The organism is Rhizobium leguminosarum bv. viciae (assembly GCF_012276115.1).
Lineage (GTDB): Bacteria > Pseudomonadota > Alphaproteobacteria > Rhizobiales > Rhizobiaceae > Rhizobium > Rhizobium leguminosarum_T.
Genome location: NZ_WIEU01000003.1, coordinates 398,669 through 455,770, shown reverse-complemented (window position 1 = coordinate 455,770; position 57,102 = coordinate 398,669). Strand labels below are relative to the sequence as shown.

Sequence of the window (57,102 nt, the reverse complement as noted above, 5' to 3'; positions counted from 1 at the left end):
GGGCCGCTTGCGAACTGCGCGACGACGCTGATGTTCGAGGGCGTGCCGAACTTCCCGGACCAGGGCCGTTTCTGGGAAGTCATCGACAAGCACAAGGTCAACATCTTCTATACGGCGCCGACGGCGATCCGCTCGCTGATGGGTGTCGGCGATGACTTCGTCACCCGCTCTTCGCGCTCTTCGCTGCGCCTGCTCGGCACGGTCGGCGAGCCGATCAATCCCGAGGCCTGGGAGTGGTATTACAATGTCGTCGGCGACAAGCGCTGCCCTGTCATCGATACGTGGTGGCAGACGGAAACCGGCGGTCACATGATCACGCCGCTGCCCGGAGCCACCGATCTGAAACCCGGTTCGGCGACGATCCCGTTCTTCGGCGTCAAGCCTGAGCTGGTCGACAATGAGGGCAAGGTGCTGGAAGGTGCTGCCGACGGCAATCTCTGCATCACCGACAGCTGGCCGGGCCAGATGCGCACCGTCTATGGTGACCATGAACGTTTCATCCAGACCTATTTTTCCACATACAAGGGCAAGTATTTCACCGGCGACGGCTGCCGGCGCGATGCGGACGGGTACTACTGGATCACCGGCCGCGTCGATGACGTGCTGAACGTCTCCGGCCACCGGCTCGGCACGGCGGAGGTGGAATCCGCGCTTGTCTCGCATAATCTGGTTTCGGAAGCGGCGGTCGTCGGTTATCCGCATCCGATCAAGGGCCAGGGCATTTATTGCTATGTGACGCTGATGTCCGGTCACGAGGGATCGGATACGCTTCGCCAGGATCTGGTGAAACATGTGCGGGCCGAAATCGGCCCGATCGCCGCGCCCGACAAGATTCAGTTTGCGCCCGGCCTGCCGAAGACGCGCTCCGGCAAGATCATGCGCCGCATCCTGCGCAAGATCGCCGAAGACGATTTCGGTGCTCTCGGCGACACTTCGACGCTTGCCGATCCGGCAGTCGTCAACGATCTGATCGCCAACCGGCAGAACAAGGCGACCGCCTGATAGATCGAGCCGTTCCGGTCCCCCTTCGGGCTTCCGGGGCGGCTCTTTTGTTTCCGCGTATTCGATGCGTGGTTTGCGGCATCCAAGCATGTTCAGGGGCGAAGCCCTGAGAACATTCCCGGCGAGGTCATGCCCGCTAGATGTGGCTGAAATACTTGTCGCCTAAGGTGTCGTTAGTCGGATTCTTAACTCCATTCTGCTGCGGCCGGGGAAGGCACAGCAATATTGGCCTAAAAATCGATCGCCCGGCCATTGATTTCGTAATCGCCGAAACGCGCCGGCTCGGCTCCGCCGCGGCCGCCGATCTCCGGCGGCAGCTCCAGCGGCTTCTGGTTCTTTTGCCGCTCCTCGGCTTCGGCAAGGGCGCGCCTGGCAGCCGGGGGCAGCATCTTGCGCGGCGGCTCCGATCCCTCGGCCATCGGCGTTTCGCTGTTGTCGTTATCGGCGTCCTGCATGGCCGTCTCCTGCCGGAAATATTGAAAATGGCTGATGAATAACCAAATCATAATGCGCCGGTGCCGGGATTGAAAGCTTGTGGCGCCGAAATCGGAGATGGAGATCCGCCATGAACCTCGTTCGCACTGCGATGTTGCTTGCCTTCATGACGGCGCTTTTCATGTTTGTCGGCTTCCTGATCGGCGGTCGGGCCGGCATGATGATTGCATTCGTCATCGCTGCCGGCATGAATTTCTTCTCCTACTGGAATTCCGACCGCATGGTGCTTTCGGCCTATCGCGCGCAGGAGGTCGATGAGCGCAACGCGCCGGAGTTCTTCCGGATCGTGCGCGATCTCGCCCGCAATGCCGGCCTGCCGATGCCGAAGGTCTATCTCTACGACAGCCCGCAGCCGAATGCTTTCGCCACCGGCCGCAATCCCGATAATGCCGCCGTCGCCGCCTCGACCGGCCTGCTCAGCGCCTTGTCTGCCGAGGAGGTCGCAGGCGTGATGGCGCACGAACTGGCCCACATCCAGTACCGCGACACGCTGACGATGACGATCACGGCAACACTTGCCGGTGCAATCTCCATGCTCGGGAACTTTGCCTTCTTCTTCGGCGGCAATCGTGACAACAACAGCAATCCGCTCGGCTTCGTCGGCGTCATCGTGGCGATGATCGTGGCGCCGCTCGCCGCCATGCTGGTGCAGATGGCGATCAGCCGCACCCGCGAATATTCGGCCGACCGCCGCGGCGCCGAGATCTGCGGCGACCCGCTGTGGCTTGCTTCGGCGCTCGGCAAGATCGCGCGCGGTGCTGCCCATGTGCCGAACGAGGATGCCGAGCGCAACCCGGCGACAGCGCATATGTTCATCATCAATCCGCTCTCCGGCGAGCGCATGGACAATCTGTTTTCGACGCATCCGAACACGGAAAACCGCATCGCCGCGCTGCACGACATGGCGCAAGGCGGTATGAATGTCTCGACGCAGCCGGCTCGTGCTGCTAATCCGTCGCGCAAATCGCGCTCTGTTCCGGATACGGGTCTTGGTCGCGGTGGTTCGCAACCGCCAAAAGGTCCGTGGTCTTGAATTCAGACGGCACGAAGAAGCCATTCCGCAAGCATAAGCCCTCCACTGAGCGCTCTGCGCCTGATAAGCCTGGCCTGCAGGCCCGGGCCGCGGCGGCAAAAATTCTCGGCGCCGTCGTCGACCGCAAGCTGCCGCTCGATGGCGCTCTCGATCATGAACACGGCAATCCGGCCTATAGGGCGCTCGGCGAAAGCGACCGGGCGCTCGTCCGTGCCATCCTGAACACGACGCTGCGCCATTTGCCGCGCATCGATGCCGCGATTGCCGGGCTGCTGGATTCGCCGCTGCCGGAGGGCGCAAGGGCGCTGCATCACGTGCTCGCGATCGGGGCAGCGCAGATCCTTTATCTTGACGTGCCGGATCATTCGGCCGTCGATCTCGCCGTCGAGCAGGCCAATCAGGATCCGCGCAATCGCCGTTTCGCCAAGCTGGTCAATGCCATCCTCCGCCGGCTCGGCCGCGAGAAGGAGCAGGTGCTTGCCGACATCGGCAAGGTTGCGCCGATGCCGGCCTGGTTTATCGCCAGGCTGGAAATGGCCTATGGCCGGGACGCGGCGCTGGCGATTTCGGAATCCCAGCTCGAACCGGCGGCAATCGATCTGACCGTCAAGTCCGATCCCGAAGGCTGGGCGAAGCGGCTGAACGGCGTCGTCCTGCCCACGGGCGGCGTGCGTCTCGCCGCCTTCGACGGCGGCATCCCCTCGCTCGAAGGCTTCGACGAGGGCGCGTGGTGGGTGCAGGATGCGGCGGCAAGCATACCGGCGAAGCTTTTCGGCGATCTCTCGGGCAGACGTGCCGCCGATCTCTGTGCTGCGCCCGGCGGCAAGACGGCGCAGCTCATCCTTGCCGGCGGCGCGGTCACGGCACTCGACCAGTCGGAAAACCGGCTGAGACGGCTGCGCTCGAATCTCGAGCGGCTCGGCCTCAAGGCGGAGACGATTGCGGCAGATCTGACGACATTCGAGCCGGCGGAGCGCTTTGACGCGATCCTGCTCGATGCCCCTTGCTCTTCCACCGGCACGACGCGCCGGCACCCTGATGTGTTGTGGACCAAGGGGCCTGAGGATATCGCCAGGCTTGCGGCGCTGCAGGAGCGGTTGCTGCGTCATGCGCTGACATTGCTGAAGCCTGATGGAACGCTGGTTTTTTCGAATTGTTCGCTCGATCCTGTCGAGGGTGAGGACGTCGTCGCCCGTGTTCTTTCCGATACGGATGCGGTCGAGCGCGTTCAGATCGGCGCCGGTGACTGGCCGGGCCTTGAGACGGCGATCACGCCGCTCGGTGAATTCCGCACGCTTCCCACCATGCTGAAAATGCCTGACGGCATCGGCTCCGGCCTCGACGGCTTCTATGCGGCGGTGCTGCGGCGCCTGGCCTGATTGCAAGGCGTGAGCGCTCGCGGCGAGCCTGGCTATACGAGGTGCTTCATAGCCTCGCGTCAGGCATGCCGTTCTCCAAAACCGTTCGCATGATTTCAGGCGAAACGCGTCAATGTGCGTATATTCGAACTTTGTCACGAATTAATTCATTGCGGACGATGAAATCGGCCACTTTTCACCTATTCTTAACCACGAGGGTCAATAGACAATAGAATATGCAGTCCGGTCGGCGTTTTGCGAGCATGTATGTTCGGGAGGCTTGGCGGCGCGCCTTGCGCCGCGTCGCGTTGCTGCGCCTGAAGCTCTTTCGTCATTCGATCAAGGTGCCCGAGCGTTTGATCGTCGCGCCGACCGATCTGCGCAGCATCGATCCGCATGTGGCTGACGAGATCCTCAACGGACGGTTTCTCCTGGCCGGGCGCATGCTGGAAACCAACGAAAAGTCGCCCTTCACCTTCACCCTGCCTTCGCGCCCCTTCGCGATCCGTCTTCATAGCTTCGGCTGGCTGCGGCATATGCGGGCGAACAAGACGGAGCGCAGTTCGGCTGCCGCCCGCGCGATCGTCGACAGCTGGCTTTCCATCCATGCCGGTCGCATGGAAGGGGTTGCCTGGGAAACCGACGTCACCGCTCAGCGCGTTATCGCCTGGCTGTCGCATTCGCCGGTGGTGCTGCAGAACGCCGACCGCGGCTTTTATCGCCGCTTCATGAAGTCGCTGGCGTTCCAGGTGAGGTTCCTGCACCGGATGGCGCCGTTCACCCTCGGCGGCCTGGAGCTGTTTCGGCTGCGTATCGCGCTGGCCATGGCCTCCGTCGCCATGCCGGCGCGCGCCTCTACGCTCAGAAGGGCGGCGCAGGCGCTCGACCGCGAATTCGATAGCCAGATTCTGCCGGATGGCGGCCATATCTCGCGCAATCCGCGCGTCGGGCTGGAATTGCTGCTCGACCTGCTGCCGTTGCGGCAGACTTATGTCAATCTCGGCCACGATCTGCCGCAGAAGCTGATCTCCGGCATCGACCGCATGTATCCTGCCTTACGGTTTTTCCGCCATCAGGACGGGGACCTTGCGCTTTTCAACGGCGCGACCTCCACGCTCGCCAATGAGCTGATGTCGGTGCTCAGATATGACGAGACCGCAGGCCAGCCATTCAAGGCTTTGCCGCAGTCGCGTTATCAGCGGCTTTCGGGGGGCAAGACGGTGATCATTGCCGATACCGGCACGCCGCCTTCGGGAGGCGCGCTTCGCACCGTGCATGCCGGCAGCCTCTCCTTCGAGATGTCGTCCGGCCGTCATCGCTTCATCGTCAATTCCGGTTCGCCGAAATTTGCCGGGCACCGTTATGTCCAGATGGCGCGCACGACGGCGGCGCATTCGACCGTTATCCTCAACGACACCTCGTCCAGCCGTTTTTCGCCCTCGCCTTTTCTGAACCACGCAATCACCGAACCGGTGAGGACAATCACCGTCGAGCGTGCCGAAACCGAAGACGGACGCGACGGCATAAAGCTCAGCCATGACGGTTATCTCAGGGTGTTCGGGGTGCTGCACGAACGTGAGCTGACACTCAATGCCGCAGGTTCGATCGTGACCGGCCGCGACCGGCTCGTTGTCCGCGAAGGATATGAGAATGACGAGCCCCTGAAGGCCGTCGCCCGTTTTCATATCCATCCTTCGATCGTCCTGCATCAGAGTGACGGAGAGTCCGTGCTGCTGACGGCGCCGGACGGCGAAAGCTGGCTGTTTTCGGCGCCCGGCAATGAAGTGCTGATCGCCGAGGACATCTTCTTTGCCGACAGTTCCGGCATCTGCGGCTCGGACCAGATCGAGATCGACTTCGATCTTGCCGAAAAGACCGAAATCCGCTGGTTTTTGTCCCGCAAAGGCTAGAAGCGGATGATTTTGGGCCGAGTGGTCAAAATCGGGATCGCATCCAGATAATGGAAGTAAAGTACGATGCCGTCCAAAAATGGCTCGTGCTTTTTGGCGTCATGCTCTCACGCCTGTTTGCGTGGCGGCAAAGCTGTGCTAACGCGGCGCCAGCATGCGAACATCCCTTGCGGATGTCCTCCCGAAGCCCGAACGGAGAAGGTTTCATGGCCGTCATTTCCAAGAAGATCCCCGCCCCCGACAAGGTCGAAATCAAGACCGCGCTCATCTCCGTCTTCGACAAGACCGGGATCGTCGACCTCGCCCACGCCTTGTCTGCCAGAGGTGTGCGTCTGCTCTCGACCGGCGGCACCTATAAAGCGATCACTGCTGCCGGTCTTGCCGTGACCGATGTTTCCGAAATCACCGGTTTTCCGGAGATCATGGACGGGCGCGTGAAGACGCTGCATCCGATGGTGCATGGCGGCCTGCTGGCGATCCGTGACGACAGCGAACACCAGGAAGCGATGAAACAGCACGGCATCGAGGGCATCGACCTCGCCGTCATCAACCTCTACCCCTTCGAGGAAGTGCGCGCTGCCGGCGGCGACTATCCGACGACCGTCGAGAATATCGATATCGGCGGTCCGGCGATGATCCGCGCATCGGCCAAGAACCATGCCTATGTGACGATCCTAACCGATCCGGCCGATTATGCCGAGCTCACGGAGCAGCTATCCGCAGATGACGGCAAGACGGCCTATGCCTTCCGCCAGCGCATGGCCGCCAAGGCGTATGCCCGCACCGCGGCCTATGACGCGATGATCTCCAACTGGTTCGCCGAGGCGCTGTCGATCGACACGCCGCGCCACCGGGTCATCGGTGGTGCGCTGAAGGAAGAGATGCGTTACGGCGAAAACCCGCACCAGAAGGCCGCCTTCTATGTGACCGGCGAGAAGCGTCCAGGTGTTTCGACGGCCGCTCTTCTCCAGGGCAAGCAGCTCTCTTACAACAATATCAACGATACGGATGCGGCCTACGAGCTCGTCGCCGAGTTCCTGCCGGAGAAGGCGCCGGCCTGCGCGATCATCAAGCACGCCAATCCCTGCGGCGTCGCCACCGGATCGAGCCTGGTCGAGGCCTACCGGCGGGCGCTCGCCTGCGATTCCGTTTCCGCCTTCGGCGGTATCATCGCGCTCAACCGGACGCTGGATGCCGAAACGGCCGAAGAGATCGTCAAGCTCTTTACCGAAGTGATCATCGCGCCGGACGTCACGGAGGAGGCGAAGGCGATCGTCGCCCGCAAACCGAACCTGCGACTGTTGTCTGCCGGTGGCCTGCCCGATCCGCGTGCCGCGGGCTTGACGGCAAAGACCGTTTCCGGCGGCCTGCTCGTCCAGAGCCGCGACAACGGCATGGTCGAGGATCTGGAACTCAAGGTCGTCACCAGGCGCGCGCCGACGGCGCAGGAACTTGATGATATGAAGTTCGCCTTCAAGGTCGGCAAACATGTGAAGTCGAACGCCGTGGTCTATGCCAAGGACGGCCAGACGGCCGGCATCGGCGCCGGCCAGATGAGCCGCGTCGATTCCGCCCGCATCGCCGCGCTGAAGGCCGAAGAGGCTGCCAAGTCGCTTGGCCTTGCCGTGCCGATGACGCATGGCTCGGCGGTCGCCTCCGAAGCCTTCCTGCCTTTTGCCGACGGTCTTCTGTCGATGATCGCCGCAGGGGCGACGGCAGTTATCCAGCCGGGCGGCTCGATGCGCGACCAGGAAGTCATCGATGCCGCCAACGAACACGGCGTCGCAATGGTCTTCACCGGCATGCGCCACTTCCGGCACTGATCGGGTGCCGGCGGTGGCCGGCGCTCTTCCTCGAGGTTCGTCCCTATGCGCGATCGGCCGGATAGGGTGTGCGGATCAGGAGTATCAATCCGCCGGCGAGGAACAGGATCAGCGTTGCCATTCCAAGCCGCGGTGATCCGCTCATATAGGTCACCAGCGAGAAGAGCAGCGTTGCCATGAAGCTGGTGGCGCGCCCCGAAAGCGCGTAGATGCCGAAGTAGCGGCCGGCTTCCTCGATATTGACGCTACGGGAGAGATAGGAGCGCGACGAGGCCTGCACCGGCCCGAAGGCGAGCCCGATCAGCAGGCCATAGAGGATATAGGCCTTTTCCGCCGCCGTACCGAAGAGACCGCCGGAATCCGCCGCCGGCAGCGGCATCAGTCCGAACAGAGTGTAACCCGGTCCTGTCGAGATGATGCCGATGGTGGCGAGAAGCAGCATCGTGAGGCTGATGACGACGGTCACCTTCGAACCGACGCCTTTATCGATGCGGCCGGCGATCAGGCAGCCGAAGATCGCAACGACATTCAAGATGATGCCGTAGATGCCGATCTCGATCGTCGCCCAGCCGAACATGCCGGCTGCGAAGATACCGCCAAGGATCAGCAGGCCGTTGACGCCGTCCTGATAGATCATGCGGGCGATGAGGAATTTCAGGATGCCGCGGCGCTCTCTGAGCTCGCCAAGCGTGTTTCTGAGTTCCCGCAAGCCGGAGCGCACGGCGGTGCCGAAGGGAAGACCCTTGCCGACATCGGGCGTGAAGAAGAACATCGGCAGGATGAAGATCAGATACCAGACGGCGGAGATCGGCCCGGTGATGCGTGCATCCTGGCCGGTCTTCGGATCGAGACCGAAGAGCGGATCGAGGCCGAGAATGGTCTTGCCGGTCTCAGGGCTTGCCGCCAAAAGCATCACGACGGCAATGAGCACAATGATGCCACCGAGGTAGCCGAGCCCCCAGGCGGTGTTGGAGAGCCTGCCGACCTCGTGCTTGCCGACCAGGCGCGGCATCATCGAATCATTGAAGACGATCGAAAACTCGGCCGAGATCGAGGCGAGGATCATGAAAATGACGGGATAGAGAACAGGTGAACCGGGTGCGGCGAACCACAGGCAGAACAGGCTGGCGATCTTGATGATCGCGAAGAAACCGATCCAGGGCTTGCGCGCGCCGGACTGGTCGGCGATCGAGCCGAGAACGGGTGAAAGCAGGGCGATGATCACCGAGGAGATCGTCGCCATGTTGCTCCACGTCGTCTGCGCGGAAACCGGGTCATCGGTCAGGCGGGAAACGAAATAGGGTCCGAAGATAAAGGTGGTGACCACGGTGAAGAAGGGCTGTGCTGCCCAGTCGAAGAACATCCACCCCCAGATGCCTTTCTCCGTGGCCTTCGGCGGCTGCGTTCCTGTCCAGTCGATGCGATTCAACATCCGCTCCTTTTTTCGCGGACTGTCTCACCTCACCCGGTCGCGCGCAAGATCGGTCAGGATACCTGCAGCAACAGTAATACGCGCAAGGTTGGGATCGCCGCCGTCGCTGAGGCTTGAAAGCTCCTCGAGGATACGGTTGATGCGGATCCGATCCTGGGCATGCCAGGCTTGAACGGGAAGCTTTTCCCTGCCGTGATCGGAAAGGGCCGAGATAACGATGTCGCGTCTTGCGCTGGCGATCTGGTCGATGCTGCGGGCAAGCGCCAGATTCTCATAATGGTCTGAGGTGAAGATCCGCCCGCCAGCCGCCAGCAGCCTGCCGATACGGAAGGTCTGCGACACGGCGATGTAGTTCTCGGCGGCGCGCACAAGGGGTTCGCCGGTGCGCTCGGCAATCTGCATGATCTCCGGCACCAGTGCGAAGATCGGGAGACTGGCGATCTCGGCCGCAAGTTTTTCGGGCAGGCCCGCCTGGCTGTACTCCGCCTGGCGAACGGCGACCTCGTCGGCCAACTGTCCGGCGAAGGCGGTTTTCAGCTTCTTCAGGGCTGCCTGCAGCCGGCTAATCACTTCCGCCATATCGGCCTTGGTCATGCCCGTTTTCAGCAGCAGGCGCGTCAGCACGATAAAGCTGTGGCTGATCTCCTCGTAGATGCGGTTCTGCAAATCGCCTGATATCTTGCCGTCCAGGGCGTCCGTCTCGGCCCAGAGGTGGGTCAGGTCGAAACCGTCTCTCGCGACGATTGCGGCGCGCACCACTTCCGGCGCCGAAGCCGCCGTTGCGTCCATCATGGCGACGGTGAAGCTTGGCCCGCCGCGGTTGATCGCTTCGTTGGCAAGCACGGTCGCAACGATTTCGCGCTTCAGCCGGTGGCTGGCAATATCGCCGGCATTCGACTTCTGCATCTTCACAGGGAAGTAATTCAAAAGCGTTGCGATGAAATAGGGATCATCAGGCAGATCGCTTGCGGCCAGTGCATCGAAGAGCACGATTTTGGCATAAGACACCAGCACGCCGATTTCCGGCCGCGTCAATGGCTTGCCGGCCGTATAGCGTTCGGCCAGGGTCTGGTCGTCCGGCAGCGTCTCGACCTTGCGGTTCAGCTGGCCGGCGCCCTCGAGCACGCTCATGAAGCGGCCAAGCTCCAGGCCATTTGCTGTGCCCTTGCGTTCCGTCAGCGAGATCGCCAGCGACTGCAGGTAGTTGTTGCGCAGAACCAGGGTCGCCACTTCGCTGGTCATCGAAGAAAGAAGCTGGTCGCGTTTTGCGCGCGTCAGGCGCCCGTCATGCATGGCGGCTGCCAGCGCGATCTTGATGTTGACCTCGACGTCCGAGGTATTGACGCCGGCCGAGTTGTCGATGGCGTCGGAGTTGCAGCGCCCGCCCTTCAGACCATAGGCGATGCGGCCCTTCTGGGTGACGCCGAGGTTTGCACCCTCGCCGATCACCTTGGCGCGCACCTCCGCCGCGGTGATGCGGATCGGGTCGTTGGCGCGGTCGCCGACTTCGGTGTCTGTTTCGGACGAGGCTTTCACATAGGTGCCGATGCCGCCGAACCAGAGCAGGTCGACCGGGCTCTTCAGGATCGCCGTCATGATCTCGAAGGGCGTGGCCACAGCCTTGTCGATGCCGATTGCGGCAACCGCTTCCGGCGTCAGCGTGATCGATTTCGTTGCGCGCGAAATGATCATTGCACCCTTCGAAAGCACGTTTCTGTCGAAATCCTGCCAGCTTGAACGCGGCAGGTCGAAGAGCCGTTGGCGCTCGGCAAGCGTCTTTTCCATATCGGGGTCGGGATCGATGATGATGTCGCGGTGATCGAAGGCGGCAATGAGCCGGATCTTCGGAGAGAGCAGCATGCCGTTGCCGAAGACGTCGCCCGACATGTCGCCGACGCCGGCGACGGTGAAGGGCGTCGTCTGGATGTCGATGTCCATTTCGCGGAAATGGCGTTTCGCGGTTTCCCAGGCGCCGCGGGCGGTAATGCCCATCTTCTTGTGGTCGTAACCGGCCGAGCCGCCGGAGGCAAAGGCGTCGTCCAGCCAGAAGCCGGCTTCCTGCGCCAGTGCATTGGCGGTGTCGGAAAAGGTCGCCGTGCCCTTGTCGGCGGCGACGACGAAATAGGGATCGTCGCCATCGAGCCTGACCGTATCCTTCGGCGGCACGATATCGGCGCCCGATATATTGTCGGTGATCGAAAGCAGCGTGCGGATATAGGTCTTGTAAGCCTCGCGGCCGGCATTGAAGATGTCGTCGCGGCTGCCGCCGCTAGGGAGCTTCTTCGGATAGAAGCCACCCTTGGCGCCGACCGGCACGATGACCGCGTTCTTGACCTGCTGCGCCTTGACGAGGCCGAGCACCTCGGTGCGGTAATCCTCGGCGCGATCCGACCAGCGCAGGCCGCCGCGCGCCACTTTGCCGAAGCGCAGGTGCACGCCTTCCACCTCGACGCCATAGACGAACATCTCGCGGAAGGGTTTCGGCTGCGGCAGCCCGTCCACCAAATGCGGATCGAGCTTGAAGGCCAGCATCGGTTTCGGCGAGCCATCCGGGTTCTTCTGGAAATAATTGGTGCGCAGCGTCGCATCGACGATATTGACGTAGCGGCGCAGGATACGGTCGTCGTCGAGGCTCGGCACGTCGGCAAGCTCGGCCTCGATCGCCTGGTGCAGTTCGGCAAGCTTCTTGACGCGGGCCTTCTCCGTAAGCCTGGTGTCGAGCGTGTCATGGAAGAGACGAAAGATAGCAGCGGCGACACCGGGATATTTGTCGAGCGTCGTCGCGATATAATCCTGCGAATAGGCGATGCCGGCCTGGCGGAGATAACGCGCGTAGGCGCGCAGCACATTCGTCTCGCGCGCCGAGAGCCCGGCCGAAAGGATCAGCCGGTTGAAGCTGTCATTGTCGATCGTGCCGGCGAAGGCGGCGACGAAGCCTTCCTCGAGAGCGGCGCCGTAACGCTGCAGATCGATCTCGCCGCCATTGCGGGCCTCGAGCTCCATATCGTGCAGCACGACGAGCTTTTTTTCTCCATCGGCGACCGGCACCCCGATGTCGAAAGTGCGTTCACTGACGACATTGAAGCCGAGATTCTCGAGAAGCGGCACGCGGCGCGACAGCGCCAGCTGGCCGCCGGCGTGGAAGATCTTCAAGGAAAGGATGCGGTCCTGTTCTTCCTGACGATGGTAGAACTGGATGCGAAGCGGCTCGCCGGCGGCGCAGGCACCGATATCGGCAAGGTCGGCCACGGTTTCCTCCGGCGTGAAGGAATCCTGGAAGGCTTGGTCGACCGATATCTTCGGCGCCTTGGCGCCTGCCAGCGCCTCGAAACGGTCGTCCCAGCGGGCGGTGATCTCGCGGATCACCTGCTCGAGCTTTGACTGCGGAATGCGTGGCGTCTTGCCGCCCGAGCGGCCGATGATGAAATGCACGCGCGCCACGCCGCCTTCCGGGAAAGCCGGGTAATAGGCGGACACACGGCCGTCATAGACAGTCTTCAGATAGGTGCCGATCCGTTCGCGGACGATCGAGTCGTATTCCTCGCGCGGCACGTAGACGATCACCGAGACGAAGCGGTCGAAATGGTCGATGCGCGGCAGGACGCGCACGCGCGGTCGATCGCCCAAATCGTTGATCTGTTCGGCAAAACTTGCAAGCAGCGTCGTGTCGATCTGGAAAAGATCGTCGCGCGGATAGGATTCCAGCGTATTGTCGAGCATGCGGCCGGAATGGCTCATCGGGTCGAAGCCGAAATGTTCCTTCACCTTCTCGATCTTGGAACGCAGCAGCGGGATTTCCGAGGCGAGCGAGGTATAGGCCGTCGAGGTGAAAAGGCCGACGATGCGCAGCTCGCCGGTGACGTTGCCGTCGGCGTCGAAGCGCTTGACGCCGACATAATCCATATAGGCGCGGCGATGGACGATCGATTTCACATTCGCCTTGGTGACAATCAGGAAGTCGGGGCCGTCGAGGAAGGCAAGGATCTCCGGCGTCGTCGTCACGGCGTCCTTGCCGGTGCGCAGCACGAGAACATCGGGATTGGAAAGAATGCCGAGGCCAGCACCCTTGTCGCGTTCGACCTTGGCTTCGGTCCCTTTGCCGGAATAGACATATTCGCGCATGCCGAGGAACGTGAAATTCTCATCGCGCAGCCAGGTCAGGAAAGCGACGGCTTCGTCGCGATCGGCCTTCTTCCGGCTGGCGCCATTGGCCGCAAGCTCTGCGATCACTCCGTCGATCTTGGAAAGCATCGGCTTCCAGTCGGACACCGAGAGGCGGACCTGTTCGAGCACTTTTTCGATGCGTTTGACGAGATCGGCGGCCTGGGTGGAATTGAGGGGCGCAATATGAAGCTGGATATGGCTGACGCGGTTGGCCGGATCGCTCGGGTGATCGGCGGAATAAAGCGCCGGCGCCTTGCCCTTTTCCATGACCAGGATGGGATGCACGGCCATGAACAGGTCGCGGTAGGTGCTCGTCACTTCGCCCATGACCGATTCAAACAGAAAAGGCATGTTCTGGTCGGTGACCGAAAGCACCGAGACGGCGATGCCATCAGGCGTCACATCGGCAATCGTGTCGATGCTGACGCGGGGCGCCTTGCCGTTCCAGGCGGCAAGTTCCTTTGCCGAATGCACCGCGGAGAGCGCCAGCATTTCCGGCGTATAGAGTTCGAGATCGTCATTGCTTGCCCGGCCGAAGAGAATTTCCGGATCGAGATGCGCCTCGCCTGTCGCTTTGGCGATCTTGCGCGCGCTTTCGATCTGCTTTTCCCGTTTCGGATTGTTTCTGGCAGCCATGGATCGCCTCCCTCAATGTCTGATTTTTTGCAAGCTAGCAGAAGATTCTTCGAAAAAATCTCTAAAAGAGAGGTCCGAAGGGGTGTTTTGACGTTTTTTTGGCGCCGGAAACGAGAAATTGTAAGAGATTTTCCGCCTTCTTCGCCAAGCGAAAGCGAAAGTCCCGTCTTCCGGTTTTTCGTTCTGCCGAACATTTCCACGCCCGCATGAAGAATGGTTGACAGCGTGGCGTCAAAAAGATCATCAAACGCTGTCATCATTCGGATCTTGGATATCATGTCGGAAAATGCAGCGGGCGCAGTCATCGTCATTTCCAGCCATGTGGTGCGGGGCTCGGTCGGAAACCGGGCAGCCGTCTTTGCGCTGGAGACACTCGGTCATCCGGTCTGGGCCCTGCCGACCATCGTGCTGCCCTGGCATCCCGGCCACGGCCGCTCGACGCGGCTGACTTTTGCGGAAACGGATTTCGATGCAGCAATCGACGATCTGATCCGCGCGCCCTGGATCGGCGAAGTCAAGGCGGTGCTTTCGGGCTATTTCGGCAATGCCGCCCAGGCGCGCTCCGTCGCCCGGCTGATCGGCGCGCTGAGGCAAAACAATCCCGAGCTGCTCTATGTCTGCGATCCCGTCATGGGCGATCTTGGCGGTCTTTACGTGCCGGAAGCGACTGCTGAGGCCATTCGTGACCATCTCATTCCGCTCGCCTCGCTCGCGACGCCGAACCGCTACGAGCTCGCATGGCTTTCGGGGGCAGCCCTCGAAGACAACAGCGCGATCATGGAGGCGGCGCTGGCGCTCGGACCATCGCGCATGCTCGTCACTTCGGCGGTGCCGATGATGGCGGGCGGTACCGGCAATCTCTATCTTTCCGGCCGTCACGCCCTTCTTGCCGAGCATCGCGTCGTCGACAATCCGCCGAATGGTCTCGGCGACCTCATCGCCGCCGTCTTCCTGTCTCGCCTGCTTTCCGGGATCGAGGACGAAAAGGCGCTGCAGCTTGCCACCGCCAGCGTCTTCGAGGTGCTTGCGCGTGCCGTCAAGCGCGGCAGCAACGAGTTGATGCTGGCAAGCGATGCTTCCAGCCTTTCGACGCCGATGGCCATGGTGCAGATGCGCCGGCTCGTGCACCCGGCGCAGCGGCGGAAAAAATGACGCATCTGCCAATATGTTCATTTTGCGGTGCAGCAGTTGATCTTGTCTTCCGCGCGCGCTAATCCAGACGCATGCAGCGTTTTCCAAATCCCCTTCTGGACGGCTATCGCAACTTCATGAACGGGCGTTATGCCGACGCCCGCGACAGGTATCGGCAGCTTGCCGAAAACGGTCAGAATCCCCATACGCTTGTCATTGCCTGTTCGGATTCTCGCGCGGCCCCGGAGTTGATCTTCGATGTCGGCCCGGGCGAGCTCTTCGTCATCCGCAACGTCGCCAACATGGTGCCGCCCTACGAGCCGGACGGGCATTTTCATTCGACCTCGGCCGCACTCGAATTTGCCGTGCAGGTGCTGAAGGTCTCGGATATCGTCGTGATGGGCCATGGCCGCTGCGGCGGCATCCGCTCGGCGCTCGATCCGAATGCCGAGCCATTGTCGCCCGGCGATTTCATCGGCCGCTGGATGTCGCTGGTCAAACCCGCCGCCGAGCAGATCCAGAGCAACGACGTGATGACGGCCGCCGAGCGGCAAACGGCGCTGGAGCGTGTCTCCATCCGCAATTCGATCAACAATCTCAGAAGCTTTCCCGACATCAAGGCGCTCGAGGAGGCGGGAAAGATTCATCTCCACGGTGCCTGGTTCGACATTTCGACCGGTGAACTCTGGGTCATGGACGCCGAGACACGCGACTTCATTCGTCCCGAAATCTAGGGACATGCCAGCTTATCAGTTTTTAAGGATTGTTGTTAAGCTCGCCGTCAATTGGTCGCGCACGATCGACGTTTTGATCACCGTGGCGATTGGCGATGAAGTTCGAAACGTTCTTCGGTCAATCAATACTGGAACCTCGAAAAGGACCGGCAGTTCGCCGATGTGCTTGCCCGTGGCGGGTCGATCGCCGCCACGGAGATTCTGACTGAAATTGGCGCCACCCGCCGCTAGGCCCCGGTGCAGGAGGAGCGACGCAAGGCGGCTTCCGGCAGCGGCTTTGATTCCCGCATATGAAAACGCCGCATATCGCAGCGGCGTTTTGGCGTATTCTATCGGGCCTATCTGCCGTCGATCTGCTGACCGATATAGGCGATCGCCTGCTGGTAGACGCTGGCGGCGTTCCAGCCCTGGATGGCGACGAAATTCGGCTCTCCAGGTTGATAGCCGGCGCCGGCGCGCCAGCCGTGGCCTTTGAGGAAATTCGCCGTCGAGGCCAGTGCATCGGCGCGGGAGCCGACCATGTCGACGCGGCCGTTGCCGTCGCCGTCGGCGCCGAAGCGCACGACATTGCGCGGCAGAAACTGCGTCTGGCCGATTTCACCATGGGCAGCGCCCTTGGCCTGTGGGCTCAGATAACCCTCGGAGACGAGCTGAAGTGCTGCATAGAGCTGGTCGGTGAAATATTCCGAACGACGGCAGTCATAGGCAAGGGTCGAAACAGCCGACAGCGTATGCTGGTTGCCCATATAGCTGCCGAAACCGGTCTCCATGCCCCAGATTGCAATCAGCGGGCCGGCCGGAACGCCGAAACGGCGCTCTATCGAGGCAAAAAGCGCCTTATTGGCGGCCTTCATGCTGCGACCACGGGAGATGATCGTGGCACCGCCGCGCTTCTGCATGAAAGCGTCGAAGGAGAGCTTGAAGCTCTTCTGGCCGCGGTCGGCGGAGATCGTCGGCCTGTTGTAATTGACGTTGGCGAAGGCGCGGTCGAGGACCGAGCGGCTGACGCCGTTAGCTGCTGCTTCCTGCTTGAAGTCGGCGACCCATGCACCGAAACCGCTGCTATTATTGCCGCATTGAGCGCCCTGGGCCGCTGCCGGCAGCGCGTGGAGGACGCCCGCCGCCGTAAACGCCGCCAGAAAGAATGTTGTCATGCGCATGAGAAACCCCGCTTCCGATCTACTGAAGCGCGCCGCAGCCGATCAGGGCCATGCGACGCGCTCAAAGTCTTCGTTCTGTTCATGTCGCTGTCCCGAACCGCTGCACGGTTTTGGACGGCATGCTTGGCTTGATGCCGGGCAGAATGCCAGCCGAAGGCGATCTTGTCACGATCACCTTTTTCAGCAAACGCTTATGGACAGAAGCGTCCACAATTCGGCAAAAAGCCCTGCCTTCATCATCGGCAGGGCTTTAGCATATTATGGTTTACAAATGGTATCAGGCGGCCTGCTTGCGCGGCTTGACGAGACCACGATTGACGAGCAACTCGGCGATCTGGATGGCGTTCAACGCAGCGCCCTTGCGCAGATTGTCGGAGACCACCCAGATGTTGAGGCCGTTTTCGACCGTCGCATCCTCGCGGATGCGCGAAATGTAGGTCGCATCCTCGCCGGCGGATTCATATGGCGTGATGTAGCCGCCATCCTCGCGCTTGTCGATGACGAGGCAGCCCGGTGCATCGCGCAGGATGTCGCGGGCCTGGTCGGCGGTGATCTCGTTTTCGAATTCGATGTTGACCGATTCCGAATGACCGATGAAAACCGGCACGCGCACCGCGGTGCAGGTCACCTTGATCTTCGGGTCGAGCATCTTCTTCGTCTCGGCCAGCACCTTCCACTCTTCCTTGGTGTAGCCGTCCTCCATGAAGACGTCGATGTGCGGGATGACATTGAAGGCAATACGCTTGGTGAACTTCTTGTTCTCGATCGGATCGGCGACGAAGACGGCGCGCGTCTGGTTGAAGAGCTCGTCCATGCCGTCCTTGCCGGCGCCGGAGACCGACTGGTAGGTCGAGATGACGACGCGCTTGATCTTGGCAAAGTCGTGCAGCGGCTTCAACGCCACCACCAGCTGAGCGGTCGAGCAATTCGGATTGGCGATGATGTTGCGCTTGGTGAACTGGCTGATGGCATCCGGGTTCACTTCCGGCACGATCAGCGGCACGTCGGCGTCGTAGCGCCAGGCCGAGGAATTGTCGATGACGACGCAGCCCTGCTGGCCGATCTTCGGCGAGAACTTCTTGGAGACCTCGCCGCCGGCCGACATCAGGCAGATGTCTGTATCGGAGAAATCGTAATTCTCCAGATTGGAGACCTTCAGCGTCCGGTCACCGTAGGAAACCTCGGTGCCCTGCGAACGCGAGGAGGCGAGTGCCACGACCTCATCGGCGGGGAAGCCTCGCTCGGAGAGGATGTTGAGCATCTCCCTGCCGACATTTCCGGTCGCTCCCGCAACTGCTACTTTGAAACCCATTTCTCAAGCTCTCTTTCTCTTCTCTCCTCTTGTCCGGCGAGGGGAAAGGCGCGATTAATCGCGTCTTCCTGTCCCCAGCCGAGCCGGGGAGAGAGCGGCAGGCCAGAGACGTCAGACGGTTTTCGTCGTCGTTTTGGCCTTGGTTTTGGAAGAAACCGGAACGGCAATGTCCACCCCGGCAACTCGTGCCCGGTCACTGCAATCAGCAATGGCGTGTTCGTCGCGAACCATGGAGATTCCTTTTCCGCTGTTGCTCTTAGAAGGTTTTCCACAGGAGTCAAGGTTTTTGCGCACAGAGCCGGCAGGCGAAAGCGGCGGCCGCAATGCTGCGACGTTTTGTCATGCCGCTGTCATCCTCGGCAGGTATCCCGGCGCGGTTGTTAATGTCTGCAACGAAAACGGGGGTTTTCCATGCGTACGCTTCTTGCCGCCTTTGCGGCCACCACCATCCTTGCGGGCGCCGCTCAGGCGACAACGGTCTATCCGCTTGACCGCGCGACGATCCTTGCCGGTTCGCCGTTCGATTTCAAGGTCGAACTCAACAAGCAAGTCAAGCCCGAAGACGTGAAGATCACGGTCAACGGTCAGGATTACAAGGCCGTCCTCGGCGGTGAGGCGCAGTTTATCGAGTTGGAAAAAGGCAAGGATGACAAGGCTCTGGGCTCCGCTCTCCTGCTGCGCGGCCTGAAGATTTCCGCTCCTGGCGACTACAAGATCGAAGTCGCTGCCGGCGACGAAACGAAGTCCGTCACCTGGAGCGTTTACGAAACCGCGGCCCAGCCGAAGGCAAAGAACATCATCTTCCTGCTCGGCGACGGGCTCTCCGTAGCGCATCGCACCGCTGCCCGCGTCATGTCCAAGGGCATGACTGAGGGTAAGGCGAATGGCCGCCTGAATATGGACGACCTCGAGCGTATGGCTTTTATCGGCACGTCGGCGACGAATGCCGTTGCCACGGACTCGGCCAACACCATGTCGGCGTTCATGACCGGCCACAAGACGGCCGTCAACGCGATCGGCGTTTACGCGGACCGTACGCCGTCCTCGCTCGATGATCCGCGCGTCGAAACTTTCGGCGAAGCCGTTCGCCGCACAACGAAAAAGTCTATCGGCATCGTTGCGACGTCCGAAGTCGAAGACGCTACGCCGGCTGCCGTCGTGGCCCATACCCGCAACCGCGGCGACAAGGCCGACGTCGTCGGCATGCTGCTGGACGTCAAGCCGGAAGTCCTGCTTGGCGGCGGCTCGGCCTATTTCCTCGGCAAGGAAGTTCCCGGTTCCAAGCGCAAGGACAATCAAGATTACATCAAGCTTTTCCAGGATGCCGGCTACAAGCTAGCGACCGACAAGAACGAGCTCGCAGCCAATGCATCGGCTGAAGGCAATCTCCTCGGTCTCTTCCACACCGGCAATATGGACGTCACGCTTGACCGCGAGTTCCTGAAGAAGGGCACGGTCGACAAGTTCCCGAACCAGCCGGGTCTCGTCGACATGACCAAGGCCGCGCTGGACCGTCTGTCCAAGAATCCTGATGGTTTCTTCCTGATGGTCGAAGGCTCCTCGATCGACAAGATGTCCCATCCGCTCGATTGGGATCGCGCCGTCGTTGATACTATCGAATTCGACCAGGCGATCGGCGTCGCCCGCGACTTCCAGAAGGCGCATCCGGATACGCTGATCGTCGTCACCGGCGACCACACGCACGGCGTATCGATCATCGGCACCGTCGATGACGAGAAGCCAGGCACGGAAATGCGCGAAAAGGTCGGGACCTATGCCGAAGCCGGCTTCCCGAACTACAAGGACGAAAACGGCGACGGCTATCCCGATAAGATCGACGTCAGCCGCCGCCTGTTTCTCAGTGCCAATAACGGCCCTGACCACTACGAGACCTTCCGTCCGAAGCTCGACGGCCCCTTCGTTCCGGCTGTCCAGAACGAGAAGAAGGAATACGTCGCCAACGAGCAGTATAAGGATGTTCCAGGCGCAGTCTTCGTTCAGGGCAATCTTCCCAAGAGCAGCGAGAGCGGCGTCCATGCGGTCGACGACGTGGTTCTGCAGTCGGCTGGTCCGGGCGCTGAAGGCTTCCACGGCTACCTGGAACAGAGCGACGTCTATCGCGTGCTCGCCGATACCTTCGCTCTCGGCGCCAAGCAGACCAACTGATCCGGCTAGGCCGCTTGCCGGCCTTGTCCTCTTTCATCGATCATGGTCCCGGCCGTTCAGCGGCCGGGATCTGCTTCTTGGAGGTCACCATGGAAACAGTTTCTTCGTTGCATCTCAGCCGCCGTCGGCTGATCGGCGCCGCCATGGTGCTTCCCTTCACCGCTTCCCTCGTTCGCGCTGCCGAGTCTTTGCTTGCCTTCGATGAGCTTTACGGCAAGTTCGGCGTGCTCGGCCTTGAATTCTCCGACAAGGTGAAGCGCCTTGCCGGCAAAGGGATCAGTATGAAGGGTTTCATGGCGCCGCCATTGAAGGCCGAGGCCCAGTTCTTCGTGCTCACCGAGGTGCCGATGTCGCTCTGCCCCTTCTGCTCCTCGGATGCGGACTGGCCGGACAATATCGTCGTCGTCTATCTCGGCGAGAAGCAGACCTTCGTGCAGCCGCGCCAGACGATCGAAGTGCGCGGTACGCTGGAATACGGTTCGTGGACGGATCCGGACACAGGCTTCGTCAGCCTGCTGCGGATCCGCCAGGCCGAATATTCCGCCGTCTGAACCGATATGCTCGCTCTCGATATCGAAAACCTGACCGTTGCCTTCCCCGGCCTGTCCTCGCCGGCACTGGCGATCGGCCGCCTGTCGATCGATGCCGGCAGCAGGGTCGCCATTACAGGCGCGTCCGGCTCCGGCAAGAGCACCTTCGTCAATATCGTTGCCGGGCTGGAGCGGACACGGCAAGGCCGCATCCGCTGGAACGGCGAGGATATAGCGAGTTTTTCAGAAAGCCGGCGGGATCGGTTCCGTGCCGCCAATATCGGCCTGGTCATGCAGGAGTTCCATCTCTTTCCCGGCCTATCGGCGCTGGAGAACGTATTGCTGCCGGCGCGGCTTGCCGGCGCCGCCACGGCTGATGTCATCGAGCGGGCGCATGCGCTATTGAGCACGGTCGGTCTTTCCCGCCCCGGCCAGAAGATCGAAACCATGTCGCGCGGCGAGATGCAGCGTGTGGCGATCGGCCGGGCGCTGCTGCGCAAGCCCGGTGTCATCATCGCCGACGAGCCGACCGCAAGCCTCGATGCCGAAAGCGGCAAGGCGGTCGGCGATCTCATCCTCGATCTGGCCATTGCCGAAGGCAGCACGCTGATCGTCGTTTCACACGACCAGCGTTTGGCCAGCCGCCTCGACCGGCGCATCACCTTCGGTTCCGGCCGGATCAGCGAAGATTCCGCGGTAACGGCGGGAGAAGCTGCATGATCCGCTTCATCCTTTCCGATCTTCGTCGCCTCTGGGCGGGATCGCTGGTGGTCGTGCTGCTGGTGGCGCTTGCGACGGCGCTCGGCGTTTGCGTCGTCCTGCAGGAGCGGGCGCTTCGTCTCGGCAGCGCACGCGCTGCCGACAAGTTCGATCTTGTCATTGGCGCCGGCGGCAGCGAGACGCAGCTCGTGCTGTCCTCCGTCTTCCTGCAGCCCTCGCCTTTGCCGCTGATGCCGGGCGAAGTGCTGGGCAGGCTTGCTGCGGATCCACGGGTCGATTGGGCAGCCCCGATCGGCTTCGGCGATTCCTTCTCCGGCTATCCGATCATCGGCACGACGACCATGCTGGCGCAGAACCTGTCCGGCGGCTTGGCCGAAGGCAAGATTTTCGCGCGCGAGGGCGAAGCCGTGATCGGCGCCGCTGTCAAGCTGTCGCTCGGCGGCGAGATCAAGCCGATGCACGGGTCGCTGGAAGAGGGCGGCGAGACCCATACCGAGCTCGTCTATCATATCGCCGGCCGCTTGCGGCCGACCGGCACTGCCTGGGACCGGGCGATCCTCGTTCCGATCCAAGCCGTCTGGCACATCCATGGCATGGAGGCGGAGGAACATGCGGGGGACGGCGAGCACGAGCATGAAGCGGCGTCGGGCACGGATAGCGCTGAACATGATCATGAGCATGAGAAAGCCGGCGCCGATCACGATGGGCATGAGCATCACGGGGAAGCCGATCCGGATGCCGCGCTTGATGAGAGCTGGACTGCGGGCGCTCCCGGCCTTCCCGCCATTCTGGTCAAGCCGAAGACGATCGCCGATGCCTACAAGCTGCGGCAGGACTATCGCAGCGGCAATACCGTTGCCGTCTTTCCCGGCGAGGTGCTGACCAATCTCTACGCCACGCTCGGCGACGCCAAACAGATCCTCGTTGCAGTCGCCTCCGGCGCGCAAGCTCTCGTCGCAGCCTCGCTGGTGCTGGTCACGGTCATCCATATCGGCCAGCGCCGCCGTCAGATCGGCGCACTCAGGGCCTTCGGCGCCCCGCGCAGCGCGATTTTCGGCATCGTCTGGCTGGAATTCTTTTTCCTGGTGGCGGTCGGCATCGCACTCGGATTCGCGCTCGGTTATGCCGCGGCCCTCACTTTGTCCGGCATGTTCTCGCAAACGAGCGGGATCACCATGCCGGTCGGTTTCGCCCGTGAAGATGCAGCGCTTGCAGCGGTGCTGCTTGCCTTTGCCACAATTCTTGCCGCGCTGCCGGCAGTGCTCGCCTACCGGCAATCGCCGGCGCAGGCGCTAAGAGCATAACGGACCACATCACAAATCGCCCGTGAAACCTTCTTCCAAACTTCCGGCAGCTCTATCGTCACGGGCGGCGGAGAGCTTGATGTGCATGACAAAGCGTGGCGCCATTAGACTAAAGTCATAATCCGAAAGCCTCTCTCTTTTTGATCTGTCGTTTCTGGCACACTCCCGTCAGGCGTGTCGCGGCCAAGGGTATGCTTTGAGGAGAAGCAGGCCGCGCGCGTTGATCATCACTCTGTGGAGGACAGACAATGGCAAATGTCGCAAGCATGGACGGCGCGAAGGCCGGTCCGATGACCGGCGAGGAGAAGAAGGTCATCTTCGCCTCTTCGCTGGGCACCGTTTTCGAATGGTACGATTTCTATCTCTATGGTTCGCTCGCCACCTATATCGGTGCGACCTATTTCACCCAATATCCCGAGGCAACGCGTAACATCTTCACGCTGCTCGCCTTTGCCGCCGGCTTCCTGGTTCGCCCCTTCGGCGCGCTGGTGTTCGGCCGTCTCGGCGATCTCGTCGGTCGTAAATACACCTTCCTGGTGACGATCATGATCATGGGTCTGTCGACCTTCCTCGTCGGCATTCTGCCGGGTGCCGCCACCATCGGCATCGCAGCCCCGATCATCCTGATCGCGCTTCGCCTGCTCCAGGGTCTGGCGCTGGGCGGTGAATATGGCGGTGCGGCAACCTATGTCGCCGAACATGCGCCGAACGGGCGCCGCGGCTACTTCACCTCGTGGATCCAGACGACGGCGACGCTCGGCCTGTTCCTGTCGCTGATCGTCATCGTCCTTGTTCAATATCTGATGGGTGCGGCTCAGTTCGCTGCCTGGGGCTGGCGCATTCCGTTCCTGGTCTCGGTCGTTCTGCTCGGCATTTCCGTCTGGATCCGCCTGAAGATGAACGAATCGCCGGCGTTCCAGCGCATGAAGGCGGAAGGCAAGGGCTCCAAGGCGCCACTGACCGAAGCCTTCGGGACATGGAAAAATGCCAAGATCGCGATCATCGCGCTGCTCGGCGCTACCATGGGCCAGGCGGTCGTCTGGTATGGCGGCCAGTTCTATGCACTGTTCTTCCTGCAAAACGTGCTGAAGGTGGACCTGTTCTCGGCCAATGTCATGGTCGCCATCGCACTTCTCCTCGGCACGCCGTTCTTCGTCATCTTCGGCGGCCTCTCCGACAAGATCGGCCGCAAGCCGATCATCATGGCAGGCCTTCTCATTGCGGCGGTGACCTATAATCCGCTGTTCAAGGCCATGACCTGGACGGCAAACCCGGCGCTAGCCGAAGCGCAGGCTTCGATTCGGGCAACGGTGACAGCTGATCCGGCGGACTGCAGGTTCCAGTTCAACCCGACCGGCACGGCGAAGTTCACCAGCTCTTGCGACGTGGCGACGGCGTTCCTGACCAAGAACTCGGTGCCCTACGACGTCGTGCCCGGTACCGCCGGACAGCCGGCAACGGTGAAGGTCGGCAACGCGACGATCCCGAGCTTCGACGTCGTCGCTGCCGGCGACAAGGCCAAGGGCATGACCGCCGCCTTCGAAAAGGGCATCAACATCGCGCTCCAAGGTGCCGGCTACCCGCTGAACCGCGGCGCCGTCAAGGTGCCGGATGCCAAGCTCGATGCTTTCATTGCGGCCAATCCGGAACTGTCGCTTAATGTCGATGCCGTGCGCGCCGGCGAGAAGGAAACCGTACCGGCGGCCAAGCTGGTCGAAGGCAAGCTGCTGACGGCGGAGGAGGCCAACGGCGTCACCGACATGGCGGTCTACAACATCGCCAATGGCGGCACTTTCGCCATGACCGCCGATCCGGCCCGCGTCAACTGGATCGGCACGATCGCCGTGCTGTTCGTCCTCGTCCTCTATGTGACGATGGTCTACGGCCCGATCGCCGCTCTGCTAGTCGAGCTCTTCCCGACCCGCATCCGCTATACCGGCATGTCGCTGCCCTATCACATCGGCAACGGCTGGTTCGGCGGCCTGCTGCCGGCGACGGCCTTCGCGATGAGCGCTGCCGCGGGCGATATCTACTACGGTCTCTGGTATCCGATCGTCTTTGCTGCAATCACGCTGGTGATCGGCCTGATCTTCCTGCCGGAAACGAAGAACAGGGATATCCACGCAATGGATTGATGACGCATTCGCGTCCTTCAAGCCTGAAAAAAGGCCCGGCGCTTACAAGGCGCCGGGCTTTTCCATTTGACGCGGCCGCACGTCTTTTCGGACGTGCAAAGGACGCTGTAACATTTTGAATTGCTGCATAATTTTATCCTTAAATCGATTCCGTTTTAAGGAATTATGCCGAGCGAAACAGCTGCTTCGAGAGCGGCCAGCCATCCGGCGCCAGCTTGAAGAGCAAGCCGCAGCGGGCAAAGACGATCGCCGTCAGCAGCGAGAACCAGCCGCCGAAGGCAAGGCCGGCGATGACATCGCTCGGGTAATGGGCGCCGACCATGACACGCGTCATGCCGAGCCAGATGGCGCAGGCGATGAAGGCGACGCGATAGCGCGGAAACAGCAGCGCGAAGGCGGCGAAAAAGGCGCCGACCGTGGTGGCATGGCCGGACGGGAAACTTTCGAAAACGGAATGGCCCGAAAAGGGCGCGAAGGAAAACATGCCGTAGTCGTGGAAATGATCGGGACGCGCCCTGCCGATCGCACGCTTCAGCAGATTGGCGAGAAGTCCTGAGAAGACGATGGTGGCGAAGAGATAGGCGCCGATCCAGCTGACATAAAGCGCCTGCGCCTTGGAGCGCGCCGTCTTCAAAAGCTTGTAACCCGCCCTGCCCTGAAAGAACAGCAGGATGCTGGTGTAGATCAGCCAGGCGGAATCGCCGAAACCGGTCAGCAGCTCGCCGAGTTGTTTCACCGGCGCGGGAGCTTGGCTGGCACCGATCGGCGCGTCGAAGAGCAGCATCGAAAGGATCACGGCATTGATCGTGACGAAGAGGCAGGCCTGCCAGCGCAGAGGCGGCATGCCGACGTCGCTCCGGCGCCAGCGCCTGTCCAGGGAAGCCCAAAATGCCCGCATTTCGTCGTCCGTTCGAATTTGGCTAGAGCATGATGCCGAAAAGTGTGAGCGGTTTTCGGACGACATCATGCTCTAACTATATAATTTAGAACAGGATTCAGATTTTAGGCCGACCCGGCCTGAAATCATCCTGTTCTAGAGCGCCACGCGTCCAACAGGACACGCTAAGGACGCTCGATTATTTGAATTGACGCATGATCCTTCGTCGAAAATTGCTCCGACTTCGGGTTACGCGCTGATTGAAATCCGGCGCAAAAATACACGAGATTGTGGCCGAGAATAGTCCGTTTCAGATAATTCGACCAAGCGGGACGTGCTTCACCGCCCGCAATGAAAAGCCCTCCGCATACGCGATGCGAAGGGCCGGAACTGTTTCACGTGAAATATCAGGCGGAAAGCGTCTTGAACTCGGCGAGGATGGCATCGCCCATTTCGACGGTGCCGACCTGCCTTGCGCCATCGGCCATGATGTCGCCGGTGCGGATGCCCTTGTCGAGCACGTTGGCGATCGCCTTTTCCAGATCGTCGGCTTCCTTCACCAGATTGAAGGAGTAACGCAGGCACATGGCGAAGGAGGCGATCATGGCGATAGGATTGGCGATGCCCTTGCCGGCGATGTCGGGTGCCGAGCCGTGCACAGGCTCGTAGAGCGCCTTGCGCTTGCCGGTCTTGCCGTCGGGCGCGCCGAGCGAGGCCGACGGCAGCATGCCGAGCGAGCCGGTCAGCATGGCGGCGACGTCGGAGAGCATGTCGCCGAAGAGATTGTCGGTAACGATGACGTCGAACTGCTTGGGCTGGCGCACCAGCTGCATGCCGCCGGCATCGGCCAGCATGTGCTCGAGCTGGACGTCGGAATATTTTGCCTTATGCGTCTCGGTCACCACCTGGTTCCAGAGCACGCCCGACTTCATGACGTTGCGCTTTTCCATGGAGCAGACGCGATTCTGCCGCGTGCGGGCCATTTCGAAGGCGACGCCGGCGATGCGCTCGATCTCATAGGTATCGTAAACCTGCGTGTCGATGCCGCGCTTCTGGCCGTTGCCGAGGTCGATGATTTCCTTCGGCTCGCCGAAATAGACGCCGCCCGTCAGCTCGCGGATGATCAGAATATCAAGGCCTTCGACCAGTTCCGGCTTCAGCGACGAGGCCGCAGCAAGGGCCGGATAGCAAATGGCGGGGCGCAGGTTTGCGAAGAGCTGCAGATCCTTGCGCAGGCGCAGCAGGCCGGCTTCCGGGCGCACTTCGTAAGGCACGCTATCCCATTTCGGGCCGCCGACGGCGCCGAACAGAACGGCATCGGCGGCAAGCGCCTTCTGCATGTCGGCTTCCGAGATGGCAGCGCCATGTGCATCATAGGCGCAGCCGCCGACAAGTCCTTCGTCGGTGACGAAACCGGCATTCATCGCCTCGTTCATATAGGCGATGATCTTGCGGACCTCGCCCATGGCCTCGGGACCGATGCCGTCACCCGGCAGCAGGAAAAGATTGCGCGCTGTCATGAAACCCTCCTGGGAAAAACAAGTTGCGATTTCTTAGACCCCGGAAATGGGCATTTCAAGCGACAGAAGCGGTGAATCGGTACGCTTCGCTCCGAGCCGCGACGGTTGCTCCTGCGTCCGCAAACGGATTAGAACGGTGACCCTATCTTTATCCTGGATGGTTTCCATGCCTTTCGCGCCTCTCCACCTCGACACGCCCTTGCTCCAGACCGCACCTGGCTACAGCGTCAGCGGCAAACCGCTCTGGCTGAAGCTCGATGCGCTGCAGCCTTCCGGCAGCTTCAAGCTGCGCGGCGTTGGCCGGCTTTGCCAGTACGAGGTGGAAAATGGGGCGCGCGAAATCTTCTGCGCTTCCGGCGGCAATGCCGGCATTGCTGCCGCTTATGCCGGCCGGGCGCTCGGTGTGCCGGTTACGATCGTCGTGCCGGAGACGACGGCGGCCGACGTGCGGCAGACGATTGCCGCAACGGGCGCGAATGTCCTCGTTCATGGTTCGGTTTTCGATGAGGCCAATGCCCATGCGGTCGAACTCGCCCGGAGCCGCAAGGCAACCTATGTGCACCCCTTCGACCATCCGCTTCTGTGGGATGGCCATGCCACGCTGATCGACGAGGTGGTGGCGAAGGGGGCAAAATTCGATTGCGTCGTCACCAGCGTCGGCGGCGGCGGGCTGCTTGCCGGCATCGTCGAGGGGTTGAAGCGCAACGGGCTTTCCGATGTGTCTGTTATCGCCGTCGAAACGGAAGGGGCGGCCTCGCTCCATGCCAGCCTCAAGGCGAATGAGCGTATCACCCTTCCCGCCATTACCTCGATTGCCACTTCGCTCGGCGCGCGGCAGGTGGCGCAGCATGTCTTCGACCTGCCGCAGCAGCATCCGATCGAAAGTGTTCTCGTCAGCGACGCCGATGCCGTTGCCGCCTGTCTGAAATTTGCCGATGCGCAGCGCATTCTGGTCGAGCCGGCTTGCGGTGCGGCCCTTGCTGTTGCCGATGTGCATGCCGGGCTGCTTCAGCGCTTCGATAATCCGCTTATCGAAGTCTGCGGCGGCATCGGCGTATCGCTCGAAAAACTCAGGGCCTGGAAAGAAAAGTTTCTTTGACCCACACCAAAGAAAAAGCCGGGCATAAACCCGGCTTGATCGGTAACTGATTGGAAGGGCTCAAGCTGCCCAGGGGTGCGAAGCGGCGTTCTTCTTTTCGAAGCTGTCGATCGCCTTGCCCTTTTCCAGGGTCAGGCCGATATCGTCGAGGCCGTTCAGCAGGCAGTGACGCTTGAACTCGTCGAGATCGAACTTGATCAAGCCACCATCGGGGCCGGTGATCTCGAGGTTTTCGAGGTCGACGGTCAGGATGGCGTTGGAGCCGCGCGAGGCGTCGTCCATCAGCTTGTCGAGATCTTCCTGGCTGACCTTGATCGGCAGGATGCCGTTCTTGAAACAGTTGTTGTAGAAAATATCGGCGAAGCTGGTCGAAATAACGCAGCGGATGCCGAAATCCAGAAGCGCCCAGGGCGCGTGCTCGCGCGAAGAGCCGCAGCCGAAATTGTCGCCGGCAACCAGGATCTTGGCATCGCGATAGGCCGGCTTGTTCAGCACGAAATCCGGGTTTTCTGAGCCGTCTTCGTTATAACGAGCTTCCGCGAAGAGACCGGTGCCGAGGCCGGTGCGCTTGATCGTCTTCAGATAATCCTTCGGAATGATCATGTCGGTGTCGACGTTGACGACCGGCAAGGGCGCTGCAACGCCCGTGAGCTTCACGAATTTATCCATGACCCATGCTCCATTTCAGCAAATCTACTTCCTGAATTTGCATCTAGTCCAGTTTTTCGCCGAAATGAAGGAGAATCTTTCACAGACAGCGGCCACGCGACGTCTCGCGCGGGCCGCCGATTGCGACTGTCCCCTTATTTGGACGGTGCGTTCAACCCCCAGAGGACGCCGAACGGATCACGAAGCTGGCCATAACGGTCGCCCCAGAACATCAGTTCAACCGGCATGACGACTTCGGCGCCGGCAGCAACCGCGCGATCCCACCAGAAATCGATATCGTCGATGATCAGTTGAATGGCAAAACCTTCATGGCCTTTAAAGGGATCGCCGTATTCGGGATAGACGTCCGACAGCATGAGGGAGCTGCCGTTGATGTAGAGATGCACATGCATCGTTCTGCCGCTCTCGTCGACGGGCACGAGATATGCCTCTTCGGCGCCGAGAGCCTTCTTGTAAAATTCCGCAGCTTTCACCGCGCCGTCGACCGTCAGATAGGGCAGCAGGCCGTTCTTGACCGGTGGCATCTTGGTCGGGTTGCTCTCTGTCGTCGCATCCATGCTTGTCCTCCATTCGTTTTTGAGCGCCGGCTGAATGCCTGGCTGCTTCAAGGACGTAACATGGAAGCGTGATCCGACAGTGTCGGCCGAAATTTTCAGCCAACCAAATTTTTCAACGAACCAAATTTTTCAGCGAAAAGGTGATCAGAGATCGATGATCGTGCCGCGGCCGTCGTTCCACACGCGCATCTCCGGCTTACCGTTATTTGCCTTGGCGCGGACCGGAGCGGGCTTCATCTTCATCGAAAGCGCGCGTCCGACCATGAGCACGGTCAGGATGCCGCCAACAGCGAGCGTCACCGAGAAGGTGAAAAGCAGCATGGCCACGAAAACGGTGGCGCCGGCAAGCATGAGGAAGATGGAGCGAATGTTCTGCATGGTTAGAGACCTTTCTTCGGAAAGGAATGTGGTCCTTCTCCTTCCTCTCTGCAAGGCAAGCATGGCTTTTTGTTGTTCTGCTGGGCGTTCTGGCATGGGCTGCTTGCTTCGGCTTTCAAAGCTTGGCACTAATTCGCCATGAGCCGAAACCCCGCGACCCGCTCCATCCGCCTGCACCGTTCGGTGCTGAGCGTGCCTGCCATCAATCCCCGCGCCCTCGAAAAAACCCATGCGGTCGATTGCGATGCGGTGATCTTCGATCTCGAGGATTCCGTGGCGCCGGAAAAGAAGGCGGAAGCGCGGGAAAATCTGAGGAATTTCTTTTCGGCTCGGCCGCTCCAAGGCAAGGAGTGGATCATACGCATCAACAGTCTGTCCACCGATTTCGGCCTGGCGGACATGGAGCTGGTGACGGCGCTCGGTCCCGATGCCGTGCTGCTGCCGAAGGTCGACGAACCGCAGGATGTCATGGCGCTCAGTGACCTTCTCTCCGAGGCCGATGCACCTGATGATCTGCGCATCTGGGCGATGATCGAGACACCGCGCGGCATCCTGAATGCGGCTGTTATCGCCGAAGCCGGGCGCACGCCGGGCTCACGGCTCGATTGTCTCGTCGTCGGGCTCAACGACCTGCGCAAGGAAACCGGCGTGCTGCCGCAGCCGGGGCGGAGCTATCTCGTGCCATGGCTGATGCAGGTCGTCCTTGCGGTCAGTGCCTATGGGCTCGATGCGATCGACAGCGTCTTCAACGATTTCAGGGACGAACAGGGTTTCGATGCCGAATGTCTGCAGGGCCGGGCCATGGGCTTTGCCGGCAAGATGCTGATCCATCCGGCGCAGATCGAGCCCGCCAACCGGCATTTCAGCCCGGATCCGGCAGCGATTGCGGAAGCGGAGGCGATCATATCAGCCTTTGCCGACCCCGCCTCCGATGGGCTGAACGTCATCAATGCAGGCGGGCGGATGGTCGAGCGGCTGCATCTTGTCCAGGCGGAAAGTCTGGTCCATAAAGCGCGCCTGATAGCAGCCCGCCAGGCTGCAGCACGAAAGACGATGTGATGAAACTCTACCGCTTCCTGACCGGTCCCGACGATGCTTCCTTCTGCCATAAGGTCACCGCCGCCCTCAACAAGGGCTGGTCGCTGGAGGGCTCGCCGACCTATGCCTTCAATGCCGCAACCGGTGCGATGCAGTGCGGCCAGGCCGTCGTCAAGCATGTCGAAGGCAAGGACTACGATCCCGAGATGAAACTCTCCGAGCAGTGAGGTTTTAGCGCATAATCCTTTCCGAAAATCGTAATCGATTTTCGGAAAGGATTATGCGTGATTGAAAGTGATAGAGCGTCCTTAGCGCGTCCTTGGACGCGCGGCGCTCTATCGTTCGGCGGTTTCCTCGGCGCTTGCCTCGATCCGTTCCATGTCATCATCGCTCAGCCCGAAATGGTGGCCGATCTCGTGGATCAGGACGTGGGTGATGATATCGCCGAGCGTCTCGTCGTTCTCAGCCCAGTAGTCGAGAATGGGGCGGCGGTAGAGGCGGATGCGGTTCGGCATCTCGCCGGTTTCCACCGTGAAACGTTCGGAAATGCCCCTGCCCTCGAAAAGGCCGAGCAGATCGAAAGGGGTTTCCAGCGCCATGTCCTCGAAAACGTCGTCATCGGGGAAATCTTCGATCTCGATCGTGAGGTTGGTCGTCAGCTGGCGGAATTCATCCGGGAGATGGCTGTAGGCCTCCATCGCCAGCGACTCGAAGGCGCTGATCGTCGGCGCATGGCGGTCCCGCCAATCATCGCTCTGGTCTATGCGGGCCATGAATATTCCTTCCTTTGCGGCCGATATAGAACCTTTATCGCCGATTTTCGAGTGCGGAATCAAAGGCAGGAATATTTTCATAGAAAATGGCCGTTGACTCTTCATTAGCTCTCTGGAATCTATAAGAACATAACAGGAACAAGACGGATCGGAGAACGCCATGGCGCAGCACGCCCTGGCGCGCGAGCGGCTTTTTGCGCTCCGCGAAACCATCGCCAGACTGGAGGGACGGCCCGCGCCGGCGCTTGCCGCAGCGGAACGGGAAGCCCTGGCGGAAGGACGTAAGACCCGCCAGGAGCGCACGCTGCCGCCCCTGCCGTTTGGGGTGGAGCTTCTCGACGGGGCGCTGGAAGGCGGCCTGCCGCTCGATGCGATCACCGAATTCCGTTCCGCTCTGTCTCGCGATGCCGGTGCTGCAAGCGGGCTGGCGATGGCTGTTGCCGCGCGGCTGCAAAAACAGGAAGCGGATGTCGGCCGCCTTCTGCCGTTGCTCTGGATAGGCGATGCCGTCGGCACACTGGAGGCAGGCCGTCCCTATGCCCCCGGGCTTCGGGATTTCGGGCTGAGCCCGGAGCGGTTTCTCCATGCGGCGCCGCGTAAGCTGGACGAGGCGCTCTGGCTGGCGGAGATGGCGGTGGAAAGCGCTGCCTTCTCGGCCGTCATCTTCGAAGTGCGGGGCAATCCCGTCCATTTCGGCCTGACCGAAAGCCGCCGGCTCAGTCTCAGGGCGCATGCTGCCCGCCGTCCGCTCTTTCTTGTCCGTCAAGCCGGAGCGGAGGAGGCAAGCAGTGCGGCCTTGCGTCTGCATGTCGAACCGGCCCCGTCCAGTCTGCGGTCGTTGCCGGATGGATCGAAACTTTCCGGCAGCATCGGCAATCCGATTTTCCGTCTCACACTGGAGAAGAGCCGAAATCCGGCCCCGCTCTCCTTTCTTCTGGAGTGGAATCCCCATGAACGCGAATTTCTCCCTGTCGCCGAACCAAACCTCGTTCGTCCTCCAGGCGAACAGTCAGCGCATTCTGGCGCTCAGCTTCCCGCATCTGCCAACGGACCGCATCGCCCGCAGGCGATGGGGGCTCTCCTGGCGTTCGAAAGGGCGTCCTGAGACGCCGCCTATCGTCTGTTCCGGCAAGCTCAACAATGCCATGCGGCTGACGGCACTGGACGAGTTGGCCGAGAGGCTGGGGCTGAAGAAGGAGCTGGGCGTTGCCGAAGCGCGCGCCATGTATCCAATGCTCGAGGTCGCGGAAGAAGATCCGGCGGCCGACCGCCGGTTGCTTGAGGCAATTGCCGACTGGTGCGACCGTTATACGCCGCTGGTGGCGTTCGACGGCAGGGACGGCCTGTTTCTCGACATTAGCGGCTGCGCCCATCTTTTCGGCGGTGAAAAGGCGCTTCTTAGGGACGTGCTGTCGCGGCTTTTTCATATGGGGTTCGATGCCCGCGGCGCGATCTCATCGTCACCCGGTCTTTCCTGGGCCGCGTCCCGCTTCGGGCAAGGCGGCGTGATCGAGGACGAAGAGACGGAACATGTGCTGATGTCCTTGCCCGTTGCAGCCTTGCGGCTGGGAGGACAAACCGTCGATGCCCTGAAGAAGCTCGGCCTGAAATATATCGGCGACGTCATCGATGCACCGCGAGCGCCATTGACCCGCCGGTTCGGCCCGGAGCTGCTTCTGCGTCTCGACCAGGCGCTGGGACGTGAAGAGGAGCCGGTCTCGCCTCGGCGTCCTGTTGCCAGCCTCTCGGCCGAAAGCCGCCTGATCGAACCCATCGGGACGGAAGAGCAGATCCTTGCCGTCACCAGGCAGGTCGCCTTCTCGCTGCAGCCGTCGCTGGAGGCGCGGGGGGCTGGCGGGCGGGTGTTCGAACTGGTCCTGTTCCGCGTCGACGGCAGGGTTTTTCGTATCTCCGTCGGCGCTTCGCAGCCGCTTCGCGAACCAAAGTTTATCGCCGGGCTTTTTTCCGAACGATTGCAGGCGGTCTATGACGATCTCGATGCCGGCTATGGTTTCGAGATCCTGCGGTTGAATGTGTTGCGGCACGATCCCTTCAACGAAGCGCAGGGTGATTTCGAGGGCGACCGTCAGGGAGAGATCTCGCTTTCGGCTTTCGTCGACCGGGTCTCGGCCCGACTGGGTGCGGATTGCCTGCAAAGCTTTCAGCTCCGCGAGAGCCATGTGCCGGAACGCGCCGTCATCACGGTTCCTGTGATGGAGAGCCTTCCCAGGCGGAAGGCGGTCCAGAACATTCCTCTTCCTTTCCGCGAAGAGCGCCCGCTGCGGCTCTTTGCAAAGCCGGAGCCGGTCGAGACCATACTTGCCGAAGTGCCCGATGGTCCGCCGCAGATCTTCCGCTGGCGGCGCATGCAGCATCAGGTGGCAAGAAGCGAAGGGCCGGAACGGATTGCCATGGAGTGGTGGATCGATGGGGATGACGCCGAGGCACGTGACTATTTCCGCATCGAGGATGAGACCGGACATCGCTTCTGGATCTATCGGCGGGGCTTTTATGGTCAGGAGCTTGATCCTCGCTGGTTCATGCATGGCGTGTTCGCATGACAACCACGCGCGCATTCTTCGAGATCGGCACAAGGACGAATTTCTCGTTTCTTGAAGGCGCCTCTGGTCCGGAAGAGATGGTCGTACAGGCCGCTTATCTGAAGCTCGGCGGCCTCGGCGTAGCGGACCGGAATTCGGTTGCCGGCGTGGTGCGGGCGCATGCGCAGGCGGAGCAACTTGAGGAGAGATACAAGAACAGGGATGAGATTCTGGCCCAAGCGAAGAAGGAAGGAAAAATGGAGGTCATCCTCGATCCTATCCGGGTTCAACCGGGCGCCCGTCTCGTCTTTTCCGACGGAACCCCTGATATCCTTGCCTATCCGCAAAACCGGCGAGGCTGGGCAAACCTCTGCCGCCTTCTCAGCGCCGGCAATCTGAAGGAGGAAGCGGTCAAGGGAAGCTGCATTCTGACGGAAGCGGAACTGATGGAATGGGGAGACGAGATGATGCTTGCCTTCGTTCCCGATCGCACCCTTGTCGATCATCAGACGGGTCAGTCGTCGCTGGAAGATTATCTGGAACGGTTTCGCAGACGCTTCCGCAAGGCTTTTTTTATGGCGCTGGCGCCAGCCTATGACGGCCGCGACAGGCAGGTCTTTGCGGTGCTTGCCATGCTTGCTGCTCGAAACCGCGTGCCGCTGATTGCGACCAATCAACCACTTTATCACCACCCCGAACGCCGGCCGCTTTCGGATGTCGTGATCGCGATCCGGGAGCATGTACAGATAGCGCAAGCCGGTTTCCTGCTGGCGCCGAATGCCGAACGCTACCTCAAGGATTCACGTGAAATAGTCCGGATCTTCAGGGACTACCCTGATGCGGTCGAGAACACGCAGGTATTTTTCGACAGGCTGACGTTTTCGCTGAAGGAACTGGAGCACAATTATCCGCTGGAAAACGATCCCGGTGAAACACCGCAGGAGACACTCGAAAGGCTGACAAGAGCGGGAGCCGCAAGACGCTATCCCGAGGGTATTCCGCCCAAGGTGGCGCAACAGATCGATTATGAACTGAAACTCATTGGGGATAAGAAATATGCCTCTTACTTCCTGACGGTTCACAGGATCATCCAGCACGCTCGTTATGAACTCAAGGTCTTGTGCCAAGGCCGCGGATCGGCGGCAAATTCGGTCATCTGCTATTGCCTCGAAATAACGGAAGTCGATCCCGAAAAAAGCACGCTACTCTTCGACCGCTTCATTTCGATGGATCGCGACGAACCGCCGGATATCGATGTCGATTTCGAGCATGACCGACGTGAAGAGGTCATCCAGTTTATTTACAAAAACTACAAAAGAGAACATGCGGGACTGACGGCGGGGGTGACCACCTACCGCACCCGTTCGGCCGGCCGCGAGGTCGCCAAGGCCTTCGGGCTTTCGGAGGATGTCCAGTCGGCGATCAGCAGCCTCGTCTGGGGCTGGTCGGAGGACAATCTTTCCGAACGTGATGCAAAGGCGGCCGGTCTCGACGTCAAGGATCCGGTGACGCGGAACGTGCTGAAATATGCCTCCGAGCTTCTCGGCTTCCCGCGCCACCTCACCCAGCATGTCGGCGGCTTCGTCATCACGCGGGACCGGCTCGACGAGGTGGTGCCGATCATGAAGACGGCGATGCCGGATCGCTACATGATCGAATGGGACAAGGACGACCTCGACAACGTCAAGATCCTCAAGGTGGATGTGCTGGCGCTCGGCATGCTGACCTGCCTGCGGAAGGCCTTTTCGCTGCTTGAATTGCATTACGACGTGAAGAAGACGCTCGCAGACCTCGGCAACAAGGAGCATGGGGATGAGGGCAAGCCGGTTTACGACATGATGGGCCGCGCCGATACGCTTGGCGTCTTCCAGATCGAAAGCCGGGCGCAGATGAGCATGCTGCCGCGTCTTCGGCCGACGCGATTCTACGACCTCGTCATCGAGGTGGCGATCGTGCGGCCAGGTCCGATCCAGGGCGACATGGTGCATCCCTACCTGAAGCGACGGGAGCAGCGGGCCAAGAACATTCCGATCGAATATCCGAGCAAGGAACTGGAAACTGTTCTGGAAAGAACCCTCGGCGTGCCCTTGTTCCAGGAACAGGCCATGCAGATCGCCATTACCGCAGCAGGGTTCAGGCCGGCGGAAGCCGACAAGCTTCGCAGAGCGATGGCGACATTCAAGAGAACGGGTACGATCGGTAACTTCGAAAAGCGTTTCATCGAAGGAATGGTCTCAAAAGGTTATGCCCAGGAATTCGCGCAGCAGTGTTTCAACCAGATCAAGGGTTTCGGCGAATATGGTTTTCCGGAAAGCCATGCCGCCTCCTTCGCGCTGCTCGTCTATGCCTCCTCATGGCTCAAGGCCTATTATCCCGACGTCTTCTGCGCGGCGATGCTGAACTCCCAGCCGATGGGCTTTTATGCGCCGGCGCAGCTGGTGCGGGATGCGCGCGAGCACGGGGTAAAGATCCTGCCGGTCGATATCAATGAATCGGACTGGGATTGCGGTCTGGAGGAAGCTGCCTTCGATCGGAATGCCATCGATTTCCGGCATGACAAGATGCGCGAGATCATCAAGGCCCGGCATGCGGTGCGGTTGGGTTTCCGGCAGATCAAGGGCCTTTCGACAGACGATATGGAACGGCTCGTCAGCCATCGAGGCGAAGGCTACAGCTCGGTGCGCGATCTCTGGCTGCGGTCCGGTCTGCAGAAATCGGTCATCGAGCGACTGGCGGATGCCGATGCGTTCCAATCCCTCAAACTGTCACGACGCGACGCGCTCTGGGCGGTACGGGCGCTGGATGTGAGGAGTGCTACTGAGGAGCTGCCACTTTTCGAGCAGGTCCGTCATGTCGACCTCCAGGCCGAGCCTGTAGCGAAGCTGCCGGAAATGCTGCCGGGAGAGCAGGTCATCGAGGACTATCGTTATCTCTCACTGTCGCTGAAGGCGCACCCCGTCTCCTTCCTGCGTGAGGAATTGTACAAGGCCGGTGTGACACGCAATGTCGATCTGTTGAAGGTCGCGAATGGAAAGAGGGTGACGATCGCGGGCCTCGTGCTGGTGCGCCAGCGGCCGGGTTCGGCCAAAGGCGTGATCTTCATGACGCTGGAAGACGAGACCGGCGTGGCCAATGCGATCGTCTGGTCGAAAATGTTCGACAAATACCGCTCGGTCGTGATGGGCGCCCGGCTGGTGAAAATCCGCGGCAGGCTGCAAAGCCAGAGCGGGGTGATCCATACCGTCGTCGAGCATATCGAGGACATGACGCCGGCGCTCGGTATCCTGCAACGCGAGGCCCGGCGTTTCGGCGTCTGTGAGCGGGCAGACGAGGTGCTGAGGCCGGGTGCCGATCAGCGGCAGAAAAAGCTTGCGAATGCGCATGAGAGGGCGGAGTTGGAAAAGCGGATGATTGCCACAGGCCGCCATGCGGGTGCGGCGGAAACCGCTGAGGTGATGCCGCGCGGACGCAACTTTCATTAAAAATGCATTGCACCGATCAAGACCATGCGGCGCGCCTTCATTTGCCTTATGGCGTCATCATCCTGAAACCGCTGCATAATCCCGGACGATATGCATGGGGCCTTATCCGCACACCGCTGTTTGATGCTGCGGGACTCGAATTTTTTCTTGACAGCCACCATCTTCTTTAGCAAAAAACACGATAGTCAGTGTCATGTTTGGAATGAAGACGTGCTTGTCTGCAGCTGCAATTATATAACCGATAAAGAAATCCGGGAGGTTATCACCAACCTTCTCGATGAAGACTGTTGGCAGCTTATCGTGCCTGCGAAGGTCTACCACGCCATGGAAAAACGCGGCCGCTGCTGCGGCTGTTTCCCCAACGTGGTCGACCTGATTATCCAGACAACCGAGGAATATCACGCCCGTCGCCACTCGACGGAGACCGAAATATTTGATTTCATGTCCCGCTTGAAACAATTCCATGAGGAAAACAGGAGAGCGGACATTGAAAGGCGACAAAAAGGTCATCGAGCGGCTTAACGAGGCGTTGTTCCTCGAACTCGGTGCGGTCAACCAATACTGGGTTCATTATCGTCTTCTTGAAGACTGGGGCTATACCAAGCTCGCCAAGAAGGAGCGCGCCGAATCCATCGAAGAGATGCACCATGCCGACCGGCTTGTTGCGCGCATCATCTTCCTCGAAGGCCATCCCAATCTGCAGACCCTTGCACCTCTGCGCATCGGCCAGAACGTCAAAGAAGTTCTGGAAGCCGATCTTGCCGGCGAGTACGACGCCCGCGCGGCCTACAAAAAGTCGCGCGATATCTGTCATGACGCAGGCGATTACGTTTCCATGAAACTTTTCGAGGATCTGCTGGCGGACGAGGAAGGTCACATCGACTTCCTCGAAACGCAGATCGACCTGCTCGAGAAAATCGGCGAGAGCAAATACGGCCAGCTTAACGCCGATTCCGCCAACGAAGCCGAATAATATTCGAACGAGATGCCGGCCGCCTATGGCGGCCGGTGTTTGCGATCTGACGCCGTTGAACGCGAATCGGTGCAGTCGGCATTCTTCGGAGGCATCATTGCCGAGCGCAAACGGAGGCGGTCATCCTGCCGTGATCAGTCTTCCGATTGAAGTGTTTCCAAGTGCTGGAACTCGGCCACCACCTGGTCGTAGACGGCGCGCTTGAAGGGGACGATCAGCCCCGGCAGTTGCCGCATCGGCTTCCATTCCCAGGCATCGAATTCCGGCTCGTGGCCGCCAGGCGGCGGATTGATGGCGATCTCGCTGTCGTCGCCGTCGAAGCGGAAGGCGAACCAGCGCTGCGTCTGGCCGCGGAATTTCCCCCTGAGCCCGATGCCGATCAGTGCCGGCGGCAGATCGTAGTTGATCCAGTCTCTCGCTTCGGCAAGCAGGGTCACCGTCTTGATGCCGGTCTCCTCGTAAAGCTCGCGGTAGGCGGCGTCCAATGGATCCTCGCCCTTGTCGATGCCTCCCTGCGGCATCTGCCAGAGCTGTGGCGAGCCGTCATATTCGGAATTGCCGTCGGAGATGCGCCTTCCGGCCCAGACGAGGCCATCGCGGTTTAAGATCATCACGCCGACGCAGGGGCGGTAGGGCAAATCCTCGGCTTTGGCCTGGCTCATCTTCTTCTCCGTTCTGGGATTCTTCTCAAGGAATCCGGGGGTCGTTGGAAAGGGCGGCAACGCCGACGATTTCGATGCCGCGCATTGCGGCCTCCTCGCTCCATTTGGCGATGGCGTCAACGCTCTCATCGAAAGCCGAAGCGACACCGATCGCCTGGCCGTTCTTGCGGGCGATGCGCTCGAGCTCGTCGAGCTTCTTCAGGACGGCGTTGATATCGAGCTGGCCGTCGAGCTGCAGGTCGGCGAAGGCATAGGGCAGTTCGGTTCCCTTGGCGATCGCCGCGGTCTTCGACTGCGCCGATGTGCCATCGTCGAGAAACAGCAGCCCGCGCTTGCCGATGTCGCGCATGACAGGTTCCATGGCGGTGGGATCAGAGAGAAAACGGCCGCCGAGATAATTCATGACGCCGGTATAGTTGGTGATCTCGCCCATCGCCTTGTGCAGGTTTTCGATGTTGCGAGCGGCCGGCTTCGAGGTCAGCAGGGTTTCGGGGCCTGGATCGTTCGCCGGGTAATCAAAAGGCTCGAGCGGCACTTGCAAAAGGATCTCGTGACCGCCGCGGCGGGCTTCCTGCATCCAGCGCTGCAGGCTGTTGCCGCTTGCGGCAAAAGCGAAAGTGATCTCTTCCGGCAACTCCGCGATGGCGCGCTGCGTTCCGGTCTGGCTGAGCCCGAGGCCGCTGACGACGATGGCGATGCGGACGCCACGCGCGCCGGACGAGGGGCGCGCATATTGATCCATCGGCCGCCGGCCATCGGGGCCGATAATCGGCAGCCTGCCAAAGGGCGTCTCTTCGAGCAGTGCTTCATTGGGCTGGGCCGCCATGCGCGGATCCTGGCCGATCTGCATGGCGTCGACCAGCACCGGTCCGCCGCCATCGCGCGGGCGGGGGCTGTATTTGGTGACGACCGAGCCGTCGCCGGTGACCATTTGCTCGACATTGGCGCCCGAGCGCGGGTCGGCGCGGGGCATACCGTCTGCCGCTTGGCCCGTAGTGGCCGCCGGCGGCTGAGGAGTATTGGCAGGGGGTGTTGCCGCTTGCTCGGCGGCCGGCAGTTTGGTGCGTTCGAGCTCATCGCCGCGAAATGCCGTATAGAGGGAAAAGCCGCCTATCGCAAAAAGGCAGAGACTGGCGGCGATACGGCCGAGGCGCAGGATACCTGGGCGTCGGCGGCCGGTTTTGCGGTTGCGGCCCAAAGGCGCATGCAGGTCCGTTCCCAATTTTTCGCCCGCTCCAAAACCGGGAAACAGCAGAAAGGGTCAAGGCCGGGCGAGTGCCCGGCCTTGAGTTGATCGATCACTTGGCGACGACGGCCTTGTCCGGGTTCGGCGGGAAGGCCGGATCGGTCTTCTTGCCGCGCAGAAGGTCGAGCGCGTAGTTCAGCTGAACGTCGTCCTTCGGGTCCGGCGGAACATAGGCAACGGAGCCCGAACCTTCGTCCGTCTCGCTCTGGCCCTTGATGTGGCCGCGCAGGCTGGATTCGCCTTCGGTCACCATCTTGCCCTGCAGTTCCTCCGGCAGCGGCTCCTCGACCTTGATGTCGGGGGTGATGCCGGTGCCCTGGATCGAGCGGCCCGACGGCGTGTAGTAGAGCGCCGTGGTCAGGCGCAGCGCGCCGTTTTCACCGAGCGGGATGATCGTCTGGACGGAGCCCTTGCCGAAGGAGCGCGTGCCGAGAACGGTGGCACGGCGCAGATCCTGAAGAGCGCCGGCGACGATTTCCGATGCGGAAGCAGAACCGCCATTGATCAGCACGATCACCGGCTTGCCATCCGTCAGGTCGCCTGGGCCGGCATTGAAGCGGCGGGTTTCATCCGGATTGCGGCCGCGGGTCGAAACGACTTCGCCACGCTGCAACAGGGCATCGGAGACGTTGATCGCCTGGTCGAGCAGACCGCCCGGATTGAGGCGCAGATCGAGAACATAACCCTTCAGCTTGTCGGCCGGAACGGTGTCCTTGATCTTCTTGATCGCCTTTTCCATGTCGGGATAGGTCTTCTCGGTGAAGGAGATGATGCGGAGATAACCGACATCGTCCTCGACACGCGACTTGACTGCCTGGACGGCGACGACGTCACGGACGATCGTCAACTCGATCGGCTTGTCGGCACCCTTGCGGATCAGCGTCAGTTTGATCGGCGTGTTGACGGCGCCGCGCATCTTCTCGACTGCATCTTCCAGCTTCAGGCCGCGCACGGACTGGCCGTCGATCTCGGAGATGTAGTCGCCGGCGAGAACGCCGGCCTTGGCGGCGGGCGTATCATCGATCGGGGTGATGACCTTGACGAGTTCGTCTTCCATCGTGACTTCGATGCCGAGGCCGCCGAACTCACCCTTGGTCTGGGTGCGCATATCCTCGGCGTCCTTCGAATTCATGTAGCTCGAATGCGGATCGAGCGAAGAGAGCATGCCGTTGATGGCGTTCTCGATCAGCTTGTCTTCCGCAGGCGGCGTCACATATTGCGCACGCACACGCTCAAAGACATCTCCGAAAACCGAAAGTTCCTTGTAGGTCGAGGATCCGGCCGCTTCTGCCGGCACACTCGCCGAGTAAATGACGCTCATTGCGGTCGCACCCATCAATGCGCCGACCAGAACAAGAGAAGCCCTACGAATCATTGCGTGCCTTTCCAGTGTCTTTGGCGGTCCACCACGGCCGGGAATCGACCGGTTTACCGTCCTTTCGAAATTCAATGTAAAGCGTTGGCCGGTTCGTTTCCAGCGCCAATGCAGTTGCGCTTGCCACTCTTTTCGCGCCCATCACGGCAAGCGGCTCACCGGAGAAAACGAATTTTCCCTGACGGGTATTGATCGTATCCATTCCCGAGAGAACCAGGTGGTATCCATCGCCCGCGTCGAGGATGATCATCTGGCCGTAACTGCGGAATACGCCGGCGAAAACCACCAGACTATCCGCAGGCGCCGTCACCACTGTCTCTGGATTGGTGGCGACCGTCATTCCCATGGCCTCGTGCCCGGTGCCGTCGGCATCGCCGAACTGGCGCAGGATATCGCCCGTAACGGGCACCTCCAATTTCGCCTTCAATTCTCCGAAGGGATATGCGGGCGCAATGCGGTTTTTATCGGGCACGCCGCTGTCGGCAAGCGCCTTGGCCTGGGCGCGCTGCTCGTCCGTCAGCAGCTTGCGGTTCTCCTCCGCCTGGCGGGCGGCAGCGGCGGCGTCGCGCACCGAAGCGATCTCGGATTCCATCGATGCGACCAGGCCTTCAAGGCTCGTCGCCTTGCCTGCCAGTTCCTCCGAGCGTTTCCGTTCGGCCCCGAGTTCGGCGGCGTTGCTGCGGCTGAGCTTGTCGTTTTCGGCAAGCAGTAGGTCCATGCGCCGCTCTTCCTCGATGCCATCAGTCATGGTCGCTGTCAGCGAGGTTTTCTCGGCAGCACTTGCGGTCTGCAATGCGGCGAGGCTTGCGAGGTCTGCGGCAAGCTTGTCGGTCTCCTTGCGGATGCCGGGCACGACGGCGCCGAGCAGAATGGCGCTGCGCACGGAGCCAAGCGCGTCATCGGGGGTGACGAGCAAGGCGGGCGGCGGGTTGCGGCCCATGCGCTGCAGCGCTGCCAGCACCTCGGCCAGCAGGCCGCGGCGCTCGTGCAGAGAACGGCGGATGCCATCCTCCTTGACGCCGAGATCGGCAAGCTTCTTCTCGCTGTCGAGGATCTGCTTTTCGAGCGCCTTGCGGCGGGCAGCGGAATCGATCAGTGCCTGGCGGATGCTTTCCGTGCTCTTTTCGAGATCGGCGATGCTTTGCTGAAGCGCGCTCACCTTGTCGGTGGAGAGGCTGATCGTCTTCGACAGGGTTTCGAGTTCGGCACGGGTCTGATCACGCTTGGCGGCAAGTTCGGCCGCGGGATCGGGCGGCGGCGCGAGTTCGGCTGCCGGCTGCGGCGCAGATTGTGCCGCCTCGGGCGCGGCATCCTGCGCCCGGACGATGAACGGGTTTGCCGACATGACAATCACCGCCACACCGACGCCGGCCGCGATAGCTGGCAGGATCATGCGGTGTCGCCTGGTGGATGCTCTCGTCATGCGTGTTGGGGCACTTTCTCAAATCGCGCGGAGACTAAGCTGATTTGGTGCGCTTTGCCATAAGGTTTGCAGGAGAACGGGGTGGCCAAGCAAACACGGCTGCGTGATATCGCGACGCCTTTGCCGGGGTGTCGCGCCGACGCATCAGGCCGATGCGGCATCAGACGCGGTGATAGGGGTGGCCGGACAGGATGGTGACGGCACGATAGAGCTGTTCGGCGATCAGTGTGCGCACGAGCTGATGCGGCCAGGTCATCTTGCCCAGGCACAGCGTGGCGTCGGCACGGTCGTAAAGCGAGGGATCGAGGCCATCGGCGCCGCCGATCGCGATAGTCAGCTCGCGTTTGCCTTGGTCGCGATAGGAGCCGAGCAGGTTTGCGAAGGCTTCGCTGTCGAGTGCCTTGCCACGTTCATCGAGAAGAATGAGGATGCTGCCATCGGCAAGCGATTTCAGAAGCATCGCCGCCTCTTCACGCTTGCGGGTCTCCGCATTGGAGGCACGGCTTTCGGCAACTTCGGCAACGCGGGTCAATTCGAGGCCGACGGCAGGGCCGGCCTTGGCGAAGCGGTCGAAATAACGAGCGGCAAGATCCTTTTCCGGGCCGGACTTCAGCCGTCCCACCGCAAAAAGACCTATTCGCATTCCTCCGCTCCCGCTCATGCGGCACATTGGGCGCACACCGCGCCACCGGCCGGCTTATGATGTTTGCCGGCCAGCCAATGCCACGTCTCAGGCGCCGGACAGAATGCCGGCTCGCCAGTCAGTGCCGTGTTTTTTCATCCATATCCGGAGCCGCCCACATCTTTTCGATGTTATAGAACTCGCGGATTTCGGGACGGAACACATGCACGATAATGTCACCGGTGTCGATCAGGACCCAATCGCCGCCTTCCTGACCTTCGACGCGGGCCGTACCGAGGCCGTCGTCCTTAAGGTCGGTGAGCAGGTGATCCGAGATCGCCATGACATGCCTGTTCGAGCGGCCGGAGACGACGATCATGTAGTCTCCCAGCGCCGATTTTCCGGCAATGTCGATGGTGACGATATCTTCAGCTTTGGAGTCCTCGAGGCTGGCGAGGACGGTTTCTAGGGCACGGGCGGCGGCATCGGCGCCACGTTCCGCACTCTTCGGGATAACGGCGAACGTTTTTCCCTTGGCGTGTACTGTTGTCAGTGCTTTCCCTTTCCTGGAATGACAAACTATGCACAACACAGATCCGATCGCGACCGGATCATGGTTAAGATAGGCATCAAACCATTAATGTTTCAAGACATGCTAAGGTACAGAACGGCCGAAAATCCGATCTGCCGTTCGAATTGAAGTATTTGACTGCTCGGGGCGGCCTCGTGCGGGCGGTGTACAGTTTCCATGCCGCAGCGTAAAGTGCAGCAAATTCCACGATCTCCAGATTCAATGACCGACTCAGCCGCAAAAACACTCGTGCCCGTCCTGCGAATCAGCTTCCCGGATGAGGATCGCCTCGGCCATGGCAAGATGGAACTGCTGGAGCATATCCGCCAGACCGGATCGATCTCGGCCGCCGGGCGGGCGATGGACATGTCCTACCGGCGGGCATGGTTGCTGGTCAGCGAGATGAACCGGATGTTTAACGAACAGGTGGTGGAATCGCAGCGCGGCGGGCAGAAGGGCGGCGGCGCGGCGCTGACGCCGTTCGGCGAGGAATTGCTCGGGCGTTTCCGCCGGATGGAAAGGACGATGCGCACGAGCCTTGCCGAAGATCTCGCCTGGCTCGAGGCCAAGCGCAACCTGCAGCAGGGCGAGCGCAACTGATCAGGCCTCCAGGGCAACTGTCTTGATGACGGCGAAAACCGCCCTTCCCGGTCGAAGATCCAGACGCTCGCAGGACAGTGTGGTGATCCGGGAAAGAATGATATCGCCGCCGCAATCGAGCCGGACTTCCACCGTTCCGTCCTCAGTCGACGACATCCCTTCTATCCTTGCTTCCAGGATATTCAGCGCGCTGAGCCCCTCGGGCCTTGCGGTCGCCAGCATGACATCGCGGGAGGGAATGCGGATGCGGACCGATTTGCCGGGCGCAAGGGCCGCACCCGGAATATGGAGCCGACTGGATTTCAGCGCGACCGTCGATAAATGGTGCCGCGCATCGAAGCTTTCCACCGTGCCTTCCAGCAGTGCGCCGGCCTCGCGCCGGTCGGAGGCAGCGGAGGGGCGGCTCAATATGTCGATGGCGGGGCCGGTCGCTTCCACCTTGCCGTCGCGCATGACGACGACCTGGTTTGCCAGCCGCGCCACCTCGGCGATCGAGTGGCTGACATAGACGATCGGGATGTCGGTTTCGTCGCGCAATCGCTCGAGATAAGGCAGGATTTCGGCTTTGCGCGCATCATCGAGGGCGGCGAGCGGCTCGTCCATCAACAGCAAGCGGGGCGAGGAGAGAAGGGCGCGGCCGATGGCGACGCGCTGCTTCTCGCCGCCGGACAGCTTCGCGGGGCTGCGCGCGAGCAGCGTCTCGATACCGAGCAGGTCGACGATGCGGTCGAAGCTCTCGCCGCGCGCCGTTCTCGCCGCGAACCATCGGCCGTAGAACAGATTGGCGCGAACGCTGAGATGCGGGAAAAGCCGCGCCTCCTGGAAGACATAACCGAAGCGGCGGCGATGTTTCGGGACGAGAATACCGGTTGCGGTTTCGGTCAGGGGCTCGCCATCGAGGACGACGCGGCCTTCATCCGGGCGGGCAAGGCCGGCGATGATGCGGATCATCGAGGTCTTGCCGGAGCCGGAACGGCCGAACAGCGCGGTGACGCCACGGTCGGAGGTGAAGGCGGCATCGAGCGAAAAGGCGCCGAGCCTCTGTTTTGCCTCGACGATCAGCGTCATTCCGGGTCGATCCTCCGGCCAGCGAGACGGGCAAGGAATTCGGAGGCGAGCAGGGCGGCCATCGAAATGATGACGGCGACAAGCGTCAGGCGGAGCGCGCCGGCATCGCCGCCCGGCACCTGGGTAAAGGTGTAGATCGCCGCCGACAGCGTCTGGGTTTCGCCGGGAATGTTGGAGACAAAGGTGATGGTCGCGCCGAATTCGCCCATCGCCTTGGCAAAAGAGAGGATCATGCCGGCAATGATGCCGGGTAGGGTCAGCGGCAGGGTGATCGTCATGAAAACCCAGCCAGGGCCGGCGCCGAGCGTTCCGGCCGCCTCTTCCAGCTTGCGGTCGACCGCCTCGATCGACAGGCGGATGCTGCGCACCATCAGCGGAAAGGCCATGATGGCGCAGGCCAGTGCAGCACCCGTCCAGCGGAAAGACAAGACGATGCCGAAATACTGGTCGAGCAGGCTGCCGATCGGGCCGCGGCGGCCAAACAGGATGAGGAGAAGAAAACCGGTGACGACCGGGGGCAGGATCAGCGGCAGGTGAACGACGCCGTTCAGCACCGATTTGCCCCAGAAGTGGCCGCGGGCAAGCAGCAGGGCGACGAGGATGCCGAAGGGCAGGCTTGCCAGCATGGCGACAATCGAGACGCGCAGGCTGAGCAGGATCGCCGTCCACTCCTCATTGCTCAAGCCCAGAGCGTCCAGCAAGCGCTTCTATTCCTCTCAAAAATGAAGGCTCGCAGATGCAAGCCATTTGTTGCCAAATCACGCTCTTTACTCGGCGTCATCCTCGGCCTTGTGCCGAGGATCTGCTGCCTATCCAAAAATCGACCGGATGCAGATGCTCGGGGCAAGCCCGAGCATGACGATAGAGTAGTTAGCGGTCCTCGTCAGCAGACTGAAACATCGTGATGTGAGCCTCAAATCAGGCACTGACGTGCAAATCCGCAATCATTTCCGGCCTCGATCATTTCAGTGTGGTGAAACCCTGCGCCGTGAAGAAGGCGGCGGCCTTGTCGGATTTCAGGAAGTCGAGATAGGCGGATGCATCCGGGTTCTTGCTCTCGGCGAGGATTGCGATCGGATAGATGATCGGCGGATGGGAATCGGCGGGGAAGGTGCCGACGACGGCGACACCCTTATCGGCTGCGGCATCCGTCTGGTAGACGATGCCATAAGGCGCTTCGCCGCGCGAAACGAGGGCCAGGGCGGCGCGCACGCTTTCGGCGCCGGCGATCTTGGTTTCGACTGATTTCCAGACGCCGAGCTTTTCGAGCGCGGCCATGCCGTATTTGCCGGCCGGAACCGATTTCGGCTCACCCATGGCAAGCTTGCCGTCACCGAGGAGCCCGGCGAGATCGAAGCCCTGCTTGATCTCGACCGGCTTTGCCTTGGCCTTTTCGGCAACGAGCACGATCTTGTTACCGAGCAGATTGGAGCGCGTATCAGCCTTGATGAGGTTCTTGTCGGCGACGTAGTCCATCCATGCGAAGTCGGCCGAGATGAAGATATCGGTGGGTGCGGCGTTTTCGATCTGTTTGGCCAGCGCGCCGCTCGCCGCATAGGAGACGACGACTTCCTTGCCGCTTTCCTTCGTCCAGGCGGCATTGGCGGCGTCGAGCGCATTCTTGAGGCTCGCCGCCGCAAAGACGGTAAGTTTTTCGGCTGCGGCGGCAGGCGCCGGGAGCGCTGCTGCGCCAAGCCACAGGACTGCGATCGCGGCGGTTGCCAGTTTCATCCATCGGCGGCGCTTTTGCATAATTCAATTCCCCGGAGTTCGAGATATTGCGACGAATATAACGAGAGGGCTGCCTTGACTAGGGATATATCCAAGAAAATATAACCGCATCGGGCGTTCGCGTTCTCAGCGGCGCAATGTTCACGCATTCGTGAGGTGCATGGCTTCCGCCGCAAGTGAGATCGGCTGGGCGAAAATACCGGGAGTCAGTTTGCGAACTGCAAGGACTCCCGGCGACCGGGGCTGGTTCCCTAATTTTTGCTAATAAAAACGGCAATGGTGAAGTCAAATCCACCTCTAGATTTGCATCCGATGCATTGCTGCAATGCACCAATCGATATTCATCTTCCTGCGAAATATGGTACAAATACCTTCATCGACACGGCTTCTCCTCCTCCCATAGCCGTTCGATAGGGTCGACAACACTCCTCCTCCCAGTTGTCGATCGAGTTTATAAGCCCGACGGATCTCCTCCCCCGTCGGGCTTTCTCGTTTTTGGGATCTTCTGAAAATTAGGCTATTCGGCGTCGCTGTGCGACGAGCCGTTGCGGATTGCCGTCGAACTCAGGCCGGAGCGCGGTCCATGGATGAAGGTCCAGGCCGGCGCGCGCTTCTTCCAGAGAACACGGGCATCATCCTCGTCGACACGGGCGAAATCGAACGTCCTTGCCATTTTCGAGGAGAGGAAGGAGAGCGTCGCGCCCGGCCGGTCGATCACCGCGATCGGGAAGGTGCGGGCAATCTCCTGCCATTTCTGCCATTTGTGAAAGGTCTGCAGGCTGTCGGCGCCCATGATCCAGATGAAATGCACATGCGGATTGCGCGCCTTGACGCGGGCAAGCGTATTGGCGGTGTAGCTGGTGCCGAGCGTCTGTTCGAAGGCGGTGACCTTGACGCGCGGATCGGCGGCCACACGCTCGCTTTCGGCAATGCGCTCGGCAAGCGGAGCGAGCTGGTTGCGGCTCTTCAGCGGATTGCCCGGGGTGACCATCCACCAGAGCTGGTCGAGGCCAAGCCGCTTGAGGGCGATTTCGGCGACGAGCGCGTGGCCCTGATGCGGCGGATTGAACGAACCGCCGAACAGACCGACAACCATGCCGCGCTCGCTGTGCGGCATGCGGAGATAGTGCCGGTCCACATTCTCGGTCGTCACGTCAGGGCCGCGTCTGTCCGGCACCATGCACCCGATATTTGAAAGAGGTGAGCTGTTCGACGCCGACGGGGCCGCGGGCATGCATCTTGCCGGTGGCAATGCCGATTTCCGCACCCATGCCGAACTCGCCGCCATCGGCAAACTGCGTCGAGGCATTGTGCAGCAGGATTGCCGAATCGACTTCAGTGAAGAAACGCGCGACGACGGCAGGGTCCTCGGCGATGACCGCCTCGGTGTGGTTGGAGGAATATGTCTGGATATGGGCGATGGCGCCCGATATGCCGTCGACGACGGCAACGGAAATGATCGCGTCGAGATATTCGGTCGACCAGTCCTCCTCGGTCGCGGGCTTCAAGCCGGGTGCAACCTTCAGCACCGTTGCCGAAGCGCGGATCTCGCAGCCGGCCTCCGCCAGAACCTCAAGCAGCGGCGTCAGATGCGTGCCGATCGCGGCGCCATCGACGAGCAGGGTTTCGGCCGCCCCGCAGATGCCGGTGCGGCGCATCTTGGCGTTGACGATGATCTTCTTGGCCATTTCGATATCGGCCGAAGCATCGACATAGATGTGGCAAAGGCCTTCGAGATGGGCAAAAACCGGCACGCGAGCCTCGCTCTGCACGCGGGCAACAAGGCTCTTGCCGCCGCGCGGGACGATGACGTCGATCGCCCCGTCGAGGCCCCGCAGCATGGCGCCGACGGCGGCGCGGTCGGTGACCGGCACGAGCTGGATAGCATGCTCTGGAAGTCCCGCTGCCTTCAGGCCCTCGACCAGGCAGGCATGGATAGCCTGCGATGAACGGCGCGAATCCGAGCCGCAACGCAGGATAACGGCATTGCCCGCCTTGAGGCAGAGGGCGCCGGCATCCGCCGTGACGTTCGGCCGGCTTTCGAAGATCACGCCGATGACGCCGAGCGGCGTGCGGACGCGCTCGATCTTCAGGCCGTTCGGCCGGTCCCAGGCAGCGATGACTTCGCCGACCGGATCGGCAAGGGCAGCGATGGCGCGGATTCCCTCGGCCATTTCGGCGACGCGCTTGTCGTTCAGTGTCAGCCGGTCGACGAAGGAAGCGAGCATCTCGGTGCCTTCGATATCCTTCAGGTCCCTCGCGTTCTCGGCAAGAATATGCGCCTTATTCGCCAGGATCGCATCGGCCATGGCGTTCAACGCGCTGTTCTTCGCCTCAGTGGACGCAAAGCCCAGCGGCCGTGCGGCAGCCTTTGCCTTGCGGCCGATGTCGTTCATCAGCACGTCGATGTCAGGGCCCGGCGCAACGGTATCAAGCATAGCTCGCGTCCTTCTTCTGCCTTTCCGATTTCGAACCGATCTGCGCGGTCATCACCATGTCGTCGCGATGGACCATGGCGGCGCGTCCGGGATAACCGAGAATGGCCTCGATCTCCGCCGACTTGCGGCCGGCAATCCGACGGGCGTCGTCGGCATCGTAGCTTACCAGGCCGCGGGCAATCTCGCGGCCGGCCGGGCCGATGATCGCCACCGTATCGCCGCGGCTGAAGAGGCCGGAAACGCTGCGAACGCCAGCGGGAAGCAGGCTCTTGCCGGCCCCGAGGGCGACGACGGCGCCGTCATCGACATGCAGTTCGCCGGCCGGCTGCAGCTGCCCGGCAATCCAGGTCTTGCGGGCGGTAACGGGTGTGCCAGACGGTGCGAACCAGGAGGAACGCGCGCCGTTTTCGATCGCCGACAGAGGATTGTCGGTTTTGCCGGAGGCGATGATCATGGCGCAGCCTGATGCCGTCGCAATCTTACCGGCATCGATCTTGGTGCGCATGCCGCCGCGCGAAAGCTCGGAGGCAGCACCCCCGGCCATTGCCTCGATCTCCGGGGTGATTTCGGCAATCGTCTCGAGGAAAGTTGCGTTCGGATCCAGATGGGGTGGTGCGGTGTAGAGACCGTCGATATCGGAGAGAAGAATGAGCAGATCGGCGCCGGTCATCGTCGCGACGCGGGCGGCCAGCCGGTCGTTGTCGCCATAGCGGATCTCGCTGGTGGCGACCGTGTCGTTCTCGTTGATGATCGGAACGGCGCCGATCTTCAAAAGCTGATTGATGGTGGCGCGCGCATTGAGATAACGGCGGCGCTCCTCGGTATCGCCGAGAGTCAGCAGGATCTGGCCGGCGACGATCTCGTCGCGTGACAGGCTTTCCGACCAGGCGCGCGCCAGCGCAATCTGGCCGACGGCGGCGGCCGCCTGGCTTTCCTCCAGCTTCAGCGCACCCGAGGGCAGGTCGAGCACCGAGCGGCCGAGCGCGATTGCGCCCGAGGAGACGACGAGCACGTCGATACCCTTGGCCTTCAGGCCCGAGATATCGGCGCACATGGCGTCGAGCCAGGATTTCTTCAGCCCGGCCTTGCGGTCGACCAGAAGCGCGGATCCGATCTTGATGACGATGCGGCGGTAGCGGCCAAGCGGCTTACGGCTGGTCATCGTCCTCGCCCTTGTCCTCGCCCTCATCGCTGACGACCATGTCGCGATGACGCAGCTTCGGCACCTTGGCCGGCTTCTCCTCGGTATTGGCTTCGACGATAATGTCGCGCAGCGCGCGCAGCACCTCGGTCATGCCCTTGCCGGTTACAGCCGAAATCTGGAATGGCATCTTGCCGCAGGCCTTGGCCAATTCCTTGGTCTTCTTCTTCAGTTCGGCATCGTCGAGCACGTCGATCTGCGACAGCGCCACGATCTCCGCCTTGTCGGTCAGCTCGTTTCCGTAGGCTTCGAGTTCGTGCTTGACCGTCTTATAGGCCTTGCCGACCTTTTCTTCCTGGGCGGAGATGAGGTGGAGCAGCACGCGGGTGCGCTCGACATGGCCGAGGAAACGGTCGCCAATGCCGACCCCTTCATGGGCGCCTTCGATCAAGCCCGGAATGTCGGCCAGGATAAATTCGCGCTCGTCGATGGTGGCGACGCCGAGATTGGGATGCAGTGTGGTGAAGGGATAGTTGGCGATTTTCGGCCGTGCACGGGTGACAGCGGCCAGGAAGGTCGACTTGCCGGCATTGGGCATGCCGACGAGGCCGGCATCGGCAATCAGCTTCAGGTGCAGCCAGATGGTCTTTTCCTCGCCGGGCAGACCGGGATTGGCCCAATCCGGCGCCTGATTGGTCGAGGTTTTGAAATGGGCATTGCCGAAGCCGCCATTGCCGCCATGGGCGAGACAGTAACGCTGGCCTTCGACGGTCAGGTCGCAGATCAACGTTTCCTGGTCTTCCTCGAAGATCTGGGTGCCCACGGGAACCTTCAGCGTCACGTCGCTGCCGTTGGCGCCGGTGCGATTCCTGCCCATGCCATGGGTGCCGATCGTCGCCTTGAAATGCTGCTGATAGCGGAAATCGATCAGCGTGTTCAGGCCGTTGACGGCCTCGACCCAGACGTCGCCGCCGCGTCCGCCATCACCGCCATCCGGGCCACCGAACTCGATGAATTTCTCGCGTCGGAAGGAAACGCTGCCGCCGCCGCCGTCCCCGGACTTGATATAGACCTTTGCTTCGTCGAGAAATTTCATTTTACTTCCAATATTCAGTGGCGGTTGGACGGCCCCGTCTTGGCCCATTCGATATAGGCGGTTCCGACGGAGGTCAAAGATTATCGTGAATTTTGCGAGCTATAACATACAGTACGGCTTCGGTCTCGACGGCAGATACGATCTGGCGCGCATTGCCCGGAGTCTCGAGGGTGCCGATGTCATCGCGCTGCAGGAGGTGACCCGCGGCTTCTCCCGCAACGGTTTTGCCGACATGGCGGCCGATGTTGCAGCCTTCTTTCACGACTATTTCTGGGTGTATGGGCCGGCCTGCGACATGCATGTCGAAGCTGATGAAGGCAGGCTCCAGCCGGTGCGCGGCACGCGATTCCAGTTTGGCAACATGGTGCTGTCGCGCTGGCCGATCCTCTCGACCCGGACGCTTCTTCTGCCGCGCAGCCGCACGATCGGCAAGATCAACCTGCAGCGCGGCGCGACCGAGGCGGTGATCGATGCACCCGGCGGTGCGATCCGCGTCTACTCCGTGCATCTCGACCATGTCTCCGCCGACGAGCGCATCCGCCAGCTGCAATTCTTGAACGCGCGTATCAATGCCTTCGTCCAGGAGGGTGGGTCGCTGACGGGGGGTGGTGAATTCGACCTGCTGGAGCCGCCGCTGCCGGAGGATTATGTCATCATGGGCGATTTCAACATGGAGCCGGAATCGCCGGAATATTGCGCGCTTGCTGGGGCTGGCGGCGGATATTACGGCCGTGTCGCCAGAATCGGCACGCCGGTCGACGCCTTTGCGGCGCTGGAGGCCTACTCTCCGGAGAGCTACAGCTGGATGGATCCCGAAGATCGCGGCAAACGCATGCATCTCGATTACTGCTTCGTCAGTTGCGGCCTGCAGAGCCGGTTGAAATCCGCCCGGATCGATACGCAGTCCGTCGGTTCCGATCATTTCCCCGTATGGGTCGAGATCGGCGATTGAAGGAGACGCCGCCGATGCGGCGGCGTCTCGAGTTTGATCAGTCAGGCCACTTTTCGCGGCTGCAGCGTGCCCGGCTGCAGTACGGTCTCGATGTGCGACACCATGGTGTTGCGGGCGAAACAATAGATTTCGCCGCAACCCGTCATGCTGAATCCGAGCTTCTCCTGCAATCGCAGCGAAGCCGGGTTGTCGGCGAAGACGCCGGAATGGACCGGCGTCTCCGGCATGCGGCGCGAGAAGCGCTCGATGATCGCCGTCACCGCCTCGCTCATATAGCCGCGCCGCCAGTAATAGCGGTTCAGCCAATAGCCGAGGTGCCAGCGGCCGTGGCGCAGCTCGATCGAGACGTTACCGATATGGACATCGTCCTTGCCGGTAATCGCCAGCGGCCAGTCGGGCAAGGTGCCCGAGGTGACCGGGATCAGCCAGTCCAGAGCATCCTGCCGGTCGAACGGCGCGGGTACACGGGACAGCATGCGCGTGACCGCGAAATCGGAAAGCGATTCCGCGATATCAGGCGCGTCGCTCAGCCTGTGGGGACGGAGCGTCAGCCGGGCGGTCGAGATAACAGGCGCAGGGCCGGGCATCATCGGCTTGACCTCCGGCCTTTGCAGCGCAGTCGTGCTCATGCGATGTTCCCCCAGCTTCGGAGGGACATCCAGGTCTTGCGGTCGAGCCTGTACCATTCGACCGGGACGTTGCTGCCGAGCGCCAGCGAGGCGGCGAGTCCCGAACCCTGGAACTGGAAGCCGCACTTCTGGATGACGCGGCGCGAGGCGACATTCATGACCCGGCAGCGGGCGTCGATCTGATCGACGTCCTGACGGGTCCTGAACACCATATCGACGAGGGCGTGGCAGGCCTCGGTCGCATAACTCTTGTTCCAATAGGGCTCGCCCAGCCAGTAGCCGATCTCGACGGTTCTGCCGTCCGCATGCGGCTCGACGCCGCAGCAGCCGATAAAGGCGCCGTTTTCGGCCTTGGTGATCGCATAGACGCACTTGCCAATCTCGCCATTTTTCGTGCGACGCACGAAGTCGGCAGCATCATCGGCGGTATAAGGGTGCGGCATACGCGATACCATGGTGGCGACTTTGGCGTTATTGGCGAGATGGGCAAGGGCGTCGATGTCTTCTTCGTGGGGCGCGCGCATGACGAGCCTTTCCGATAATAAGACAGGGCAATCGGTCCTTAACCGTTCCGGCCTCAGCCGTTCTTCGGAAGACCGCTGGTCTTCCCGGGGAGACCGTGATTGGTCTGCCCTTAACAATTCGCCTTGCATGGTTCAGTCCTCCTTGAGGGGTAAAGAAAAAGGGGAGATGGCGCCCCATCTCCCCTGTTTTCTAGACTGAACCTGATACGGCCAGCCGGGTCGATGAGACGCCGGCTGTTTTTGAGCGCTACCGGCTTATTCCGCTGCTTCCGCTTTCGGCATGACAGACACGTAGACGCGACCGTTGGCCTTGGTTCGGTAGTTCACATTGCCGGCGGTAAGCGCAAAAATCGTGTGATCCTTGCCGAGGCCGACGTTGGAACCCGGATGCCACTCAGTACCGCGCTGACGCACGATGATGTTGCCTGCGATGACGGCTTCGCCGCCGAACTTCTTCACGCCAAGGCGCTTGGACTGAGAATCGCGACCGTTGCGCGATGAACCGCCAGCTTTTTTGTGTGCCATTGGAGTTCTCCTTTAAACCTTGTCCCGTTGATCTTACTTGGCAGCCACGATGTCCGTGATACGGACGACCGTGTGATGCTGACGATGGCCGCGCGAACGCTTCGAATTCTGACGGCGGCGCTTCTTGAAGGCGATGACCTTCTTGCCGCGGTTCTGTTCGACGACTTCTGCCTTGACAGAGGCGCCGGTAACGAAGGGCGCACCGATCGCAGCGTCGGCGCCTTCGCCGATCACGAGCACTTCGGTGAATTCAATGGAGTCGCCAGCGGTGGCTTCCAGCTTTTCGATGGTCAGCACGTCGTTGGCTGCCACACGGTACTGTTTACCGCCGGTCTTGATGACTGCGAACATTTTTTATCCTTTCATGTTCGTTCCAGCGCTCCCCGCTCATCCAGCAGGTGGCTGTCTTTTTATCAGTCGAAGTTAAGCAGGGATTTCAGAGGTCTAATCCTCGAACTCGTCCTGCCGGTGAAGCCCCGCGCGAGCGCGGGACGAGCTAGGCGCGGATTTCTCCAAACCTATTGCGCAGCCGAGATAGCCGAGTGGCAAAAAGGTGTCAAGGCAAAAGGATGGAATGGTTCGACTTTTCGGCTTGCCAGCCTGTCATTTGCCCGTTATGAGAACGCCCGCGCCGAACAAGCGCCGACCAGACCGCGGAGAGGTGGCAGAGTGGTCGAATGCACCGCACTCGAAATGCGGCATACCTGCAAGGGTATCGTGGGTTCAAATCCCACCCTCTCCGCCATAAACCTAATATGATGCAATGGAGCACGTGTGAAAACGTGCGGTTGGCGTACGTCACATTCGATTGCAGGGCCACATCTGCGGCGCGGCTGAAGCAACCCGTTCCCAAGAGGCCGACGCAGGTGGCTATGGTCCGTTGATGATGCGATAGACGGAAGCATTGCCCTCAACTCCGTGGAGTGAGGAACCAAACTCCACGACATGGTGGCCAGTCAGAAGATGAATGACACCTGGCGCCGTATAGAGCGCTTCCGAGATACAAATCTCGCCGGCGTCTGCCAGAGATTGCACGCGGGCGGCAACATTTACGGTCTGACCAAAATAGTCGAGATTATCGTTTAGTGTGACAGCTATCGATGGGCCGCAGTGTGCGCCGATTTTGATGATGATGCCCGGCTCGCCATGTTCGAGATTGAAACGCTCGATTTCCTTTAAGATCCCCAATGCCGCCGAAACTGCGTCTGTTGGACGAGAGAAGACGGCCATCACCGCGTCGCCGATCGTCTTTACGATGGCGCCGGAATGTTGCTGCGCCGTCAATTCGAGGAGAGCAAAATGCTCCCTCACCAAGGCGTAGGCGTTGAGGTCGCCCAGGCGCTCATAAAGAGCCGTTGAACCTTTTAGGTCTGTGAAGAGGAAAGTCACCTGGCGAATGCCGAGCCCTTCCCGCTCGTCGACTCGCTCGGACCGGAACAGGCGCCTGAAGGTCTGCCTTGCTAGCAACATCCCGCCGGAGATATACGGCTCGAATTCGAGCTGCGGCTTGATTGTCAGGGCTGCCACCTCGGGCGGCCAGTTTATCAA

Annotated in this window: 52 protein-coding genes and 1 tRNA gene (2 of these 53 only partly in view); 23 read left to right on the top strand and 30 right to left on the bottom strand. The window is 61.2% G+C overall.

Annotated elements, in window-relative coordinates; genetic code table 11:
* Positions 1-1,002 carry the 3' portion of an acetate--CoA ligase gene (gene acs, locus GFM02_RS08005; protein ID WP_168321340.1) on the top strand. It extends 954 nt beyond the left edge of the window, so the window shows 1,002 of its 1,956 coding nt (coding positions 955-1,956); the start codon falls outside the window, past its left edge; the stop codon is at positions 1,000-1,002.
* Between the two features lie 230 nt (positions 1,003-1,232).
* Here acs and GFM02_RS08000 read toward each other — a convergent pair whose 3' ends face one another.
* Positions 1,233-1,457 carry a DUF1674 domain-containing protein gene (locus GFM02_RS08000; RefSeq protein WP_168321339.1) on the bottom strand — a complete coding sequence of 75 codons (225 nt, stop codon included), beginning with the start codon at positions 1,455-1,457 and terminating at the stop codon, positions 1,233-1,235.
* Between the two features lie 110 nt (positions 1,458-1,567).
* On the opposite strand from GFM02_RS08000, the gene htpX reads away from it, so the two are divergent.
* From htpX to purH, 4 genes are all read left to right on the top strand, one after another.
* Positions 1,568-2,530: a zinc metalloprotease HtpX gene (htpX, locus tag GFM02_RS07995; protein ID WP_168321338.1), complete on the top strand. Its 963-nt coding sequence runs from the start codon at positions 1,568-1,570 to the stop codon at positions 2,528-2,530.
* Positions 2,521-3,909, top strand: a complete 1,389-nt coding sequence (locus GFM02_RS07990; protein WP_168321337.1) for a transcription antitermination factor NusB — start codon at positions 2,521-2,523, stop codon at positions 3,907-3,909. The genes htpX and GFM02_RS07990 overlap by 10 nt, the downstream gene beginning before the upstream one ends.
* Before the next feature lie 215 nt (positions 3,910-4,124).
* Positions 4,125-5,798 carry a heparinase II/III family protein gene (locus GFM02_RS07985; protein ID WP_168321336.1) on the top strand — a complete coding sequence of 558 codons (1,674 nt, stop codon included), beginning with the start codon at positions 4,125-4,127 and terminating at the stop codon, positions 5,796-5,798.
* Positions 5,799-6,004: 206 nt separating this feature from the next.
* The gene (gene purH, locus GFM02_RS07980) at positions 6,005-7,621 is read left to right on the top strand and encodes a bifunctional phosphoribosylaminoimidazolecarboxamide formyltransferase/IMP cyclohydrolase (RefSeq protein WP_168321335.1); all 1,617 of its coding nucleotides are present in this window, start codon (positions 6,005-6,007) and stop codon (positions 7,619-7,621) included.
* Positions 7,622-7,664: 43 nt separating this feature from the next.
* On the opposite strand, the gene GFM02_RS07975 is transcribed toward purH, so the two are convergent.
* Together GFM02_RS07975 and GFM02_RS07970 are read right to left on the bottom strand one after the other, a co-directional pair.
* Entirely contained in the window at positions 7,665-9,053 is a 1,389-nt protein-coding gene (locus GFM02_RS07975) for an MFS transporter (protein ID WP_168273021.1), read from the bottom strand.
* A gap of 24 nt (positions 9,054-9,077) precedes the next feature.
* On the bottom strand, positions 9,078-13,853 hold the full coding sequence (locus tag GFM02_RS07970; RefSeq protein WP_168321334.1) for an NAD-glutamate dehydrogenase: 4,776 nt from the start codon (positions 13,851-13,853) through the stop codon (positions 9,078-9,080).
* A gap of 276 nt (positions 13,854-14,129) precedes the next feature.
* Here GFM02_RS07970 and pdxY point away from each other — a divergent pair, with 276 nt between their 5' ends.
* Together pdxY and GFM02_RS07960 are read left to right on the top strand one after the other, a co-directional pair.
* Entirely contained in the window at positions 14,130-15,005 is an 876-nt protein-coding gene (gene pdxY / locus GFM02_RS07965) for a pyridoxal kinase PdxY (RefSeq protein ID WP_062940004.1), read from the top strand.
* Positions 15,006-15,076: 71 nt separating this feature from the next.
* On the top strand, positions 15,077-15,718 hold the full coding sequence (locus GFM02_RS07960) for a carbonic anhydrase (RefSeq protein ID WP_020052196.1): 642 nt from the start codon (positions 15,077-15,079) through the stop codon (positions 15,716-15,718).
* Between the two features lie 338 nt (positions 15,719-16,056).
* On the opposite strand, the gene GFM02_RS07955 is transcribed toward GFM02_RS07960, so the two are convergent.
* The 3 genes from GFM02_RS07955 to GFM02_RS35535 all read right to left on the bottom strand — a co-directional run bounded on the left by GFM02_RS07955 (position 16,057) and on the right by GFM02_RS35535 (position 18,514).
* A complete protein-coding gene (locus GFM02_RS07955; RefSeq protein WP_168273023.1) occupies positions 16,057-16,878 on the bottom strand; it encodes a lytic murein transglycosylase in 822 nt (273 codons plus the stop codon).
* Between the two features lie 277 nt (positions 16,879-17,155).
* Positions 17,156-18,190 carry an aspartate-semialdehyde dehydrogenase gene (locus tag GFM02_RS07950; protein ID WP_168321333.1) on the bottom strand — a complete coding sequence of 345 codons (1,035 nt, stop codon included), beginning with the start codon at positions 18,188-18,190 and terminating at the stop codon, positions 17,156-17,158.
* Positions 18,191-18,301: 111 nt separating this feature from the next.
* Positions 18,302-18,514, bottom strand: coding sequence for a hypothetical protein (locus tag GFM02_RS35535; protein WP_020052194.1), 213 nt, complete (start codon positions 18,512-18,514; stop codon positions 18,302-18,304).
* Positions 18,515-18,601: 87 nt separating this feature from the next.
* Here GFM02_RS35535 and GFM02_RS07940 point away from each other — a divergent pair, with 87 nt between their 5' ends.
* The 5 genes from GFM02_RS07940 to GFM02_RS07920 all read left to right on the top strand — a co-directional run bounded on the left by GFM02_RS07940 (position 18,602) and on the right by GFM02_RS07920 (position 25,045).
* Positions 18,602-20,356, top strand: coding sequence for an alkaline phosphatase (locus GFM02_RS07940; protein WP_168321332.1), 1,755 nt, complete (start codon positions 18,602-18,604; stop codon positions 20,354-20,356).
* A gap of 89 nt (positions 20,357-20,445) precedes the next feature.
* Entirely contained in the window at positions 20,446-20,907 is a 462-nt protein-coding gene (locus tag GFM02_RS07935) for a hypothetical protein (RefSeq protein ID WP_168321331.1), read from the top strand.
* A 6-nt stretch (positions 20,908-20,913) separates the two neighbouring features.
* Complete coding sequence (locus GFM02_RS07930; protein ID WP_168321330.1) at positions 20,914-21,606, top strand: ABC transporter ATP-binding protein; 693 nt, start codon at positions 20,914-20,916, stop codon at positions 21,604-21,606.
* Positions 21,603-22,910 (top strand): ABC transporter permease, encoded by a 1,308-nt coding sequence (locus tag GFM02_RS07925; RefSeq protein ID WP_168321329.1) that lies wholly within the window; start codon positions 21,603-21,605, stop codon positions 22,908-22,910. Before GFM02_RS07930 ends, GFM02_RS07925 begins: the two co-directional genes overlap by 4 nt.
* A gap of 248 nt (positions 22,911-23,158) precedes the next feature.
* A complete protein-coding gene (locus tag GFM02_RS07920) occupies positions 23,159-25,045 on the top strand; it encodes an MFS transporter (RefSeq protein WP_168273029.1) in 1,887 nt (628 codons plus the stop codon).
* Between the two features lie 163 nt (positions 25,046-25,208).
* On the opposite strand, the gene lpxE is transcribed toward GFM02_RS07920, so the two are convergent.
* Both lpxE and leuB read right to left on the bottom strand, forming a co-directional pair.
* Positions 25,209-25,943 carry a lipid A 1-phosphatase LpxE gene (lpxE, locus tag GFM02_RS07915; protein ID WP_168321328.1) on the bottom strand — a complete coding sequence of 245 codons (735 nt, stop codon included), beginning with the start codon at positions 25,941-25,943 and terminating at the stop codon, positions 25,209-25,211.
* Between the two features lie 386 nt (positions 25,944-26,329).
* Positions 26,330-27,442, bottom strand: coding sequence for a 3-isopropylmalate dehydrogenase (gene leuB, locus GFM02_RS07910; RefSeq protein WP_003543987.1), 1,113 nt, complete (start codon positions 27,440-27,442; stop codon positions 26,330-26,332).
* Positions 27,443-27,608: 166 nt separating this feature from the next.
* Here leuB and GFM02_RS07905 point away from each other — a divergent pair, with 166 nt between their 5' ends.
* On the top strand, positions 27,609-28,541 hold the full coding sequence (locus tag GFM02_RS07905) for a pyridoxal-phosphate dependent enzyme (protein ID WP_168321327.1): 933 nt from the start codon (positions 27,609-27,611) through the stop codon (positions 28,539-28,541).
* Between the two features lie 60 nt (positions 28,542-28,601).
* Here the strand turns inward: GFM02_RS07905 and leuD are convergent, their stop codons facing one another.
* The 3 genes from leuD to GFM02_RS07890 form a co-directional block, all read right to left on the bottom strand.
* Positions 28,602-29,210, bottom strand: coding sequence for a 3-isopropylmalate dehydratase small subunit (gene leuD / locus GFM02_RS07900; protein ID WP_003543984.1), 609 nt, complete (start codon positions 29,208-29,210; stop codon positions 28,602-28,604).
* A gap of 134 nt (positions 29,211-29,344) precedes the next feature.
* Positions 29,345-29,767: a VOC family protein gene (locus GFM02_RS07895; protein WP_168321326.1), complete on the bottom strand. Its 423-nt coding sequence runs from the start codon at positions 29,765-29,767 to the stop codon at positions 29,345-29,347.
* Positions 29,768-29,911: 144 nt separating this feature from the next.
* Positions 29,912-30,145, bottom strand: coding sequence for a hypothetical protein (locus GFM02_RS07890; protein ID WP_003543980.1), 234 nt, complete (start codon positions 30,143-30,145; stop codon positions 29,912-29,914).
* Between the two features lie 138 nt (positions 30,146-30,283).
* On the opposite strand from GFM02_RS07890, the gene GFM02_RS07885 reads away from it, so the two are divergent.
* Positions 30,284-31,204 (top strand): HpcH/HpaI aldolase/citrate lyase family protein, encoded by a 921-nt coding sequence (locus tag GFM02_RS07885; protein WP_168321325.1) that lies wholly within the window; start codon positions 30,284-30,286, stop codon positions 31,202-31,204.
* Entirely contained in the window at positions 31,204-31,410 is a 207-nt protein-coding gene (locus GFM02_RS07880; protein ID WP_017962591.1) for a DUF1737 domain-containing protein, read from the top strand. Before GFM02_RS07885 ends, GFM02_RS07880 begins: the two co-directional genes overlap by 1 nt.
* Positions 31,411-31,518: 108 nt before the next feature.
* Here the strand turns inward: GFM02_RS07880 and GFM02_RS07875 are convergent, their stop codons facing one another.
* Positions 31,519-31,956 (bottom strand): metallopeptidase family protein, encoded by a 438-nt coding sequence (locus tag GFM02_RS07875; RefSeq protein WP_026265516.1) that lies wholly within the window; start codon positions 31,954-31,956, stop codon positions 31,519-31,521.
* A 160-nt stretch (positions 31,957-32,116) separates the two neighbouring features.
* On the opposite strand from GFM02_RS07875, the gene GFM02_RS35015 reads away from it, so the two are divergent.
* The 5 genes from GFM02_RS35015 (at position 32,117) to bfr (ending at position 38,951) form a co-directional block, all read left to right on the top strand.
* Positions 32,117-33,061: an ImuA family protein gene (locus GFM02_RS35015; RefSeq protein WP_246792089.1), complete on the top strand. Its 945-nt coding sequence runs from the start codon at positions 32,117-32,119 to the stop codon at positions 33,059-33,061.
* Positions 32,973-34,517 (top strand): Y-family DNA polymerase, encoded by a 1,545-nt coding sequence (locus GFM02_RS07870; protein ID WP_348643955.1) that lies wholly within the window; start codon positions 32,973-32,975, stop codon positions 34,515-34,517. Before GFM02_RS35015 ends, GFM02_RS07870 begins: the two co-directional genes overlap by 89 nt.
* Positions 34,514-37,978 carry an error-prone DNA polymerase gene (locus GFM02_RS07865; RefSeq protein ID WP_168321323.1) on the top strand — a complete coding sequence of 1,155 codons (3,465 nt, stop codon included), beginning with the start codon at positions 34,514-34,516 and terminating at the stop codon, positions 37,976-37,978. Before GFM02_RS07870 ends, GFM02_RS07865 begins: the two co-directional genes overlap by 4 nt.
* Before the next feature lie 123 nt (positions 37,979-38,101).
* Positions 38,102-38,500, top strand: coding sequence for a (2Fe-2S)-binding protein (locus GFM02_RS35010; protein ID WP_131665110.1), 399 nt, complete (start codon positions 38,102-38,104; stop codon positions 38,498-38,500).
* Positions 38,466-38,951 carry a bacterioferritin gene (bfr, locus tag GFM02_RS07855; RefSeq protein ID WP_168321322.1) on the top strand — a complete coding sequence of 162 codons (486 nt, stop codon included), beginning with the start codon at positions 38,466-38,468 and terminating at the stop codon, positions 38,949-38,951. Before GFM02_RS35010 ends, bfr begins: the two co-directional genes overlap by 35 nt.
* 134 nt (positions 38,952-39,085) lie before the next feature.
* Here bfr and GFM02_RS07850 read toward each other — a convergent pair whose 3' ends face one another.
* The 6 genes from GFM02_RS07850 to rsfS all read right to left on the bottom strand — a co-directional run bounded on the left by GFM02_RS07850 (position 39,086) and on the right by rsfS (position 44,862).
* On the bottom strand, positions 39,086-39,613 hold the full coding sequence (locus tag GFM02_RS07850; RefSeq protein WP_168321321.1) for an RNA pyrophosphohydrolase: 528 nt from the start codon (positions 39,611-39,613) through the stop codon (positions 39,086-39,088).
* 25 nt (positions 39,614-39,638) lie between these two features.
* Complete coding sequence (locus GFM02_RS07845; RefSeq protein ID WP_168321320.1) at positions 39,639-40,835, bottom strand: divergent polysaccharide deacetylase family protein; 1,197 nt, start codon at positions 40,833-40,835, stop codon at positions 39,639-39,641.
* Positions 40,836-40,911: 76 nt separating this feature from the next.
* The gene (locus GFM02_RS07840) at positions 40,912-42,234 is read right to left on the bottom strand and encodes a S41 family peptidase (RefSeq protein ID WP_020052177.1); all 1,323 of its coding nucleotides are present in this window, start codon (positions 42,232-42,234) and stop codon (positions 40,912-40,914) included.
* Positions 42,224-43,627, bottom strand: a complete 1,404-nt coding sequence (locus GFM02_RS07835; protein ID WP_168321319.1) for a murein hydrolase activator EnvC family protein — start codon at positions 43,625-43,627, stop codon at positions 42,224-42,226. Before GFM02_RS07835 ends, GFM02_RS07840 begins: the two co-directional genes overlap by 11 nt.
* 190 nt (positions 43,628-43,817) lie before the next feature.
* Positions 43,818-44,300 (bottom strand): 23S rRNA (pseudouridine(1915)-N(3))-methyltransferase RlmH, encoded by a 483-nt coding sequence (gene rlmH / locus GFM02_RS07830; RefSeq protein WP_011654027.1) that lies wholly within the window; start codon positions 44,298-44,300, stop codon positions 43,818-43,820.
* 118 nt (positions 44,301-44,418) lie between these two features.
* The gene (gene rsfS / locus GFM02_RS07825) at positions 44,419-44,862 is read right to left on the bottom strand and encodes a ribosome silencing factor (RefSeq protein WP_032999558.1); all 444 of its coding nucleotides are present in this window, start codon (positions 44,860-44,862) and stop codon (positions 44,419-44,421) included.
* 210 nt (positions 44,863-45,072) lie between these two features.
* Here rsfS and GFM02_RS07820 point away from each other — a divergent pair, with 210 nt between their 5' ends.
* The gene (locus GFM02_RS07820; protein ID WP_131665115.1) at positions 45,073-45,450 is read left to right on the top strand and encodes a winged helix-turn-helix domain-containing protein; all 378 of its coding nucleotides are present in this window, start codon (positions 45,073-45,075) and stop codon (positions 45,448-45,450) included.
* Here the strand turns inward: GFM02_RS07820 and modC are convergent, their stop codons facing one another.
* The 7 genes from modC to obgE form a co-directional block, all read right to left on the bottom strand.
* The gene (modC, locus tag GFM02_RS07815) at positions 45,451-46,518 is read right to left on the bottom strand and encodes a molybdenum ABC transporter ATP-binding protein (RefSeq protein WP_168321318.1); all 1,068 of its coding nucleotides are present in this window, start codon (positions 46,516-46,518) and stop codon (positions 45,451-45,453) included.
* The gene (modB, locus tag GFM02_RS07810) at positions 46,515-47,216 is read right to left on the bottom strand and encodes a molybdate ABC transporter permease subunit (RefSeq protein WP_168321387.1); all 702 of its coding nucleotides are present in this window, start codon (positions 47,214-47,216) and stop codon (positions 46,515-46,517) included. The genes modC and modB overlap by 4 nt, the downstream gene beginning before the upstream one ends.
* Before the next feature lie 262 nt (positions 47,217-47,478).
* On the bottom strand, positions 47,479-48,270 hold the full coding sequence (modA, locus tag GFM02_RS07805; protein WP_168321317.1) for a molybdate ABC transporter substrate-binding protein: 792 nt from the start codon (positions 48,268-48,270) through the stop codon (positions 47,479-47,481).
* A 496-nt stretch (positions 48,271-48,766) separates the two neighbouring features.
* Entirely contained in the window at positions 48,767-49,429 is a 663-nt protein-coding gene (locus tag GFM02_RS07800) for a nicotinate-nucleotide adenylyltransferase (RefSeq protein WP_077977989.1), read from the bottom strand.
* Positions 49,404-50,687: a glutamate-5-semialdehyde dehydrogenase gene (locus GFM02_RS07795; RefSeq protein ID WP_168321316.1), complete on the bottom strand. Its 1,284-nt coding sequence runs from the start codon at positions 50,685-50,687 to the stop codon at positions 49,404-49,406. Before GFM02_RS07795 ends, GFM02_RS07800 begins: the two co-directional genes overlap by 26 nt.
* Positions 50,680-51,849: a glutamate 5-kinase gene (gene proB / locus GFM02_RS07790; RefSeq protein ID WP_168321315.1), complete on the bottom strand. Its 1,170-nt coding sequence runs from the start codon at positions 51,847-51,849 to the stop codon at positions 50,680-50,682. Before proB ends, GFM02_RS07795 begins: the two co-directional genes overlap by 8 nt.
* A complete protein-coding gene (gene obgE / locus GFM02_RS07785) occupies positions 51,836-52,924 on the bottom strand; it encodes a GTPase ObgE (RefSeq protein WP_168321314.1) in 1,089 nt (362 codons plus the stop codon). The genes proB and obgE overlap by 14 nt, the downstream gene beginning before the upstream one ends.
* Positions 52,925-53,009: 85 nt before the next feature.
* Here obgE and GFM02_RS07780 point away from each other — a divergent pair, with 85 nt between their 5' ends.
* The gene (locus GFM02_RS07780) at positions 53,010-53,876 is read left to right on the top strand and encodes an endonuclease/exonuclease/phosphatase family protein (RefSeq protein WP_168321313.1); all 867 of its coding nucleotides are present in this window, start codon (positions 53,010-53,012) and stop codon (positions 53,874-53,876) included.
* A 41-nt stretch (positions 53,877-53,917) separates the two neighbouring features.
* Here the strand turns inward: GFM02_RS07780 and GFM02_RS07775 are convergent, their stop codons facing one another.
* From GFM02_RS07775 to rplU, 4 genes are all read right to left on the bottom strand, one after another.
* Complete coding sequence (locus GFM02_RS07775; protein ID WP_168321312.1) at positions 53,918-54,505, bottom strand: GNAT family N-acetyltransferase; 588 nt, start codon at positions 54,503-54,505, stop codon at positions 53,918-53,920.
* A complete protein-coding gene (locus tag GFM02_RS07770; RefSeq protein ID WP_168321311.1) occupies positions 54,502-55,158 on the bottom strand; it encodes a GNAT family N-acetyltransferase in 657 nt (218 codons plus the stop codon). Before GFM02_RS07770 ends, GFM02_RS07775 begins: the two co-directional genes overlap by 4 nt.
* Positions 55,159-55,284: 126 nt before the next feature.
* Positions 55,285-55,554: a 50S ribosomal protein L27 gene (rpmA, locus tag GFM02_RS07765; RefSeq protein WP_003543909.1), complete on the bottom strand. Its 270-nt coding sequence runs from the start codon at positions 55,552-55,554 to the stop codon at positions 55,285-55,287.
* Between the two features lie 33 nt (positions 55,555-55,587).
* Positions 55,588-55,905: a 50S ribosomal protein L21 gene (gene rplU / locus GFM02_RS07760; RefSeq protein ID WP_003543907.1), complete on the bottom strand. Its 318-nt coding sequence runs from the start codon at positions 55,903-55,905 to the stop codon at positions 55,588-55,590.
* A 304-nt stretch (positions 55,906-56,209) separates the two neighbouring features.
* Here rplU and GFM02_RS07755 point away from each other — a divergent pair.
* Positions 56,210-56,299 (top strand) — tRNA-Ser (locus tag GFM02_RS07755).
* A gap of 125 nt (positions 56,300-56,424) precedes the next feature.
* Here GFM02_RS07755 and GFM02_RS07750 read toward each other — a convergent pair.
* Positions 56,425-57,102 carry the 3' portion of an adenylate/guanylate cyclase domain-containing protein gene (locus GFM02_RS07750; RefSeq protein ID WP_168321310.1) on the bottom strand. It continues 771 nt past the right edge of the window, so the window shows 678 of its 1,449 coding nt (coding positions 772-1,449); the start codon falls outside the window, past its right edge — the gene reads right to left on this strand; it ends in the stop codon at positions 56,425-56,427.

Coding starts and splice junctions, on each gene's coding strand:
- GFM02_RS08000 (WP_168321339.1), bottom strand. CDS start 1,457: ATGCAGGACGCCGATAACGACAACAGCGAAACGCCGATGGCCGAGGGA.
- htpX (WP_168321338.1), top strand. CDS start 1,568: ATGAACCTCGTTCGCACTGCGATGTTGCTTGCCTTCATGACGGCGCTT.
- GFM02_RS07985 (WP_168321336.1), top strand. CDS start 4,125: ATGCAGTCCGGTCGGCGTTTTGCGAGCATGTATGTTCGGGAGGCTTGG.
- purH (WP_168321335.1), top strand. CDS start 6,005: ATGGCCGTCATTTCCAAGAAGATCCCCGCCCCCGACAAGGTCGAAATC.
- GFM02_RS07975 (WP_168273021.1), bottom strand. CDS start 9,053: ATGTTGAATCGCATCGACTGGACAGGAACGCAGCCGCCGAAGGCCACG.
- GFM02_RS07970 (WP_168321334.1), bottom strand. CDS start 13,853: ATGGCTGCCAGAAACAATCCGAAACGGGAAAAGCAGATCGAAAGCGCG.
- pdxY (WP_062940004.1), top strand. CDS start 14,130: ATGTCGGAAAATGCAGCGGGCGCAGTCATCGTCATTTCCAGCCATGTG.
- GFM02_RS07960 (WP_020052196.1), top strand. CDS start 15,077: ATGCAGCGTTTTCCAAATCCCCTTCTGGACGGCTATCGCAACTTCATG.
- GFM02_RS07955 (WP_168273023.1), bottom strand. CDS start 16,878: ATGCGCATGACAACATTCTTTCTGGCGGCGTTTACGGCGGCGGGCGTC.
- GFM02_RS07950 (WP_168321333.1), bottom strand. CDS start 18,190: ATGGGTTTCAAAGTAGCAGTTGCGGGAGCGACCGGAAATGTCGGCAGG.
- GFM02_RS07940 (WP_168321332.1), top strand. CDS start 18,602: ATGCGTACGCTTCTTGCCGCCTTTGCGGCCACCACCATCCTTGCGGGC.
- GFM02_RS07935 (WP_168321331.1), top strand. CDS start 20,446: ATGGAAACAGTTTCTTCGTTGCATCTCAGCCGCCGTCGGCTGATCGGC.
- GFM02_RS07930 (WP_168321330.1), top strand. CDS start 20,914: ATGCTCGCTCTCGATATCGAAAACCTGACCGTTGCCTTCCCCGGCCTG.
- GFM02_RS07925 (WP_168321329.1), top strand. CDS start 21,603: ATGATCCGCTTCATCCTTTCCGATCTTCGTCGCCTCTGGGCGGGATCG.
- GFM02_RS07920 (WP_168273029.1), top strand. CDS start 23,159: ATGGCAAATGTCGCAAGCATGGACGGCGCGAAGGCCGGTCCGATGACC.
- lpxE (WP_168321328.1), bottom strand. CDS start 25,943: ATGCGGGCATTTTGGGCTTCCCTGGACAGGCGCTGGCGCCGGAGCGAC.
- leuB (WP_003543987.1), bottom strand. CDS start 27,442: ATGACAGCGCGCAATCTTTTCCTGCTGCCGGGTGACGGCATCGGTCCC.
- GFM02_RS07905 (WP_168321327.1), top strand. CDS start 27,609: ATGCCTTTCGCGCCTCTCCACCTCGACACGCCCTTGCTCCAGACCGCA.
- leuD (WP_003543984.1), bottom strand. CDS start 29,210: ATGGATAAATTCGTGAAGCTCACGGGCGTTGCAGCGCCCTTGCCGGTC.
- GFM02_RS07895 (WP_168321326.1), bottom strand. CDS start 29,767: ATGGATGCGACGACAGAGAGCAACCCGACCAAGATGCCACCGGTCAAG.
- GFM02_RS07890 (WP_003543980.1), bottom strand. CDS start 30,145: ATGCAGAACATTCGCTCCATCTTCCTCATGCTTGCCGGCGCCACCGTT.
- GFM02_RS07885 (WP_168321325.1), top strand. CDS start 30,284: ATGAGCCGAAACCCCGCGACCCGCTCCATCCGCCTGCACCGTTCGGTG.
- GFM02_RS07880 (WP_017962591.1), top strand. CDS start 31,204: ATGAAACTCTACCGCTTCCTGACCGGTCCCGACGATGCTTCCTTCTGC.
- GFM02_RS07875 (WP_026265516.1), bottom strand. CDS start 31,956: ATGGCCCGCATAGACCAGAGCGATGATTGGCGGGACCGCCATGCGCCG.
- GFM02_RS35015 (WP_246792089.1), top strand. CDS start 32,117: ATGGCGCAGCACGCCCTGGCGCGCGAGCGGCTTTTTGCGCTCCGCGAA.
- GFM02_RS07865 (WP_168321323.1), top strand. CDS start 34,514: ATGACAACCACGCGCGCATTCTTCGAGATCGGCACAAGGACGAATTTC.
- GFM02_RS35010 (WP_131665110.1), top strand. CDS start 38,102: ATGCTGCGGGACTCGAATTTTTTCTTGACAGCCACCATCTTCTTTAGC.
- GFM02_RS07850 (WP_168321321.1), bottom strand. CDS start 39,613: ATGAGCCAGGCCAAAGCCGAGGATTTGCCCTACCGCCCCTGCGTCGGC.
- GFM02_RS07840 (WP_020052177.1), bottom strand. CDS start 42,234: ATGATTCGTAGGGCTTCTCTTGTTCTGGTCGGCGCATTGATGGGTGCG.
- GFM02_RS07835 (WP_168321319.1), bottom strand. CDS start 43,627: ATGATCCTGCCAGCTATCGCGGCCGGCGTCGGTGTGGCGGTGATTGTC.
- rlmH (WP_011654027.1), bottom strand. CDS start 44,300: ATGCGAATAGGTCTTTTTGCGGTGGGACGGCTGAAGTCCGGCCCGGAA.
- GFM02_RS07820 (WP_131665115.1), top strand. CDS start 45,073: ATGACCGACTCAGCCGCAAAAACACTCGTGCCCGTCCTGCGAATCAGC.
- modC (WP_168321318.1), bottom strand. CDS start 46,518: ATGACGCTGATCGTCGAGGCAAAACAGAGGCTCGGCGCCTTTTCGCTC.
- modA (WP_168321317.1), bottom strand. CDS start 48,270: ATGCAAAAGCGCCGCCGATGGATGAAACTGGCAACCGCCGCGATCGCA.
- GFM02_RS07800 (WP_077977989.1), bottom strand. CDS start 49,429: ATGGTGCCGGACAGACGCGGCCCTGACGTGACGACCGAGAATGTGGAC.
- GFM02_RS07795 (WP_168321316.1), bottom strand. CDS start 50,687: ATGCTTGATACCGTTGCGCCGGGCCCTGACATCGACGTGCTGATGAAC.
- proB (WP_168321315.1), bottom strand. CDS start 51,849: ATGACCAGCCGTAAGCCGCTTGGCCGCTACCGCCGCATCGTCATCAAG.
- obgE (WP_168321314.1), bottom strand. CDS start 52,924: ATGAAATTTCTCGACGAAGCAAAGGTCTATATCAAGTCCGGGGACGGC.
- GFM02_RS07775 (WP_168321312.1), bottom strand. CDS start 54,505: ATGAGCACGACTGCGCTGCAAAGGCCGGAGGTCAAGCCGATGATGCCC.
- GFM02_RS07770 (WP_168321311.1), bottom strand. CDS start 55,158: ATGCAAGGCGAATTGTTAAGGGCAGACCAATCACGGTCTCCCCGGGAA.
- rpmA (WP_003543909.1), bottom strand. CDS start 55,554: ATGGCACACAAAAAAGCTGGCGGTTCATCGCGCAACGGTCGCGATTCT.
- rplU (WP_003543907.1), bottom strand. CDS start 55,905: ATGTTCGCAGTCATCAAGACCGGCGGTAAACAGTACCGTGTGGCAGCC.